We start from the raw sequence: 57,671 nt of genomic DNA on the forward strand, positions 1-57,671 counted from the left end.
CCAAGGTCCTTTTGCGTGCCAGGTAGAAGAATAAAATTGCACCCAGACGATTATTATGTTTTGGGCGGTGAACGTGGCGGTATTGATGAACGTTGGTTCTCATCTACAACACCTGCTGAAAATGGTCCTTTGACAGGAAAAAATGAAGGTCTTAGCCCTGTGGTTTTAGAAGATGACGGCAAAGAAGTTCAGATTCTTTTAAAAGATGTTATCGATGAGCTAAAAGGAGAAATTATTGGTGACCGATTATGGAACGAATATGAAAGCTGGCCCATGTACTCCAAGTTTTTTGATAATATGGGACCGCTACCACATCATATACATCATAATGACGAGCATGCTGCAAAAATAGGTCAGAAGGGAAAACCAGAGGCATATTACTTTCCACCTCAGGTAAATAACCACGGTGGTGATTTTCCGTATACTTTTTTCGGAATTACCCCGGGTACAACCAAAGAACAAATAAAAGAGTGTTTGAAGAATTTTACCAAAGGAGATAATAAGATCACCAATTTTTCATCTGCATTCAGGTTAGAACCAGGAACTGGTTGGGATGTGCCACCAGGTATGCTTCATGCACCAGGTAGTATGTGTACCTACGAGCCACAAAAAGCTTCAGACGTTTTCGCCATGTACCAATCTTTAGTAAATGAGGCCATAATTCCCGAAGAGTTGTTATGGAATGGTACGCCAAAAGATAGAATGGGAGATTTTGATCAGTTAATGGAGGTCATTGATTGGGATTTAAATACAGATCCTAATATGTTAGAAACTAGATTTATGAATCCAATTCCTGTAGAGCCCATAGAAGATATGGAGGCTAAAGGATATATTGATAAATGGATTTGCTATCGTTCAGATGCTTTTAGCGCAAAAGAATTAACGGTACTTCCAGGTCAAACGGTTACAATAAAAGATAATGCTTGTTATGGAATGATCATGATGCAAGGCCATGGTAAAATGGGCGTTTGGGACATAGAGACCCCATCACTCATAAGATATGGTCAATTAACGCACGATGAGTATTTCGTTACAGAAAAGGCAGCCAAAGAGGGTGTTACTATAGTTAACCATAGTAGTACTGACCCTATTGTAATGTTGAAACATTTTGGTCCACAAAATCCGGATTTAAAAATTTAAAATCAAATCTATAATTTCAAAAAAAGACACCATGCAAAATAATGATTTTCCAAAATTACATAATGCAACTTGGCCTGGAATTGTTGGTAAAGGGCTAGATTCTGAGCCGCCTATTCCCTTTGATAAGTTGTTAGAAATGACTGCCGCTGCTGAGGTTAATGGCGTTAAATTCGATGGTATTGATTTAGGTCTTTTAGATCCACACATTAATATAGATAGTACAGATGATGAAATAAAAAAAATAGCAGATAAAATTGCCGGTTACGGGCTTAATGTAGGTAGTTTGGTAGCCCCAATTTGGGGTGGACCTATATTGGGTACTGAAAATGATCGTAAGACTTTTGTTGAAATGGTTCGAAAATCTTGCCATTTCGGAAAAATTCTAAGGGAGCATGGTGTAAGATCTTATGGGGTAATACGAATTGACTCTGCTTCTAGCCCAGAAGAATGGGCTAAGAATCCGATCAAAAATACTGAACTAATTGCAAAAACTTTTAGAGAAGCTTGCGATGTTGCAGCAGATTTTGATGAAAAACTTGCAGCCGAAGGTGAAATATGTTGGGGTGGTATGCATAGTTGGAAGGCAATGGTAGAAACACTAGAAGCCGTAAATAGACCAAATATTGGTTTTCAGGCAGATATGTCTCATACCTTACTTTATTTATTGGGCTATAATGCCCCGCAAGATAGAATACTTCCACAGAATTTTGATTGGAATGATCGAGAGACATTAAAAGCAGGTTTAAAAACTGTAACAGATGCATTACGACCATGGACGATAGATTTTCATGTTGCACAAAATGATGGTACCGTTCATGGTACCGGATCGCATGATAAAACTGGTCGTCATTGTTTAGCTACAGACCCTAATGGTAAACTTGATGTAGCAAATGATGCCGGATATTGGCTAAGAGATGAAAATGGCATACTTACAAAAGCATTCAAACATATTTGTTGGGACGGTTGTATGTTCGATAATTCTGTATTGACCGAACAAAAGACCTGGAATGATATTTTAGCAACTTTAATAAAAGTACGCGAATTACATGGTTGGAGTTAAACGAGGTCAATATTCGTAATTCGTATAACATTAAAAATTATAAATTTTCTTGAGATTATGGCAGATAAAAAAGAACTTAGAATTGGCTTAATAGGATGTGGATTTATGGGAAGAACACATTCAAATGGGTATAATCGGGTTTCTAATTTTTTTCCCAATTTAGCATATCGTCCAGTATTGAAAGCGGTCTGTTCCCGTACAGAAAGTAAGGTAAAAGCTTTTGCTTCTCAATGGGGTTACGAATCTTGGGAAACAGATTGGAAAATACTCATTGCCCGAGATGACATTGATGCTATAGATATATGTACCCCAAATGATATGCATGCTCAAATTGCAATTGCAGCAGCTAAGGCAGGTAAAATGATATTGTGCGAAAAGCCCCTTTCACGTACCCTAGAAGAAGGTGAAGAAATGGTAAGAGTTATTGAGGAAGCAAAGGTCAAGAACACAGTATGGTATAATTATCGCCGTATTCCAGCAGTTACATTGGCAAAACAACTTATAGATTCAGGTAAATTGGGTAGAATATTTCATTACCGCGCAAATTTTTTACAAGATTGGACTATTAGTCCAGAATTACCTCAGGGCGGTGAAGGTTTATGGCGTTTAGATGCAGACGCAGCTGGTTCTGGAGTTACAGGAGATCTTTTGGCACATTGTATAGATACTGCTCTTTGGCTAAATGGAGGTATTAAAGATGTTTCTGCATTAACGGAAACATTTATTAAAGAACGTGTACATCAAACAAGCGGAAAAGTTCAGAAGGTCGATATTGATGATGCATGTATCTTTCATTGTCACTTTAACAACGGTTCATTGGGGCTTTTTGAATCTACAAGATATGCAAGAGGTCATAAGGCACTTTATACGTTTGAGATTAATGGCGAGAATGCTTCTATAAGATGGGATTTACATGATTTAAATCGTCTTGAATATTATGATTATGGAGACGATTCAATAGTAAGAGGATGGCGTTCAATTCATGTTACAGATGGTGATCAGCCTTATATGGATAAATGGTGGGTGCCAGGTTTAAGTATAGGTTATGAACATTCTTTTGTTCATCAAGTAGCTGACTTTCTGGAAAGTCTAGAAACAGGCGAGCCTTGTTCACCTACCTTTTTAGATGCTCTTGAAACACAGAAAGTTTGTGAAGCAGTTATTGAATCTGCAAAAAGTAGAAGTTGGAAAGATATTAATTAGATAAATGGAAGAAAAAAGTAAAGGGATGAAATTTAATCTTCATCCCTTTTTTCATTTAAACTAACTCAACTGAAGTTAACAACTCTTCATAAATAAAATTACATAAGTGTTATTGTAAAAGTATCCTGTACTGCCCTGCTTTAATTAATAGTCTAAATATTTTGAAGTTCATTAATTGTAATCGAAAGGTATTAAATAGAAGTAAGGGAAAGTTAATATTTTTAAATGAGAATAATATAAATAGAGAATACAGCTAATGTAAGCGCGGGAAAATAGAATATATTTTTTGTCATTATTAATTTTATTAAATATAAAATCTCAAATGTAATTGAATTGTTTAGATGAAGAATATTAATTCATGTGTGTTTTCAGGATAGAACAGGATGGGTGATTTCCTTACATAGTATAAGTTTGAATTAGAACTTGTGAGCTGCTGAACTCAGAATTGAAAAGTCAGTTTAACTAGGCTTAATAAATAACAAATTTATGAGGATAAAAATTTTAGTGGGAATATTTTTCTGCGTGTGTATACTTTCATCAAAAGCACAAAAGAGAGTTGAAAACCAAGAAGTTAAGAAGCCTAACATTGTTTTTATTCTAACGGATGACCAACGTTTTGATGCCTTGGGTTATGCAGGTAACAAACTCATTTCTACCACTGAAATGGATAAATTGGCAAGAGAGGGTACCTATTTTAAAAACGCCATGGTTACCACTCCAATCTGTGCTGCCAGTAGAGCAAGCATTCTAACAGGTCTATATGAACGCACCCATAATTTTAATTTTCAAACAGGGAATATAAGGGAGTCTTACATGGCGCAGTCATATCCTTCAATTTTAAAAGAGAATGGATATTTTACAGGTTTTTATGGTAAATATGGAGTCCGTTATGAAAAACTAGAAAATCAATTTGACGAATATGAGTCGTATGATCGCAATTATGAGTATAAAGACAGACGTGGTTATTACTATAAAATTTTAGCTAAGGACACGGTTCATTTAACCCGGTATACAGGACAGAAAGCGATAGACTTTATTGCAGATGCAAAAACAGATAAACCTTTTTGTCTTTCCTTAAGTTTTAGTGCTCCTCATGCTCATGATGGGGCGGAGGACCAATATTTTTGGCAAACGGAGTCAGATGCTTTGCTGCAGAACATTAATGTGCCCGATGCGGATTTGGGAGAAGATAAATATTTTGAGGCTCAACCTAAATTTGTACGAGATGGTTTTAATCGGTTGCGTTGGACTTGGAGATACGATACACCTGAAAAATATCAACATAGTGTAAAAGGCTATTATCGAATGATTTCTGGTATAGATAGGGAGATTGCCAAAATTAGAGCCGAGCTAGAAAAGAGGGGTCTTGCGGAGAACACAGTTATTATTTTAATGGGAGATAACGGTTATTTCTTAGGTGAGCGCCAGCTTGCTGGTAAATGGTTGTTATATGATAATTCCGTTCGGGTGCCTTTAATTGTCTATGATCCACGGGTGAAAAAGCAAAAGGATAGTGATGTTATGGCCTTGAATATAGATATTCCGTCTACCATTTTAGACCTAGCCGGTATTGATCAGCCCAAAGCATGGCATGGTAAAAGCCTTTTGCCTACAGTAAAGAAATCCAAGAGCAATTTTGAACGGGATACCGTATTAATCGAGCATATTTGGGAGTTTGAGAATATACCACCAAGTGAAGGAATCCGTACTAAAAATTGGAAATACTTCCGTTACATCAACGACCAGTCTTTTGAAGAACTCTACAATTTAGAAGTAGACCCCAAAGAGATTCGCAATCTGGCAAAAGATTCAAAATATGCAGAAAAATTATCGGCATTTCGCAACAAAACTAATAGTCTTATACTTGAGCTTTCCGATGACTATTCTAAAGGGCCAAGTGATTTGGTAGTGGAGTGGATACGGAACACGAAAGGGGTTACAGTAATTGATCCTAAACCAGAATTTGGATGGGTGGTGCCTGATGGTGCGGTTTCACAATCGGCTTATCAAATGTTGGTTGCTTCATCTAAAGAAAATATAAACAATAATATTGGCGATGTCTGGGATAGTAAGCAAATACGAACGAATGCATCTTCAGAAATAGAACATGGTGGTAAAGCGTTAAAAAACGGAGAAACCTACTTCTGGAAAGTACGCATTTGGGATCAAGACAATCGGCTTTCACGATATTCTAAAAGTCGGTCTTTTACAATGGGAAACCCTAAGGCGACGATAACCACACCGAACAGTTTTCAAATAGATAAAATTAAACCTGTCATATTTGAAAAAAGAGGCAACACCTATTTTATAGATTTTGGAAAATCGGCTTTCGCAACGCTCAATTTTACATATAAGGCTACAACTTCAGGAACACTTACCTTTAAAATAGGAGAACAATTAGAAGGTGAGAGCATCAACAGAAAACCTTTTGAAAAAAGTCATATTAGGTATCAGGAAATTAAGATTAAAGTAAATCCGGATCAAACGGAATACCAACTTCAAATAAAACCAGACAAGAGAAATACTTTGCCTGGCAAGGCACTACCTCTTCCCAAAGATTTTTCTGTTTTAATGCCGTTTAGATATGTGGAGGTTGATGGTGCTAAAGAACCTATTACAGCAGAAGACTTTACATTACTGGCTCATCATAGTTATTGGGAAGATGACGCTAGTAGTTTCAAAAGTTCTGATGATATTTTAAATCAGGTATGGGAAATTTGTAAATACACGATAAAGGCTACAACATTTAACGGTCTTTATGTAGATGGGGACCGAGAGCGTATACCGTATGAAGCAGATGCGTATTTAAATCAACTAAGTCATTATACTACCGATCGGGAATATGCCATTGCAAGGCAAACCATAGAATATTTTATGGAACACCCAACATGGCCAACCGAATGGCAACAGCATGTAGCGCTTATGTTTTATGCAGATTATATGTATACGGGCAACACAGAACTTATTGAGAGGTACTATGACCGGTTGAAGTATAAAACCCTATATGAGCTCGCTAACGAAGACGGTCTTATTACCTCGACTAAAATGACGACGGAATTAATGAAAAACCTAGGGTTCCCTCCAAAAATGAAGGAGACGTTTAGAGATATTGTAGATTGGCCATCTGCGGGTTGGGGAGGCGACCCATCCAATAAAGGGGAACGTGATGGCTATGAATTTAAAGACTATAACACTGTAGTTAATGCGTTTTATTACCAGAATATGAAGATTATGTCCCAATTTGCAAAAGTTTTAGGCAAAACGGGCGAAGCATTGGATTTTGAACTTCGTGCCTTAAAAGCGAAAAAAGCTGTCAACGAAAAAATGTTCGATTCAGAACGTGGTGTTTATGTAGATGGAATTGGAACGGACCATGCTGCTTTACATGCTAATATGCTGCCTTTAGCTTTTAATATGGTGCCGGAGGAACATATTCCCTCTGTGGTAGAACATGTAAAATCTAGAGGAATGGCTTGTAGTGTTTATGGTTCACAATACTTAATGGACGGTCTCTATAACGCCGGAGCAGCAGATTACGCTTTGGAACTGCTAACGGACAAAAGTGATAGAAGCTGGTATAATATGATTCGTGTTGGATCTACTATGACCCTAGAAGCATGGGATTTAAAGTATAAGAACAATCTTGACTGGAACCATGCGTGGGGCGCAGTACCTGCAAATGTAATTCCACGAGGACTTTGGGGTATTCAGCCAAAAACACCTGGCTTTGGGGTCGCTATTATAAAACCACAGATGAGCAACTTAAAAAACTCGAGTATAGAAGTACCTACCATAAATGGAACTATAAAAGGAGCATACACCTATGAGACCTCTAGGCTCCAGATTTTTAAAATTGAAATTCCTGCCAATATGGTAGCAGAGTTTGAAATTGCTCCATCATTTGGAAAAGAGCTAATGCACAATGGAAAGAAAGTAAATGTCGCTTTTGGTTCTGTCCGTTTAGAATCTGGGAAACATGAGATAAAACTTGTGGTTAATTCTTTTTAAATATAGCCTTTGGTCTTTAATGATAATCAATGTTACAATAGTAAATTCTAAATTAAAACTTATATAAAAACAAAGGAAAAGCTTATTTATTACCTTATTGTATCTAAGCCTCATTATCATATTATTCATTACCTCCAAAAGTGATTTTGTCCCATTATTCAACGGCAAAAATCTTGATGGTTGGGAATTAGAGAATGGTAAGGCACTATTTAATTTAGAAGATGGTGTAATTATAGGAACATATACTTCTGGCACCCTAAATACATTCCAGTGTACAAGAGAATCTTATTCCGATTTTATTTTCGCTTTTGAGGCTCATTTGGGTGAAGAAACAAATTAAGGTGTGATGTTTAGGGCCCAAAGCAATCCTGAATATAGAGATGGCAGGGTACACGGTTATCAAATCGTAATCGAACCTTAGCTTCATTATATGATTTAATCACGGCAAATGCCCATAATTTTAAACTGAACGAGTCTACTAAAAAAATAGTTAACGAATATGAATGGAATCTTGCCCGTATTGTAGTTAAAGGAGTTGAAGTGGAACATTATCTTGATGGTATTTTTTTTAGTGAAATATAGCAGAAGTTGTCAAGAATGACGAGACTTGGTAGCAATCCAATTTTGGATGGATGGCTACACCATGGCCCATCGAAACACAAAAGGCATTCGATACTTATTTGAAAAATGGAGGCGGATTTGTAAGTGTGCATGCAGCCAACAATTCCTTTCCTGAATGGGAAGCTTATATTAAAATGATTGGTTTGTGGGGGAGCAATAGAACCGAAAAGGACGGTCTCTATATTTATTATGATAATTTGGGCATAAGGGTTATAAATACAAGTAAGGGAGCTGCAGGTATATATGGAGAAAAACATCGTTTTCCAATTACTATTCAAAATATGGGTTATCCAATAACCAAGGATATGCTAAAAGTGGGAATGACCGGTATTGATGAATACTATGCTAAATTACGTGGTCTGGTCGAGAATATTACGGTATTGGCTCCAGGAAAGTATTTAAGTGAAAATGCTCTAACGGGCGGACAGGAAACGGTACTAATGATTATCGAATACGGTAAGGGACGTGTTTTCCATAACGCCTTAGGTTATGATATCGATTCTTTTGAAAATGTTGGGTTTATCGTTTTTTTTTAGGGAGGGGATTCGAATGAGCGGCTTCTTGTAGGGTAAGGCAAAAGGTGCCAAAAAATTTTCCAACAGCTATTTTATCAAATAGCAGAGAGTTTAGATTGAATTCTAAGATTTTTAAGTCAATCAAATTTTTGGACTTATTTTATAATAAAAAATATGATATGGTGAAGAATTATTTTTCAGCAATAAACGTAATAAGTTTGCTATTCCCTTTATTTATACTAATGTCTTGTGAGGTAAATAATAAAGAGTCTAAAAAAGAAGTCGCAAAAACTGAAATTCAACTACCTAAACGGCCTAATATTTTATGGTTGGTAACCGAAGATATGGGACCCTATATTCCGTCTTTTGGCGATTCCACTATTGTGACACCTAATTTAAGTCGGTTGTCCGCAGAAGGTGTGGTATACCCAAATTTGTATTCTACTTCAGGAGTTTGCGCTCCTAGTAGGTCTGCCATTATAATGGGGATGTATCCTTCCAGTATTGGGGCCAACCATATGCGAACTACGTCCTATACTGAGGTGACTGGATTGTCATCGTACGGGGCGGTGCCGCCGCCGCAAGCCCGCATGATTAGTGAACTACTTCGTTTGAACGGTTATTACACCACTAATAATTATAAGGAAGATTATCAATTTGATGCTCCTAAAACGGCCTGGGATGAAAGTAGTCCGTATGCCCATTGGCGGAATCGTGATGAAAATCAACCGTTCTTTTCAGTATTCAATTATACAGAAACACACGAATCAGGGCTGTTTGAGCCTTACGGATTTAGGGAGATAGAAACAAGGCATTATCACGAGGGGGATAGAACATTTAAATGGGGCGAAGATCGTATGACAGAAGAGGAAACGACAATACATTTGCCAAAAGATACAGATTTTAATATTCCTCCATATCTTCCAAATACTCCCAAAGTACAAAGGGATATGTGGAAGCTATACAACAATGTGTCGGAAATGGACAAGCAGGTGGGAACCGTATTAAAGCAATTAGAGGAGGATGGACTACTAGAAAACACCATCATCTTTTTCTACGGAGACCATGGAGGACCCTTACCTAGGGAAAAGCGTTTGATTTACGATTCTGGTTTAAACACGCCAATGATTATAAGGTTTCCAAAAAAGCAGCTTGCAGGAACTAAAGCTACTGAGTTACTTAGTTTTGTAGATTTTGGACCTACACTTTTATCCCTAATAGGGGTTAAGCCTCCCTCCTATATGCAAGGACAGGCATTTTTAGGAAAATACAAGGCCGAAAACGAACGCAAATATATTCATGGCGCGGCTGACCGTTTTGATGGATTTACTGATGTTATTCGTGCCGTTCGCGATGAACAATTTAAGTATATTAGAAATTATAGACCGGAACAAGGTTATTATTTACCGGTAGAATATAGGGAAAGAATACCAGCCATGCAGGAATTATTGCGTTTACGCAATGAAGGAAATTTGGATAGTTCACAAGAACTTTGGTTCAGGGAATCTAAGGATGTTGAAGAATTGTATGATGTACAGATAGACCCTTATGAAGTAAATAATTTAGCTAAAGATCCTATCTACAGTGATAAATTGGTAGAATTAAGTGCAGAAATGGATCGGTGGTTAAAGGGAATAGGGGATGATCCCAATCTACCGGAAAAAGAATTGATTACTAAATTATGGAATGGTGCAGAAACTCAACCAATAACTTTGAATCCGGAAATAAAATTAATCAATCATAAAATTACACTGAATAGTTTCACAGAGGGAGCTTCGTTAGGATATAAGATAATTGATAAGGAAGGCAAACTTCCAAATTCATGGACGATTTATCAAAAACCTTTTGAAATCCCAAGGGCAAGTATTGTAATCGCTCAAGCATATAGAATAGGATATGTGCCTAGTGAAACAGTTACATTAAGCACTAAATAAATTATTAGTTGAAATTTGTTTTGTGTAATTCTGGATTTGTTTCGAAGGCAATAAAGTAATATCAATTATTTTAAAATGTTGTTATACTTTTTATATTAAATATGCCTTATCAGTATAGCACAGGATACAATATTATATTCTAAACACTATTTTTAAATGCCTTTTGAATACTTGATTTTACGCAAGTATTAAAATAATTGAAGAATAATTGGATGACCTCGGTCATAGTGCCTTCGAAACTGTGACCGGGCTTACTCTTAAAACTTAATAAAAGAATATGTCAATAGAAGCAACAAATACTTTTGATGCCATTGTGGTAGGAACGGGAATTAGTGGTGGTTGGGCTGCAAAAGAGCTTTGTGAGAATGGACTCAAAACTCTTGTTTTAGAACGCGGAAGAATGGTAAAGCATGTTCTGGATTATCCGACAATGAACCTTGACCCATGGGACTTGCCAAACGCAGGAGTGACTCCTGAAAAAGTTAAAGCAATGTACCCTAAACAATCCCGTTGGGGATTTGATGAAACAACACGGCATTTTTTTAATGACGATTCAAAATTCGACTATGATGAAGTAAAACGTTTTGACTGGATTAGGGGTACACAAGTAGGGGGGAGATCTTTGATTTGGGGAAAACAAACCTATCGTTGGTCCAATCTTGATTTTGAAGCCAATGCTAAAGACGGCATTGGTGTAGATTGGCCTATACGGTATAAAGATATAGAGCCATGGTATGCATATGTAGAAAAGCATATTGGTGTTAGTGGAGAAGCATTGGGCTTGACTCAATTGCCCGACAGTGTGTTTCTGAAACCAATGGAATTAAATTGTGTAGAAGAACATTTAAAGAAAGGTATATCAGAAAATTATGAGGATCGAGTTTTGACTATAGGTAGAGTGGCTCATATTACCGAAGGTACAAAACCAGGTGCAGGAAGGAGCACTTGTCAGAATAGAAATAGATGTAAACGTGGTTGCCCTTATGGAGCCTATTTCAGTTCAAACTCGTCCACATTACCAATGGCGGAAGCTACTGGTAATATGACTATTAGACCGGATTCTATTGTATGTGAGGTTTTGTATGATAAAGAAAAAAAAAGAGCTATAGGTGTTAAAATTATAGATGCGAATACTAAGGAAGTGATGGAGTTTAAATCAAAAATTATCTTTCTGTGTGCTTCATCAATGGCTTCTACGGCTATTTTAATGCAGTCGACATCTGATGTTTTTCCTAACGGAATGGGTAATGCCAGTGGTGAATTGGGACATAATATTATGGATCACCAACTTGGTGGCGGTGCCAGTGGCAAAATAGACGGATATGATGATAAATATTATAAAGGAAGAAGACCAAATGGATTCTATATTCCTAGATTTAGGAATATAAATGGGTCTTCTAAAAATGTTGATTTCATAAGAGGATATGGTTATCAGGGTGGTGCAGGTCGTACTGATTATAGTACCGTTATACCCGAATATGCATATGGGGGAAAATTTAAAGAAGAAATGTTGAAACCGGGAGGATGGCGTATTAATCTTGGTGGTTTTGGAGAAGTTTTACCTTATCACGAGAATCATATGTATCTTAATTATGATAAGCTAGATTCCTTTGGCTTACCAACAATAGTTTTTGATGCCGAGTTTAAGGAGAATGAGAAACTAATGAAAAAAGATTGGATAGAACAATCCCAAGAAATGCTCGAAAATGCTGGGTTTAAAGAGGTAAGGGCAAACCAAAGAGCTTCATTTATGGGAGGTGGAATTCATGAAATGGGAACCGCTAGAATGGGGAAAGATAATAAAACGTCTGTACTGAATAAATACAATCAGTTACATGAAGTACCTAATGTGTACGTAACAGATGGTGCTTGTATGACTTCTACAGGGTGCCAGAACCCATCATTGACCTATATGGCTTTAACGGCTAGAGCTGCGAACCATGCAGTTGAAGAATTAAAAAAAATGAATTTTTAATTATATAGTAGCGCATACTCATGGAAAAGCCCTAATCGTTGATTAGGGCTTTTTTTATCAAATTAATTTGTTGCTACTATTTCAACTTTTTTGAGGATACGAAAATTTATAGGTGCCTGATCCTAATTTTAATTGTACACCGTCATCTGTTTGCTTCATTATTTTATGAAATTCATTTTTCAATTTAGCATCATTAAGTAAAACTTCATCAGCTTTGGCATTTGGTAATGTTACCGTCGCTGTGGTATTTGGGGGAACCGTTACTTCATATTGAAATGTTCTGTCTATGATTTTCCAGTTAGATTTTATCTTTCCATAAAGGGATAAAAATTCTGTATTTGCTGAAGTTAGTCCACCTCCTGGGTGCGGGTCAAATATAATATGCTTATATCCCGGGTTTTCGGGGTCAATCCTTAACCCACCTACATGTGTATAAAGCCATTCACCAATAGCTCCGTACGAATAATGGTTAAAACTATTCATCCCTTCAATGATTGTTCCGTCTGGTTTTTGCGTGTCCCAACGTTCCCAAATAGTTGTAGCACCCATTGTTATAGGGTATAACCAAGACGGGAACTCTTTTCTAAATAATAGCATAAAAGCCAAATCATCCCTACCTATTTTTGAGAGTGTAGTACACAGTAAAGGAGTTCCTAAAAACCCAGTTGTTAAATGTCCAAATTTCTCTATATCAGCTGCATAATATGCGGCCGATTTTTCGATTAGATTTTTAGGAATTAGATCAAAACTAAGAGCCATTGCATAGGCTGTTTGTGTATGTGATACTAAACGGCCATTAGGGGTGGTATATTCTTTTATAAAAGCTGTCTTTATGTTCTTAGCCAAACTCTCATATTTTTCAACATCTTCAGTTTTTCCAATGATGTCAGCTATTTTATGTAAAAGTGTAGTGGAATAATAGGCGTAAGCCGTTGCAATTAAATCTTTCTCGGTCACCGACCCGTTGTAGTCCGGTTTATCGGCATTGTATGCTAACCAATCTCCCCAATGCCAGTGCTTAGGATCGTTCCAAAGATAATCATTACCTGACCGTTTGGACATGTAATCTACCCACCCTTTCATACTGTCATATTGCTCTTCTAAAATACGTTTGTCCCCATAAGATTGATAAACCGTCCATGGTATGATTACTGCAGCATCTGCCCATCCTGTAGCACCTCCTTTGGCGCTTACTCCTTCACCACCAGTAAGAATGTCCGGAACAACATTGGTTACAGATCCGTTCTCGTGTTGGTCTAAAGCCAAATCTTTAAGCCATTTGGTATAAAAAGATGCAACATCAAAATTATAAGCAGCGGTCATACTAAATACTTGTGCGTCACCTGTCCAACCTGCTCGTTCATCACGTTGTGGACAATCTGTTGGGATGTCTAAAAAGTTATCTTTTTGCCCCCATTGAATGTTGCTTTGTAGTTGATTTATCATAGGGTCTGATGTTACGAAACTACCAGTAGGGCTAATTGCTGAATGAATCACTATTCCTGTAATATCGTTCAGACTTAAGGTGCCGGGATAACCTATGACCTGTATGAATCGAAAACCATGAGAGGTAAAATGTGGTTCAAACATTTCTTCGCCATCCCCCTTTAACGTGTAAATATCCGTTGCTTTGGCAGCACGTAGATTAGTGGTGTAAAAGTTTCCATCTTTATCTAAAACTTCAGCAAATTTTAAACTAACCTGGTCACCTTTTTTACCTTTTACTTTCATTCGGGCCCATCCTACAATATTTTGTCCCAGGTCTAATACAATTTCACCTTTGGGTGTCGTAATTAGTTTTTTAGGCTTGATTTCTTCGATGGCTTTTACGGGAGGTCCTTGTGGAGCTACGAGAATGTCCTTGGAATGTTTCAAGATTTCAACTTTTTTCCATGAGTTGTCATCAAATCCGGTTTTGGCCCAACCGTCCATTTCTAAGCGTGCATCGTATTTTTCGCCATTGTACATATCCGATTCTAAAATAGGGCCGTATGAAGCTTTCCAGTCTTCGTTGGTCAAAATGGTTTCTGTTGTACCGTCAGTATAATTAATGTGTAATTGAACCAGTAGCGCAAGTTGTTTTCCGTAAAAGGCGTAGTCGCCCTTCCATCCAATATTTCCACGGTACCAGCCGTCTCCAACTAAAGCACCAATTGCATTGTTCGCTTTCAGCATATGTGTAACATCATATGTTTGGTATTGCAGTCTTTTGTTATAGCTGGTGTAGCCTGGTGTAAAGAGATCATTACCCACTTTTTCTCCATTTAGGTATAGTTCATAGAGGCCCAAGGAGGTTATCTGAACTTTAGCGGAGTTGATTGTTTTTTCAGTTTTAAATTCCGTTCTAAAATATTGAGAAGGGTGCGATTTTTTTTCTGTGGTGATATCGTTCATAGCAATGTATGATGCAGTCCATAAAGCTTTATCTAAAATGCCCATTTCCCAATACGCAGGTATACTCCATTTGGATACTCTGTCCTTATCGTCCCAAATACGTACTTGCCAATATACGCGCTGCATTGAGTTAAGGGCGGGACCTTTATAAACCACGTTTACGGATTGGTCGCTTTCTACTTTGAGAGTAGACCAGATTAGATTTTTATCACTTTCTAAATTTTCCTTAGAATCTGCTACTCGAATTTCATAAGCAGTTTGTTTTACATTCTTTTCATCTGAATTCAATTGCCAGCTCAATCTAGGTTTTTGTACATCAATACCAATAGGGTTGGTTTTATATTCTGTTACTAAGTTTAGTATTTCTGTTTTTATTATCGAAAAAGAAGTGATTAGACTAATTAAAAGTATAAACGAAAAATGTTGGATAGTTGTTCTCAAATTATTTATTGTTTAAAGTTCATTTAAAATTTAAAGTGTTGATTTTGTACTGTAAATTAATTTTACCTAATCCTGTTAGTTTTCGTTGTTATCAACGAATTGGTTTCACTAGAGATATTATTTCATTTCATTGATATTTAAATCTTAAACATGAAAAAAAATATACTAATTGTACTATATTTTATAAGAATTAGATATAGAATTTTCTATTGAGATGCTCCAATAACCTTTATTGGACTACCATCCGAACCGCTGGTCCTGACTTTATTTTCTTCAAAATAAGGCTGAAATGTATAAAATAAATTCAGGTGCCAAGTTGATTTTATTTTTAAAATATATTTTTTCATCTCTTCTATTACTTCAGTCTACATCGAGTTTTTAGCTTCATAGGTAAACTCGTTGAGGTCATTTTTATGATTATAGAATTCTTTCGTCCCATCTTCGTATAGGATGTATCTAAAGTGCTTTGATTTGACAGTGTAATTATTTATTTGCAATTTAGTAACCGCTCAAGAGGCTTCATTCTTTTTATCTAGCATTAAGTCCGCCTAACGGTCTTCCTGTTTCGCAACCAACATAGTTAACGCATTTCAAATACCCCTGAATGGTCTTTGGCAATTCTCCACTTTTAATGGCACAACCTGTAGAGGGCATCATAGATTAATTGTTTGTTTGTAGTGCCACCGAAGTAACATCATTTAAATTATTTGCCCTATAGTGTCTTGTTTTTATATTGTCTAACGGATGGAAGTCAAACCATTTGTGAGGCAGATAAAGTTGTTAATGTACCCGTAAGAAACCTACTCCCATGGAAAGTGACGGTCGTAGGTTATTTTTAAACGTTCATTGGTCCAATTTACCTATACCCATGGTCCCATTTATAGCGTAAGACCAGCGGTTCTTAAACTAGAGGGTTGTAAAAAATATTTTCGTTTCATATATGCCGATTTATTTAGGTTGCCTATTTCAATTATCGTTCACCATTTTGTAGATTTCGGAACCAGCGCTTAAGAAGGCACCAGTACCGTATACTTCAGTTTTGTCTGCACTTGCATTTCCAGGAGCTGCGCCAATTGGCTGAACATAACCCAGCATACCATTTTCATCAACATAACTGGCCATGGCGTTCCATCCGTTCACTACGGCTTTTTTATAGTTGCGACCTTTTAATATTTCGTTATTGATGCCCCAGGTTAGACCGTATATAAAAAAGGAAGATCCACTGGTTTCTGGGGTAGGATAAAATTCTTGACCTAATAAACTCATAGCCCAATGTCCTTTTGGAGTTTGTATTTCAATAAGTTTCTCGGACATTTTTTTATAAATATCCAAGAAGTATTCATATTCTTTGGTTTGTGGCTTTAAGTTCGATAGAATATCGGCCAAACCGGCGTAGACCCAACCATTTCCACGTCCCCAAAATATTTTGGTTCCTTTATCAAATTTGTCTTTAAACCTTTCATCCCTATAGTATAAATTTTCCTTTTTATCAAATAAGTATTCTGTAGTGGCTTTGTATTCTTCAAACATGAAATCTAAATATTTCTGTTCTCCGGTTATGCTATAAAGGTCTGCCCAAACGGGGGGTGACATAAAAAGAGCATCACACCAATTCCAGCGATCTTGGTGATATGGTGTAGCCCAATCGAGTTTGGTCTTAGCGGGATGGTGCATTAGAAAGCTAAATTGTTCCTTGGTAGGTTCCAACATCTCTTCTTGCTCATATTTTCTATATAATGCTGCATACATACGGCCAACAGCGTGATCATCCGCATGATATTTTCGTTCGTGAAGTTGCCAGTTATTTTGATTTCCGATTCCTTTCAACCAGTTGTAGTAAGTATCATCATCAGCCATTTCTGCCCATTTGCTCATACCTACATAAAGAGCTGCATTTGTCCAATGCAATGGATGATGAGGCTTTTTGTTGTTATAACTGTCATTGATATGGTCCATTTGCCAATCTGCCACTTTTTTCATGACATCTTTGACTTCTTTAGGATTTATATTTTGGGCATTACCGAAGTGAATAGATAAAAATATAACTAGTAGTGATTTGAATGTTTTCATAGGGTTTGTTTTCTGATTTTTTTCAAAATGCTTAATGCCATTCTTCAGTTTTCGATAAAAAATTGAAGTACATATGAAATCACAATTTTAGTTGGGTTTTTAAGAATTTGCATCCTGTGCTATCCTGTCATCTAATGCTGTTTAGATTTTCTTAATTGTTAAAAAAAACAAAGGGCAACTCTTTCAAGCTGCCCTTTGTTTTAATCCTATTAAATTAGAATCATTTAATTTGTGTATGGTACCGTTCCTGTTTTATCGATAGGGTAGCCCCATTTCTTTATATAATCTAAACCAGGTAAAAATTCATCTCCGGTTGCTTTTAACCGTTCCGACAGAATTTTTTCTAAATCATCTTGAATAGCCGCCGCTCCTTCATTACCGACTAAGTTATTTAGTTGATAAGGATCGTTTATATTATCAAAAAGCAACCACGGTCCATTTAAACTTCTTGCGTATGTATATTGTTGGGTTTTAACGGCCCTATATTCTCTAGCATTATGTTGTACTTTGTTCCATTGTCCAAATGGTTGAACGCAGGTTAAAAGTGTTACATCTCCTATTTTTTCTTTTCCTTCCATATATGATCTATAATCTAAGCCCTCTACTGTATTAGGTATCTCAATGTCGCATAAACTTAATAGAGTAGGCATTATATCTTCAGAGTTCATCAATGCATCTTGCTCTCCAGATGCTATTTTAAACCTTTTAGGTATATGGTACAACATGGGTACCCGAGCAGATTCCTCATATGGCTGCTGCTTTTTATAAGCGCCATGGGAACCTAAGAGGTCACCATGATCAGCGGTAAATACAATAATGGTATTTTCAAATTGTCCGGTATTTTTAAGATTTGTAATTAATTTACCTATCATGTCGTCTAAAGCAGCAATGTGAGCATAATAACCTGCTAAATCTTTTTTCACTTGAGTCTTAAGGCTATCTGGTACATTTCTACGAAGTTGAATATTAGCAGGATCAAACATATTTCTGTATTCTTCGGGTGCTGTATGGTAAGGAGCATGAGGAGTACCATATGAAAGAATCATCATATAAGGATTATCTGCCTTATTTCTATTGTTCACAAAGTCGATGGTAGCATCTGTCTGTTCAAAAGTATCATAACCGTCCCATACCATACGGTCTGGGTTATCGTTGTCGTAATACACAGATTTATTGTAATCATGTGTGCATTCATTGCCTTTCCAGAATTTAAAGCCTTGTCTTCTTTTACCGGGAGCAACATTTTGTAACCTTCCATGACCATCTAAATGCCATTTGCCAATGTAACCGGTATCATACCCTTCTTTGTTGAATACTTTTGCAATGGTCACTGCATTGGTATCCAACTGTACATCATTCATAAACACTCCATGTGTCAACGGGCGTTGTCCGGTAATTAATGATGCCCTAAATGGAGAACAAACTGGCATACCAGAAACCGCATTTTTAAAGTTAACACTTGAGGCCTCCAATTCATCTAGATTGGGTGTGTTAATATTTGGGTCGCCTGCATAGCCAGTAGCTTGAGCCCGCCACTGATCAGTTAAGATTACCAGAACGTTAGGGCGACCAGTATTTTGAGGTTCAGTTGCCGTATTTTTTTTCTGGCCATTACAAGAAGCCATTAAAAGTATGCAGAGTAATAGAGCATATGTATTAAAAGCTTTTTCAAATTTATTTTTCATAAGATTTTTTTAATTTATGCATGAATTAGACTAGGAGAATTAAACTCTATTTACAGCAGAATTGTACAGTGTAAATATTTGATTACATTTTTATACTAAAAGTATATACTCCAGAACCAATCTCAAGAATAGTTTCATTTTCATTAGAATCTAAAACCTTAATAGATGAATGTTTATTTAAACTTTTATTCCCTTCTTTAATATTAGCTTCTTTTGATGTTGGAATAGTAACCTTGGCTTTCGTATTCACAGGTATTTTAATATTCATCAGCAAATTATTTCCTTTCCAGTTCCAAGAAGATGCTATGGTGCCATTAATACTTTTGTAGCTACCTTCTATGAAATCCATTTCTTTGGTTATTGCGGGCTTTATAATAATGTTTCTATATCCAGAATCTTCGGTATCGATTCCTACCGCATGCTGAAACATCCATTCAGCAACGGAACCAAAGGCATAATGGCTAAAGGAGTTCATTTTGGCATTAAGGTCTGAGTTTTCAGAATCGTCTTTGGTGTAACTGTTCCATCGTTCCCAAATAGAAGTGCTTCCGTTTTCTACAGAATATCCCCAACTTGGGTATTCCGTCTGTTGGAAAATTTTGTAGGAGATATCGTTGTAACCATATTTTGACAAGGCCAACATAACATGTTTAGTACCTAGAAACCCTGTGGTAAATTTATATCCGTTTTTCTCTATTTTTTCGGCCAGCCTAGCAGCTCCTTTTTTTGCTAAACCATCTGGGTATAAATCAAAATATAAAGCAAGAGCATACGTGGTTTGTGTATCTTCTGTTGTTTGTCCGTTTTCCAAAATATACTTTTTAGCAAAGGCTTTTTTAATATTTTCAAATAGATTCCTGTATTTAGCAGCGTCTTCGGTCTTGCCTAAAGCCTCGGCCATTTCAGCCATTAATTTAGCATCATACCCATAAAATGCAGCACCTATGAAATCATGACTCGTTTCTTCGTTAACTGCAAGCCAGTCTCCCCAATTGTTGCCTCCGCCTGGGCGTAAATAATCTGTACTGGCATCTTCTTGGAACCGCATAAACTTTTGCATGCCTTCATACATAAAATCTAGGGCACGAGTATCATTATAGACTTTATACATATTATAAGGAATAATAATGCCTACATCCATCCATGCCGGTGCATATTGATTGGGTCTTGAATATGGGAAAGGAGCAAAGTTAGGGTAGGCCCCATACCAGCGCTGAGCATCGTCCAAATCTACCAGAAATTTGGTCATAAATGCTGCCACATCTGAATTGTAGGTGGCTGAGCGCATATATATTTGAGCATCTCCTGTCCACCCTAAACGCTCATCTCTTTGTGGGCAATCTGTAGGTATTTCAAAGAAATTGGCACTTTGAGTTGTCTTTATATTTTTGAACAAAGTATTGTTCATTGCGTTTGATGAATTGAACGTACTAGCATTAGTCTCTATGGAACTTAGGACAAGTCCGGTAATGGCATCTAAATTGGGTATCCCTGGGTACCCCGTTACTTCTACATACTGAAAGCCATGATAGGTAAACTTTGGTTGCCAAGTCTCTTCGCTATTTCCATTAAGAATATAGGTGTCGGTGGCTCTTGCCTTTCTGAGGTTTTCAGTCTGAATATGACCATCGCTCTTTAAAATTTCACCGAAACGCAGTTGTACTTTGGTTCCTTTATTACCTTTAACTTTAAGTTCTGCAATACCGGCAATATTTTTTCCGAGATTAAAAACATAGGTTCCAGGGCTGGGTTCCGTGATTTCAATGGGCTTCAATTGCTCTACATTTTTAACTTTCGTACCTGGATGGGCTTCCAATTTTCCATTAGGGTAGGTGTATATTTTTGGGCTTTTCCATTCGCTGTCATCGAAATTGGGCGCGTCCCAACCTGAATTTTCTAATCTAGCATCATACGTTTCACCCATGATGATATCTGCTTCACGAATAGCACCTTCATTTGATTTCCATGATTTATCAGAAGCAATAATTTCTGTGGAGCCATCTTCATATTCTAGATGTATTTGCCCCATAAAAGAAGGATTCACTCCATAGAATTCTCTTACTTTATCCAAACGAACAAGAAGGGCATAACCAATATAACCTGCGTACCATCCATCGGCAACAATTGCACCAATTACGTTCTCGCCTTCATGAAGTTTATCTGTAATATCAAAAGTTTGGTAATAAAGTCTTTTGTTGTAATCCGTCCATCCCGGTAAGAAATAATCCTCACCAACTTTATTACCATTCAATCTCAGTTCATAAAGACCCAAGGCGGTGGTGTAGGCAGTTGCCTTTTTTATTTTCTTGTTCAACTTAAAAGATTTACGGAGGTATCTAGCAGGAGGTAAATACAAACTATCATATTTATCTGCTTTGTTGTAACCTACGTCATGGCCAATGAAAAGCCCTTTCCAATTAGAGAAATTTAGGAGCCCCATAGACCAATGTGCAGGTGCGCTCCATTCTGAAATACCCCCGGATTCGTCCCAAATTTTAACCTTCCAGTAATACTTAGAATCTGATTTTAAAGGAATTCCATCATACTCTATTTGATTGGTGTCGTTAGAATTTACTTTTCCGCTATCCCAAATATCCACTTCATTTTTTATAAATTTTTCTAAGGAAGAGGTAACAATAATTTGATATGCAGATTGAAATCTATTTCGTCCTTCTCCCTTTAAAATCCAACTAAATCTAGGATGTGGTATATCAATTCCTTCTGGATTTTCAAGATACTCAACTCTTGTTTCATGAATAGAAATAGTGGCAGACCCTGCTTTCTGTGAATAGGAGTTACCAAAAGTTAGTATGGAAATCAATAGGATGGTAAATTGAATTTTCATTGGTGTTCTATGATTTAATGTTGAAGAAGAGTGTTACATTTTTAGGCAAGATAATTGGCATTATTTCTAAAAGTATCCTGTACTATGTGGTCTAGAGTTAGTTTATATTTTCTGACCAAAAATTCTATTTTAACAGTACTGTGCAGGATAGATAACCCTTTTTCAAGTTTTATTTTTGACAATATTCAGTTTTTACAATCCTGATTTATTTATTTCAACTCACTCTTTATAAATGAAAAAACTACGCTTAATTTTATGTCTCCTACTATTTGTGAATGTTACGTATGCACAGTTACCACCTGTATTTGGTCCTGAGTATGTAAAGGCTGCAAGCGCTTCGGAAATGGTCAAGACATACCTTACGCCGCAGCGTATTGTTTGGCAATCCGATGATTTAGGAGTATCAATTCTAAATTCAGAAAGACTGCTTGAAAAAGGTAACGGACAGGTTGCTGTTAATGACGAAAATCTATTTCGTTTTGTAAGTACTACGGATGAAAAACCAGGTATTTTATTGGATTATGGAAAGGAGATTCATGGAGGTGTGAAAATTTCAATGGGTATACGTGAAAGTAAAACACCGCTCAAATTGCGACTACGTTTCGGCGAGTCTGTAGGTGAGGCCATGTCTGAAATCGGAGGGAAACAAAATGCTACAAACGAGCATTCTTTACGCGATTTTATTATTGAAGTTCCTTGGTTGGGGAGTGTGGAAGTAGGGGAGACCGGTTTTCGATTTTTAAGGGTAGATGTTGTAGAGGCAAATGAGGATGCTCCTATAAAATCTATAGATGCCGCATTTGTTTATAGAGATATACCATATTTAGGAAGTTTTGAAAGTAATGATGAACGTTTAAATCAAATATGGCTTACAGGTGCCTATACGGTGCACTTAAATATGCAGAATTATTTGTGGGATGGAATTAAACGTGATCGTTTGGTTTGGGTCGGTGACATGCACCCAGAAGTAATGACGATTAATACTGTTTTTGGTAATCATGAAATTGTAGGTAAGAGTTTAGATTTGGCAAGGGACCAGCATCCATTGCCGCAATGGATGAACGGTATAAGTTCATATTCTATGTGGTGGTTGCTTATTCATAAGAACATGTATGATTACCACGGAAACCTCGCTTATTTAAAGGAGCAGGAAATTTATATGATAGGTTTACTGGATCAATTAAGTACTTTCATTGATAAAGACAATAAAGAAATTTTAAATGGAAATCGATTTTTAGATTGGCCCACCAGTGAAAAACCAGAAGCCATACATGCAGGGCTTCAAGCTATGATGGTCTTGACTTTTGAGGCAGGGGCTGAAATGATGCAGGTTTTAGGTAATGGTGCTTTTCAAAAGAAATATCAGAAAGTAGCTGATAAGCTAAAAAAACATAAACCTAAAGATAATACCACAAAACAGGCAGCTGCGTTAATGGCACTTGCCGATTTACAAGATGCCAAAAAAGCGAATGAAGTATTAACCAAAGATGGGGTGCAGCGTATGTCCACTTTTTATGGTTACTATATTTTGGAAGCTATGGCCAAGGCCAATGATTACGAAGGTGCCCTTAGAGTTATACGTGATTATTGGGGTGGAATGTTAGATTTAGGAGCGACTACCTTTTGGGAAGATTTTGATGTGCTAGATAAAACAAATAGTGGACGTATAGACGAATTAGTTGCGCCGACCAATTACGATATTCATGGTGATTTTGGTGAGTATTGCTATGTGGGTTACCGTCATAGCTTATGTCATGGTTGGGCTAGCGGTCCTACTTCATGGTTGAGCCAGCATGTTTTAGGCATCAATGTGATGGATGGTGGGAATAAAGTGAAAATAGAACCAAACTTGGGTGATCTTAAATGGGTGAAAGGAAGCTTTCCTACCAAGTATGGGATATTAAAAGTAAGCCATAATAAAGTTGCTAATGGCGACGTAGAAACAGTAATAGATGCTCCTGAAGGGCTAATAATAGTTAAATAAATATGATTCGAAAAGGGTTCAAAATGAAGATTTATCCCGATAAGATTGCGGAATATACTAAAAGACATAACCAAATATGGCCTGAGCTTGAAATTCTTTTGAAAGAACAAGGGGTTAAAAATTATAGTATCTTTTTTGATGAAGAAACACATATACTTTTTGGTTATGTGGAGGTAGGTTCAAACGGTAATTGGCATGCAATAGCAGACACGGATATTTGTAAAAAATGGTGGGCGTATATGAAAGATTTAATGGAAACAAATTTAGATAATAGTCCGGTTACTGTTGATTTGAAAAATGTTTTTCATATGTCTTCGTGATTGTTTACGGATTTTTTTAAAGGTTGAACAACTTAGATAATCTCTTTAATAGTTTTGTTGGCAATCTCTAATTCTAAAATAGGGTTTAAATTATTACTATTTAAAATTTATCTTGTAAATATCCAAGCAAAACATTTGCGAGTATGTTTTCTATTGCTTCATAATTTGATGTTTTTTATTATAGTTGGACGAAAGAAATTTGTAAATCAAAATTAGTATGGAATCTTTCCCCAGTTAGAATATCTTTTTGCAAATAACAAACCATTACCAGATCTGTACTGCTGGTGTATATAAGTAGTATTTATTAATCTTATCAAAAGATATAAATTCACTCAGCACATTCCCCTTCATTCCGCGAAAAGCTTCATTTCGGTAAAAGAGCTTCACTACCAGAGGTCTTGAACAAGATGCTAAAACTTTAGATTTCCACTTCACTTCTCCTGCCGAAAATGGCAGGAACACTTCGTTCCCAATATAAAATTTTAACATCACGTTCGCTTGAAAGGAAAATTGAATTTCAATTTGTTCCACCTCCAATAATTTTATATTTCACAAGAATTTAGATCTATTCCCAAACCTCCACTATTATCTTTTTTTGACTGCAAAATAACAACATTCCTTCTTGGACAGCGGCATAAAGCCGCTACGCTTTTTATACACCTTACCAAGGAGAAATATTGAAAAGTCTAGGCAACAAAAAAAGGTAACAGCGAAGGCACTATGGGAAGTAAATCTAAAATGAATCTTATGAAATCTTACAAAATCATTAAAAAGGACGTGGAACAAAAGTTAAAAAAACAACAAAAGGAAAACGCTCTGGATATAATAAGTAAATCAATTTTAAAATAAATATTAATCTTTAAATCTGTTATTATGAGTACGTTAAAAAACAAAGTACAGTTAATCGGGAATGTTGGAAATGCTCCTGAAATCAAGAATCTTGAAAGTGGTAAAAAGGTAGCCAATTTCTCAATCGCCACCAATGAGTTTTATAAAAACTCGAACGGAGAAAAAGTGCAGAATACAGAATGGCACAATATTGTGGCATGGGGTAAAATTGCCGAAATCGTAGAGAAGTTTGTAGCAAAGGGAAAGGAAATTTCCATAGAGGGTAAATTGACTTCTAGAAGCTATGAAACCGAAGCCGGTGAAAAAAAATATGTTACAGAAGTTGTAGCAAACGAAATTCTACTATTAGGAATTAAAGGCGAATAGCCAAAAAATAAAGAGGGCGTTCCTGTCGAAAAGATGCGCCCTCTTTTTCATTAATAACTTCTAAATAAAATTATAATGAAAGATAAAGTTAAAGAAATTAAAGAAAGGCTACAACAATTTAACGGTACTGAAATGTTTTATCAAATCCCATTGACACGTACTCGTTTTACCGAAGGCTTAAAATATTTATCAAATGTTGCAGAATGTTTTTGGTTAATAACGGATGCTTCAATCATTGCCAAAAGTCTGAAGGATAAAAGTTACTTTATAACCATCGATTCCTAAAGAAATACTATCCTGTGTTAAATTCATAACATCAATATAGCTGATTCCTGTATAGCAACTGAAAATGAATAAATCTCTTACGCGTTCTAGTCGTTTTAACTCAAACTCTTTAAATTCCATATTCTGTAATTCATATTCCGATAAAAATTCTCTCTCTCTCTTTTCAAAAACAGGTTTCCATCTAACGAAAGGGTCTTTATCTATCCATTCCATATGATATGCCAAGGTTACAATTTTCCTCAACCTTTGTATATGCTTCATAATCGTATTTTGGCCCATACCTTTTGGATGACCTTTTGGCCAGTAATTAGCTAGGTAACATTCGAAATCGCAAAGGAATTTATAATCTAGTTTTTTAAGAAAAATGTTGTTTGTCTTTTTTTCTTTAGCTATAAACTTGATTATATAGTTTTCAGTAATGCTAAAATTTCGAATAGAACCTACTGCAAGGGTGTTTGAAATTTTATTGTTATGGTATTTTATAAGTTCTAAAAGAGTTTTAGAGTCACCATCAAAACCTAAATATGTTGCTTTTATTAATTGGGCTGTAATCAATTGGTTTTTAAATCTCAATTCTTGGTAACACTGTACAAGTTGAGCATAAACCTGATCTAGATAGAGGTTTAGCCTTCTGGATTCCTCCTTATTACCTTTTGCTCGTTGCTTTTCATTATCCCAAGAACGAATGTCTGCTTTTAATTTAAGACTAATGGTTGCTCTTTTGCCATCTACAGTAATCCTGGCTTGAACTGTCGTTAAATAATTTTTTGCGCGTGAAGAATTTATCCAAAATAGGATTGAAAATGTGTTTGAAGTACTCATAGTTGTCGTCTTTTAATTCATAATTAGAGACGAAAGTCAAATCAACTATACTTTTAAAATTACAACGGTTTTGCCAAATCGACAACATTTGTTGTCGATTAACTTTTTTGTTGTCGATTTGTTGCCAATACATATGAAATCAATTGATTTCATATGATGCCCTTAAAACCAACAAACCCTGCAAATCATAAAATTTGCAGGGTTTTGACTCTTTTAGTGAGTTAAACTTGTGACCTCGACAGGATTCAAACCTGTAACCTCTTGAGCCGTAATCAAGTGCGCTATTCAGTTGCGCCACGAGGCCATTAATTGTTTCCCTTAACGGGGTGCAAATATATTTCTTTTTACATTTACCACAAAATTAAGGACATAATATTAAATGGATTTTAAAAGTTTTATTAGAGATGTGCCCAATTTCCCTAAAGAGGGAGTCCTTTTTAAGGACATAACGTTGTTACTGCAAAACCCAAATGCATTAAAAGAAACTACTAGCGCTTTATTTGAGTTGTTAGAAGGGCAAAAAATTGATAAAGTTGTGGGTATGGAAAGCAGGGGATTCATTTTTGGTCCTTTACTAGCACAAAAGCTAAATGCTGGTTTTGTACCAATTCGTAAGCCAGGCAAACTACCATCAGAAACTTTAAGTGAAACCTATGACCTGGAATATGGCACAGATACACTAGAAATACATTTTGATGCAATAAAGAAGGGGGATAAGGTTCTAGTGCACGATGATGTTTTAGCAACTGGTGGCACAGCGAATGCCGCTTGTAAATTGATTGAAAGATTAGGTGGTGTAATAGTGCAATGCAACTTTTTGATAGAACTAATTTTTCTTAACGGAGTTTCTAAGGTTGAAGATTACCCGGTAAAATCTTTAATGAAGTATTAATCTAATGCTTTAGTGGTAATAAAATAGCGCCAACCTATAAGTGCCATTTGTAATTTACTTGCCTTGGCTAAATCTAATCGTTGTTTGCTGAAAGAAGGCAAAATTGCCTTATTAAGTTTTGCTAGTAGTTTGTAGAATGATTTTTTCAAGATAAATTTTTGGTAAAAATACATAAATAATAAAGCGATTGATCAAGTCGCAGTATTTGTATGTATTGTATCTGTTGAAAAAAATAATTTAATTATATAAGGGTAATGACAATACTTATGAGCATGTAAATTAAAAGTTCTAATAAAGCTATCATATGTTCGATTTAGTTGGTTAAAAGTTTTTTTTCTTGCTTGTTGATGAAAGGTATAATGCTAGTTGTATTTCTGCAAATGTAATTTGTTAAAACAATGTATTTGAATATGGTTGTATAAGTAAAAACATGAATTATATTATAATTTGTAACAATAACTCTACAGAAGTGTTTTAATCTATAAGTGAAGTATTAGTTTGAGTTACATTTGAAAAGAAGTGTAGCGGGTTTTTAGATGCTTTTCAGAAATCGTAGGCTCGGAATCCATTAAAATAGTAGAAAAAGAACTGTTTCATCCTTTAACTAAAAAATTATCTGATGTTTTAGATGTATCTGGGTAACATAAAAATTGAATTGTTTTAAGTTTTTATAACACATCAATTGTCATATGCTAAGAGATTTCTTCTATTTATATTTGTACAAATTCATTTAATGCTAAACTTTTTATTTATTCTGGGGGGGCTAGTTTTATTGATAGCCGGTGGTAATTGGCTGTTAAAAGCTGCGGTCGATTTATCTTTAAAATTGAAAATCCCAAAAATTGTTATAGGAATGACGGTAGTATCTTTTGCTACATCTGCACCAGAGCTTATTGTAAGCATTAATGCTGCTTTAGATGGTTTTCCAGATTTGGCACTAGGAAATGTAGTGGGGTCAAATATTGCCAATTTAGGCTTGGTACTTGCTATAACTATTTTGTTGAGTCCTATAGATGTCAGTAAAAGCTTTTATACGACAGACTGGCCTGTAATGATGATTGCTTCTTTACTATTCTTCTTCTTTATTTACTTTGATGGTGTCTTGGAGCAATATGAAGGTATTGTAATGGTAGTGTTCCTGTTTCTGTTTTTAGTGTACTTACTCCGTTTTCAAAAACCAGCGGTTATAGATGAAGAAGATGAACCAGATGTGATGTTGCCAACATATAAAACAGCATTATTTTTAGGATTAGGTGGTGGTGCTCTTTGGGGTGGGTCTGAATTATTGATTAGTGGCGCTGTGGGTATGGCAACCGTATTTGGGGTAAGCGAACGTATAATAGCAATTACTATTGTTTCTGTAGGCACTAGTATACCTGAATTGGCGGCATCTATTATTGCAGTAATCAAAAAGGAAAAAGCGATATCTTTAGGAAACTTAATAGGTTCCAACATTTTTAATTTATTAGCGGTTTTAGGTATCACTTCTATAATAACACCGATTACCGTTATGGATCAAGGTCTATTAACTAATGATATCTTTTGGATGCTAGGTATCTCTTTCCTTATTCTGCCTCTAGTATTTATACCAAAAGGATTGCGATTGGGGTGGAGAGATGGTTTGGTACTAATTAGTATATACTTAGCATTTATATACGTTACAATCGGATAATTAAAAGAATATAAAAATTAAACCAATAAAAAACGCCTTGGAAAATATCCAAGGCGTTTTTAGTATAATCGACAATTAATTTGGTATTAAAATTTAGCTGTTTTCACAGTTTTAATAATTCTCGCTGCAATCTTGTATGGATCACCATTAGAAGCTGGTCTTCTATCTTCTAACCAACCTTTGTAACCTTTTTCAACAGCAATAATTGGAATACGTATTGATGCACCTCTATCAGAAACACCCCAAGAGAAATCATTTATTGAAGCAGTTTCGTGTAAACCAGTTAAACGTTGGTCGTTAAACTCACCGTAAACGGCAATATGTTCTTTTACTAATGGTCTAAAAGACTCACAGATTGCTGCGTAAACTTCTTTGCTACCACTAGTTCTTAATGCAGTATTTGAGAAGTTAGCATGCATACCTGATCCATTCCAATCCATATCTTTTCCTAATGGTTTTGGGTGGTACTCTATATAGTATCCGTATTTTTCGGTTAATCTGTCAAGAAGGTATCTTGCAATCCAGATTTCATCACCTGCTTTTTTAGCGCCTTTTGCAAACAATTGAAATTCCCATTGTCCAGAAGCAACTTCTTGGTTAATTCCCTCAAAGTTCAAACCTGCTTCGATACATAAATCAGCATGTTCTTCAACTAGATCTCTACCATGAGTATGCAGACCACCAACTGAACAGTAGTACATACCTTGTGGTGCAGGATATCCTCCAATAGGGAAACCTAATGGCAATTGAGTTTTGGTATCCATAATGAAATACTCTTGTTCAAAACCAAACCAGAAATCATCATCCTCATCATCAATTGTTGCTCTTCCATTAGAAACATGAGGTGTTCCATCGGCATTCATTACTTCGGTCATTACTAAATAACCGTTGATTCTGTCTGGGTCAGGGTAAATTGCTACAGGCACTAATAAACAATCAGAAGCTCCACCTGAAGCTTGTCTAGTAGAAGATCCGTCAAAAGACCAATTACCTAACTCTTCAATAGTTCCTTTAAAATCTTCATGCTCTTCAACTTTCGTTTTGCTTCGCATGTTTTGTGTTGGAAAGTATCCATCTAACCAGATGTATTCTAATTTAATTTTGGCCATAATATGTTCGTTATTTTTTAATAAAAGACAAACAAAAATATGTTTTTTATCAATCTGTACGAATTTTTGAGGGGGTTAATCTTTAAAAATTAAATTTTTTGTTATCTACCCCTATTTTTTATTGGGTATTTTATCATATTTCTATTTATAGAACGTAATTTTGTCAAATTAACAATGTATTTATATTATGATGTCATCAAGATTTGCTGCAATTGCCGAAAGTCAGAAGAGAGCCAGTATCGCCATAGAAGAAAAAGGTAGGCGGTCTGAGTTGTTCGGTATCAATGTGTTTAATGAAAGTAAGATGTTGCAATATCTTACTAAAGATGCATTGGAAAGTTTGAAAGGTGCAATGGTTTCGGGTTCTAAAATTGACAGGAAAATTGCTGATCAAGTAGCTGAGGCTATTAAAGGTTGGGCCATTACTATGGGTGCTACACATTACACACATTGGTTTCAGCCATTAACAGGTGCTACGGCAGAAAAACACGATGCCTTTTTTGATCTATTACCTGATGGTAGGGCTTTAGAGAAGTTTGGTGGCGGACAATTAGTTCAGCAAGAACCAGACGCTTCTAGTTTTCCAAGTGGTGGTATCAGAAACACCTTTGAAGCAAGAGGTTATACCGCATGGGATCCTTCTTCACCGGCATTTATATATGGTACTACCTTATGCATACCTACTATTTTTGTTTCCTATACGGGAGAGGCTTTAGATAATAAGGCTCCGTTATTAAGGGCCTTAAGTGCTGTTGATGATGCAGCTACCGCTGTTGCAAAGTATTTTGATAAAACCGTATCCAAGGTCAATGCAACTTTAGGATGGGAGCAAGAATATTTTTTGATAGATAAGGCTCTTGCACATTCTAGACCAGATATTATGATGACTGGGCGTACCTTAGTTGGTGAGACACCTGCAAAAGGACAACAGTTAGATGATCATTATTTTGGAGTAATTCCGAGTCGCGTTCTTAGTTTTATGAGCGATTTGGAAAAGGAGTGTACCAAGTTGGGAATTCCTGTTAAAACCAGACATAATGAGGTTGCTCCTAATCAATTTGAGCTTGCACCGGTTTTTGAGGAAGCAAACTTAGCAATAGACCATAACCTACTTTTAATGGATGTGATGGATAAAATTGCTGACAAACATCATTTTAAGGTTTTGTTTCATGAAAAACCATTTGCAGGTATAAATGGTTCTGGTAAACATAACAACTGGTCATTGGCAACGGATACGGGTGTTAATCTTCTTAGTCCTGGTTCTACGCCAATGAAGAATTTACAATTTCTAACCTTTTTTATAAACACAATTAAAGCTGTTGATACTTATGAGGAGCTATTACGTTCTTCAATTGCATCGGCAGGTAACGATTATCGTTTAGGGGCAAATGAAGCTCCGCCAGCAATATTTTCAATATTCGTAGGTACACAATTAAGTAATGTTTTAGATGAATTGGAGGGTGTTTCAAAAGGAAAATTATCTCCAGAGGAAAAAACGGAATTGAAATTAAATGTGGTTGGTAAGATTCCAGAAATTTTAATGGATAACACCGATCGTAATAGAACATCACCTTTTGCATTTACCGGAAATAAATTTGAAATGCGCGGCGTTGGGGCAAAAACAAATTGTGCCAAGCCAATGACCATTTTAAATACTATAGTTGCCAAGCAATTACGAGATTTTAAAAAGGAGGTAGATTTATTGGTCGATAAGAAAAGCTTGAAAAAGGATGAAGCTGTTTTTAATGTACTTCGTGAATATATAAAAACATCTAAACGTATTCGATTTGATGGTGATGGGTATAGTGCAGAATGGGAAAATGAAGCTAAAAGAAGAAAACTTAGCAATAACCGCAATACCCCAGAAGCTCTTGAAGTATTGACATCAAAAAATAGTATTGAACTTTTTGAGTCAATGAACGTAATGAGCAAGATTGAGGTAAGCGCTCGCCAAGAAGTAGATTTAGAGAATTATATATTACGTGTACAAATTGAGGGTAGGGTGTATAATGAATTGGTATATGGGTATATAATGCCTTCAGCATTAGAATATCAGAATATGTTGATCAAGAACGTATCTGGACTAAAGGAAATTTACGGAGCTGCCCATAAGAAATTTTCAGAAGGTCAATTGACCATGATCGAGGAAATTGCAGAGCACATAGTAGGTATCAAAAAAATGGTGGATGCTATGGCAGATGCACGTAAAAAAGCAAATGCGTTAAAAGATACTAAGAAGAAGGCCGAAGCTTACTGCTATAATGTAAAGCCATATTTTTCTGATATTAGATTGCATAGCGATAAGTTAGAAAAGCTCATGGACAACAATCTATGGCCGTTAACAAAATATCGAGAATTGCTATTTATTGAGTAAGTTTTAATAAGTAATTGAAAAAATGAGGGAATATTAAGCTGTTCTAAGGTTACAGTTTTAATGATTCCCTTATTTTTGCCACAAATTTTTAATTATGTCCACATCAAGCAGTGAAAGATATCAGCAACGCGGAGTGTCTGCCTCAAAGGAAGATGTACACAATGCTATAAAGAATATTGATAAAGGTCTTTTTCCAAAGGCATTTTGTAAAATAGTTCCTGATTATTTGACGGGAGATGAAGAGTATTGCTTGGTAATGCATGCAGATGGAGCTGGAACCAAATCTTCTTTGGCATACATGTATTGGAAAGAAACCGGAGATATATCTGTTTGGAAAGGTATTGCTCAAGATGCTTTGATCATGAATATAGATGATTTAATCTGTGTTGGGGCTACTGATAATATTATGCTTTCTTCTACCATAGGTAGGAATAAGAATAAAATTCCGGGTGAAGTTCTTTCGGCAATAATTAATGGTACAGAAGAACTGATTAACGATTTAGGTGAGTTTGGTATTACTATACACTCAACGGGTGGTGAAACTGCAGATGTTGGAGATTTAGTAAGAACTATAATTGTAGATTCTACTGTTACGGCTCGTTTAAAAAGGAGTGATGTTATTGACAATGCCAATATAAAAGCTGGTGATGTAATTGTTGGTTTAGAGTCTTTTGGTCAAGCTAACTATGAAAAGGAATATAATGGTGGTATGGGAAGTAACGGACTTACTTCTGCTAGACATGATGTGTTTTCGAATTATTTAGCTGAAAAATTTCCTGAAAGTTTTGATGCAGAAGTGCCTCAAGATTTAGTGTATTCTGGTAATGTGAAATTAACCGATAAGGTTGAAAATTCGCCAATCGATGCAGGTAAATTGGTGCTTTCACCAACAAGAACATATGCACCAATCGTTAAAAAAATACTTTCAAAATATAGCTCAAACGAAATTCACGGAATGATACACTGTAGTGGAGGGGCGCAAACTAAAATTCTTCATTTTATTGATGAATTACATGTAGTTAAAGATAATTTATTTAATGTGCCGCCATTGTTTAAACTCATTCAAGAACAGTCTGGTACAGATTGGAAGGAGATGTATAAGGTGTTTAATTGTGGTCATAGATTAGAATTTTATCTACCTGAGGAAATAGCAAACGACATTATTGAAATTTCTAAAAGTTTTGGTGTAAATGCTCAAATTATAGGCAGGGTAGAGGCATCAGATTCAAAAAAACTAACAATTTCAAGTAAGTATGGAACCTTTGTATATTAAGATATACGATTAGAGTAAATAAATCGTTCTTTTTGTATAAACCTATCTTGCTATGGAAAGAAAAGAATTTTTACGAACGTTGGGTGCAGGTGCTGCCTTTGCAATTACTTTTCCTTGTTTAGGAAGCTGTTCAAAAGATAGTACTGTTGAAGGTGATATTGTTACGCCGCCAACAGATGTAGATTTTACTATCGATTTAGAGTCTGCGGAAGCTGCAAAACTTGCTAACAATGGCGGATTCATTCTTAAAAATCTCGTAGTTGTCGTTAAGAATTTAGAGGGCGAGTTTGTTGCTGCAACCCAAATTTGTAGTCACGAACAATACGATCAGGTTAGATTTATTAATCAAGATGGAGGCTTTTTCTATTGTGATGTTCATGGTTCAAAATTTTCACAGACCGGTACTCCTTTAAATGAAATCCCTAACAGCACTTCAAAAGCATTAAAAATATATAATACAGCATTAGAAGGGTCTATATTAAGGGTCTACGAGTAGCTATTGTATTTTAATTAAATCAAATCACCACCAACCTAACTTATTATTCTTTATGTCAATGTCTATCTTTAATTAGAGAAAGTAAGTGAGAAAAATTTGTGCCTTAATCTTCTGTATGTTGACCTGCTATATGTATGGTCAAGATGAGAAGTACGTGACTGTAAAAAAATCCTACGAAGTAATGGGTGGCGATTTTGATATCACTGTAATTTCTGAAGATGAAGAGTTAGGGTTTATTTATATACAAGAAGCTCTAGCAGAGGTTCAGAGAATTGAGAAATTAATATCATCTTGGGATGAAAATTCTGAAACTAGTTTAATTAATAGAAATGCAGGAATTAAACCTGTACCCGTAAGTTGGGAGCTATTTAAATTAATTGAACGTTCTATTCAAATATCAGAAATAACAAATGGTGCTTTTGATATCACTTTTACCGCGCTTAATGATATCTGGAAATTAGACGGTTCTATGGAGGCTATGCCTGCAAAAAACGATGTTGAGGTTCATAAGTCTAAGATAGGATACAAAAACATTATACTAAATAGTAAAGATCAAACTGTTTATCTAAGCAAAAAAGGTATGCGTATTTCTTTTGGAGGAATAGGTAAAGGTTTTGCAGCCGATAAGGCAAAAGCTTTGTTGGTTTCTAATGAAGTAAAAGCAGGGATTATTAATATAGATGGCGACATCACTACTTGGGGTACAAAAGTTACGGGAGATAAGTGGTTAATTGGTGTAGTTAATCCTGATTTAAAAGGAGGTATATCTTCTTGGATACCCATTTTAGAATCTTCGGTGGCCACAACAGGTGGCGATGGTAATTTTATTATTTCAGAGAATAAAAAATACACCCATATTTTAAATCCTAAAACAGGCTACCCGGCAACGGGAATTAATAGTGTGTCCGTTTTTGCCAAAAGTGCAGAATTATCGGATGCTTTGGCAACCGCTATTTTTGTAATGGGGTTGGATCACGGTTTGGCGCTAATTAATCAACTTGGAGATACTGAGGTGATTATTGTTGATAGCACTAATAAAATGTATAAAAGTAATGGAGTCTTGCTTAAATAGATTCAAAATTTCAGGTTTTACCTCTCAAATATAATTTTAATTCTTACCCTAATAATCGCTTTAGTGTGTCTGTAAATTTATTGTAAATTTGCCATACAAGTGAAGTAAGCATATGATAGACAAGTTAAACATCGTAAAACAACGTTTTGATGAGGTTTCAGACCTTATTATTCAACCGGATATTATTACCGATCAGGAAAGATATGTGAAACTCACAAAAGAGTATAAGGATCTTAAGGATTTAATGGAAAAACGAGAGGAATACCTTGAGTTGACCAATAATATCGCGGAGGCTGAAGAAATTATTGCTGATGGTAGTGATGCAGAAATGCTAGAGATGGCAAAAATGCAAATGGAGGAAGCTAAAGGTTCGATTCCAAAACTTGAAGAGGATATAAAGCTCATGTTAATTCCTAAAGATCCGGAAGATGCAAAAGATGTAGTTGTTGAGATAAGAGCAGGAACTGGTGGAGATGAAGCTAGTATTTTTGCTGGTGATCTTTTTAGAATGTATACCAAATACTGTGAGTCTAGAGGATGGAAAACTAATGTAATTGACCTTAGTGAAGGTACTAATGGTGGTTATAAAGAAATTCAGTTCGAAGTGACGGGTACAGATGTATACGGTACTTTAAAATTTGAAGCAGGCGTTCACCGTGTGCAACGTGTGCCACAAACAGAAACTCAGGGTAGAGTGCATACCAGTGCGGCTACTGTTATGGTTTTGCCTGAGGCAGAAGATTTTGACGTTCAAATAGACCCTAAAGATGTACGTATAGATTTTTTCTGTTCTTCTGGTCCTGGTGGTCAGTCGGTGAATACAACGTATTCGGCTGTGCGTTTAACGCATATCCCTACCGGATTGGTAGCGCAATGTCAAGATCAAAAATCTCAGCATAAAAATAAAGACAAGGCATTTAGAGTATTGCGTTCCAGATTATATGATATGGAATTGGCAAAGAAACAAGAAGAAGATGCTGCTAAGAGAAATTCACAAGTAAGTAGTGGTGACCGTTCTGCGAAAATTAGAACTTATAATTACCCACAAGGTAGGGTTACGGATCACCGTGTTGGTTTAACTTTATATGATTTATCTAATATTATTGATGGTGATATTCAGAGAATTATAGATGAATTAAGTTTTGTAGAAAATACAGAGAAATTGAGGGAAGCCTCAGAGATTTTTTAGCATATGACTACCCAAGAGTTAGTTGCCCAAATTCATAAAAAACAGTCCTTTTTATGTATTGGTTTGGATACCGATTTAGAGAAGATTCCTGCATTTTTGTTGGAAGAGGAAGATCCAATTTTTGCATTTAACAAAGCTATTATTGATGCAACGCATGATTTGTGCGTTTCCTATAAACCAAACATAGCTTTTTATGAAGCATATGGTGTGCAGGGTTGGTCAGCTTTGCGTAAAACGATTAAGTATTTAAATAAGGAATATCCTGAGATTTTTACGATTGCAGATGCTAAACGTGGAGATATAGGTAATACCTCTACAAGATATGCAAAGGCATTTTTTGAAGATTTAAATTTTGACTCCATAACAATTGCACCCTATATGGGTCGTGATTCTGTGGAGCCATTTTTACAATTTAAGGATAAACACACTATTTTGCTTGCCTTAACATCTAACCAAGGTGCATTTGATTTTCAAATAAAAAAAGTTGATGGAAATGAGCTTTATAAAGAAGTACTATCTGTATCTACTACTTATGAAGGGGCAGAGAATTTGATGTACGTGGTTGGTGCAACCAAGGCTGAATATCTTAAAGAAATTAGAGAAATTGTTCCTGAAAGCTTCTTGTTAGTTCCTGGTGTAGGTGCGCAAGGTGGAAGTTTAGAAGACGTTTGTAAGTATGGAATGACCAAAGGTGTTGGTCTACTTATAAATTCTTCACGTGGAATAATATATGCGTCAAATCAGGAGGATTTTGCAAGTGCCGCCAGAATCAATGCAAAAAAATTGCAAGTTTCAATGGAGAAAGAATTAGAAAGGTTAAACTAAACCTTCTAAAGTTCTTTTAATTTTCTGTGCTTTTTGTTCAAAGAAATCTCCAAATTGAGCATTGGATTGCATGCTTGAAGCTTTCTCTAAAAATGTTTGATATTGATATTCCAATAAGCTAATAATGTCTGTGTTAGCATCCATTGGTGTTACTGATCCTACTTTGCAATATTGTTTGTTCATCATTCTGATATTATGTTCTTACAAATATACGTTCAGATTTAAGTTTTGGATGTCGACATGTGGAGCCATACATCTAATTATTAGGTAATATGTCTTTTTTTTAACATTTATGTAGGTGATTATCTAAAAGACCGCTCTTTTTTGGTGAATTCCATTTATCGTAAAGGGTATATCAAAAAGAATTGATACATTGTAAATTAACTGAATTTTAAAAGAAGAATATAAATTGCTTCATTATATAACGTATCGTCATAAATCTTCTACTAAATGGGTGACATTTGTGCATGGCGCAGGTGGCAGCTCGTCAATTTGGTATAAGCAAATACGCGAGTTCAAAAAACATTTTAATGTATTGCTTTTAGATTTAAGGGGGCATGGTAATTCTAAACCTAGTCTAAAAAATGTTTTTGACGATAAATATACCTTTGATGTAATAACTAACGATATCGTTGAGGTAATTGATTTTGAGCACATCAAAAAATCTCACTTTGTAGGTATTTCATTAGGTACTATTCTTATTAGAAATTTAGCGGAGAATTATCCAGAAAGGGTAGAGAGTATGGTTATGGGAGGTGCAATTATGAAATTGAATCTGCGTTCTCAAATATTAATGAAGCTTGGTATTATATTTAAAACTGTTATTCCATATCTATGGTTATATAAGTTTTTTGCATTTATTATTATGCCAAATAAAAATCATAAAGAGTCTAGATTGCTTTTTGTTCGTGAAGCTAAAAAGTTATATCAAAAAGAATTTATTAGATGGTTTAAGCTTACTTCAGAGATAAATCCTTTGCTTCGTTTTTTTAGATCGGCAGATATAAAAATACCAACCTTATATATAATGGGTGAAGAAGATTATTTGTTTTTACCCAGTATTCGTAAAATTGTAAAATTTCATCAAAATTCAGAACTCTTGGTAGTTGAAGATTGTGGTCATGTAGTTAATGTGGAACAACCTAGGTATTTTAATGAAAAAGTAATTGATTATTTAGCACAACAGAATTGATGCTTAATAAAATTATATTCCTATAATTCAAGTTTCTGCTTGTATGTAGTTTCGTGTTAAAACAAAAAAAACCGATGCTCCCACCGGTTTTAACTAACTAACTAACTCAAAAAATAACTAACTCAAAAAATTGAAAATGAATGCTTTAATACTGTTCTGTTTAGTTTTTAACGCATAACTTTTTAAGATATTGTTGTTGTTTGTAAAAATCTACTTTTTATCTTGAAGTGCGAATACCTTTTTAAGGACATCTGTTGTTCTTGAAGATAATTTTGTTCTAATATCTTCCTCTTCTACAGCTATCATTTTATAGACACCAGACAAAGCTTCTTCAGTAACATAATCAGTTAAATCTGGATTAATATTATTGGTAAGTGGTATTGCGTTGTATTTAGTAATGATGGAACTCCAAATTTTATCAGCACCAACTTTTTTGAAAGAGTTGCTAATTACCGGATTAAATTTTGCGTATAATTCAGTATTGGTTTTTGTTTCTAAATACGTTGTAGCCGCATTATTACTTCCTAAAAGAATATCCTTGGCATCTGTAAAAGACATTTCTTTTACTGCATTAACAAAAATAGGTGTCGCCTCAGATACTGCATCTTCAGCTGCACGATTTAAAACTTTTAAGCCTTCATCTGCTAAATTACCCAATCCTATATCGCGTAATGTTTTGTCTACCTTCTGTAAATCTTCAGGTAATAAAATTTTCACTAAATCATTTTTATAAAAGCCGTCGGTTTGTGTTAATTTACTAACCTGCTTTTCAATACCTTGATCAAGAGCTTCTTTAAGTCCGTTTGCAATGGCTTCGTTACTTAAAACTGAATTTGTAGATCCAGGTAATTGATTTACTACTTGTTGTAATTCATTACATGAAATAGCTAAGAACATGCAAAGGGCTAAACTTATTTTTTTTATCATTATAATTTAATTTATAAGGGGTTTATTTATGTTACGAGAATATTACCGTTTTATTGTTGTAGACCATAGTTTTACGAGCAATATGAAGTTTTACACCTCTAGATAATACGATTTTCTCCAAATCTCTGCCCTTGGTAATAAAATCCTCAATAGAATGAGAATGTGTTACTGTGGTAACATCCTGCTCTATTATAGGACCTGCATCTAGCTCTTCGGTTACGTAATGACTTGTTGCTCCAATGATTTTTACACCTCTCTTAAATGCCGCGTGATAAGGTTTTGCGCCAGCAAATGCGGGTAAAAAAGAATGATGGATATTAATTATCTTATTTGGAAATTTATTGATTAGCGTTCCGCTAACAATTTGCATGTACCTTGCCAATACTATAAAGTCAACGTTGTATTTTTTAAGTAAAGTCAATTGTTCCTTTTCAGCTTCAGTTCTATTCTCTTTAGTGAAAGGAACGTGAAAAAATGGAATATTAAATTGATCAGCAATGTATTTTAAGTCATTGTGATTACTTAGAATAAAAGGTATTTCAACCGCTAACTCGCCAGAACGATATCTGCTGAGCAAGTCATAAAGACAATGATTGTATTTAGATACGAAAATTGCCATTTTTGGTAATTTATCATCAGTATGTAGGCTCCATTTCATGCTATAGGTAGTAGCTAGTTCTTCTTGAAATAAATGTTTAAAGTGATTTAAATCAGAAAAATCATCAGCAAATTCAACAACGGTTCGCATAAAAAAAACGTTTGCCGGTTTGTCTACGTGTTGATCTAGATAAACAATGTTACCTATATTTTTATGAATAAATCCGGTTACGGTGCTTATAATACCAGCTTGATCCGGACAGTGAATTAGAATAGTTGTTTTCAATTTTTTGGTATTTTGAATGCCAAAAATAGTTCTTAATTCTTAAAATGATAGTTATTCTATTTAATTAAGGAAGATAAAAGTGTAATTAAGAATGTTCAGATTTCCAGGCTTTATAAGATTTTCTAAAGCTTTTAATCTCTTTTCTAAGTAAATTAATATATTCAGTTTCTTTAACACCGTGTTTTTCTAATCCCATGCAATAAGAGTTGATGTTTCTTATAATAATATTAATATAAGAGATTGTTTCTAAGCGCTCATTATTACAATTCGAATATTCTACTTGCGCAATTTTTTGAGGTATTAAAATTGAATCTGTTAATATGGAATTCGCCATTATATCTCGAAGACTTTTTGACTCGCAAAGGCGCATTAAATCTTTATTAAATGAAACGTACGAAGCAATCTCTCTACTCATTGTACAGAGTTCCAATGCTTTTCTATAAATAGGCAAGTGTTTAAGACTTCGATATGCCATTGTGTGGGGTATTGTTAGTGTTATATAAAATTACGTTAGTTATTTGATAATTTTCTATTGAATACAAACGTTATTTGTATTTTTACCTTCGATAACAAATAATTAAACACAATAACTTTTGAATCCAAAGATAGACGAGCTTAATTGGAAAATACTAAAACAATTGCAAGATAATGCTAGGGAATCTTTTGCAAATATTGGGCGTACCGTTGGGCTAACGGCGCCAGCTGTAGCGGAGAGAGTAAAGAAAATGGAAGACCTTGGTATTATTCTTGGATATAAGGCTACAGTGTCTCATGCTTTAACCGGTCATCAGCTAAAAGCAATTATCACTTTAAGGGCTTTTATGGGTAAATTAAAACCATTTTTAGCGGTTGTGCCTTCGTTGCAAGAGGTAATAAATTGTTATCGAATTACTGGTAATGAGAATATAGTTATGGAGGTAGTTTTAAAAGATCAATTTCATTTAGAAAAATTTATAGACCAACTTATTCAATACGGTGAAACTAGAACGCATATTGTTCTTTCTCAGGTTATTTCTAATGCGCCAATGCATAAGATTAAATAGCACTATATTAAAATTCTTTTAATTAGCTTTATAATAGGATTTTTGATTTTCATCAATATCCTTTAATACTATTTTTTAAAACACTAATTCTGAAATGTAATTTTGGCTAGATTTTTGATGAAAAATACTTGATGAAAAAAATACTACTCTTTCTTTTTATTTTAATCTCGGCCAGTGCACTTTCGCAAGAACTTAGACTTTTAAGAGGTGCAATTACAGAGAATTTAATTGTTAATGATTCTGTAAGCGAGACTTATTCTCTTTATTTGCCCACTAATTTTAATGTTAATGAGACTTGGCCCGTAGTCTTTGTCATGGATTTAGATGGTAAGGGAAAAGCAGCTGTCTCTATGCTTATGAATGCTTCGGAGCAAGAAGGGTATGTATTGGCTAGTTCTAATAATATTAGTGATTCATTATCTATATCTAATAATGTTCTTGTAGCAAATAGAATGTTTAACGCTGTTTTTCAAATAATACCTACAGCTAAAAACCGAACATATACTGCCGGTTTTGGTAGTGGAGGAATGTTCGCTTCTATTTTGCCAACTTTTGTCAAGGAAATAAAAGGTGTTGTTTCAATAGGTGCATCTGTTGGAAACGTTGAAATTTTAAACGCTAAACAACCTTTTCAATTTATAGGTATTGTAAATAGAAACGATTTTAATTTTAGGTCTATGTACGTTAATAAACAAATCCTAAATAAATTGAAATTCCCTAATGAATTATTGGTTTATGATGATGAGCGTAATCTTCCTGAAAAAGATATTATATCAAGTGCTTTTAGAATACTCACATTAACTGGTATGGCAAAAGGTTATTTAAATCGTAATGATAGTTTGGTACGAGTTTCGTATAATGAGTTTTTGACAAAATCTAATTCCCTGATGTCCAATCAAAAACCATTATTGGCAGCCTACTTAATGACAGATATGGAAAAAGTATTTTATCCATTGATGAAATTAGATTCATTGAAAGAATCTCAAAAAATATTAAAACGTAGTCCTAGTTTTAGAAAAGCAAATAGAAGTCAGAACAGTTATTTTCTTAAGGAATCTTTTACCAAAGAAGATTATAGTTACTATTTAGAGGAAGATATTATTACATATAATTATGCGAATTTAGGCTGGTGGAACTTTCAGATGGAAGAGTTAAATAAGCTGGATAAAAGTGCTGTACTATTTGAGCGACAAATGTCAACAAGACTTAGGGGTTATATTAATGCATTGATTTCTGATAATATAGATTATATTTCTGCTGATGAGGAATTGGATTTGGAAGCTTTAAACTTATTGTATATGATAAAGACAATTACTTCGCCTGCGGAGTATGATGCTTATTTAAAAGTGATTTCTACTAGTTCTAAGATGGAAGATTACGGTACGGCCCTGTTTTATCTCGAAGAGCTTTTAAAGAATGGTTATACGAATACACAAGAGCTGTATTCATTAGAGCACACAGCACTATTTAGGATTATGCCAGAATTTAACGAAGTCGTTGAAAAGTATTTAAAAGGGGCCCGATACGATATTATTGAGCAGTAAGATGGGGTACTTTACTTAAATCCCAATCAATTACCAATCCTTTGGCAAGAGATTTAGCTATTTCTTTACCATATAAAACTTCGCATAAATATAATGCGGCTTCAAAGCTTTTAGCGCCACCGGCAGAGGTTATGTATTTACCGTCATGAACAAATAATATGTTATCCTTTATATTGAGATTTGGAAACATCTTTCTATAATTTTCGACGTCACTTGGAAAGGTGGTAGATGCTACTGAATCTAAAATTCCAGATTTCGCTAAGAGAAAAGCACCATCGCAATGACTGGTCATGTATAATGCGTTTTTATCTGTCTCTTTTATAAAGTTAAGCATTATTGAATCTTTTAAATCTTTATCCATAGAATGCTCTGCGCTTGGTACGACCAGAATATCTATTTGAGGTAAATCATCTTTAGTGTAGTCAAAATCTGGTAGTATACGAACTCCTTCAAAAGTAGTGATAGGCTCTAAAGTATTGGCAACGGTAAAAGTGTTCATTGTCTTTATACCTTCTCTAAATTTTGTATGCTGAAAAATGTCAAAAGGTGCAGTGAATTCTGTATTGAAAGTGCCATCCATAATTAGAAAAGCAACGTTGTAACTATCTGGGTTTAGCTCTGGCAATATTCTAACATTTTCCTTAGCTATTTCTGTTGCTGCAGTAGTTTTTTTCTGTTCGCAGTTTAGTAGAAAAAATGGTATAACAAGTAAAAGATTTCTAAAATTCATAGTAGCATGTATTTGACTCGAAAGTACGATTATAAGTAAATAAACTTACAATGAATAAATTGTATTTTTGAAGTGTAAACGAAGAGCAATGAGAGTATGTATTTTAATTATGGTTTTGAGTGTATTTGTTTCATGTGGACAAGAAAAGAAATATCATGATGCTAAACCCGATGTAAAATCAATAACCACATCAGATAAGTTAGCAGATATTTTACTGTTTCAACAAGAATTGAATGCTGAATTTAAAGACCCGGAAACCTCGCCATTGGCAGATCGATTCCGAATAAATTTTGAGACTTTAGATTTTTATGCACCAGATACGAGTTATGTAATAGAGGCAGAGTTTGTTAGAACTCCTGAAGCATTACCATTTTCAATGCCAACAACTACAGATAGAGAATCAACTGAAGTGCTTTATGGCATTGCAAAATTTACATTAAACGGAAAACAACATCAATTAGAAATATACCAAACACCTGAATTAATAACGCAAGAGAAGTATAAAGATTATCTTTTCTTGCCATTTACAGATGCAACAAATGGGGAGGAAACATATGGTGGTGGACGTTATTTAGATTTAAGAATACCTAAAGGGAACACTATTGTGCTTGATTTTAATAAAGCATATAATCCATATTGTGCTTATAATAAAAAGTTTAGTTGTCCATTAGTGCCTGCTGTAAATAATGTAGATGCTGAAATTAGGGTAGGGGTAAAAGCTTTTGAGCATTAGATAATGCGAATAAAAAAACTCGGCAGTAAATGCCGAGTTTTTTAAACTTAAACTATAAAATCAACAATTAATTATATCAACAACTTAGAAAGAGTAGATAGCTGCTATCAAGAAAGATGATAAACTTTTAGAAGCTGCACCATCTGCATCAAAATAAGGCTCAACATCGTTACCCCATGAGTCTAATCTTATCTCTGGCTTAATAATCAAATTGTCTACAGAGTAGCTACCAGTTAAAGTCAAAGCTAAAACACTTGGATCGTCTTCTATTAAGTCTGATCTAGTTGAGAAATATTCACCTCTTAAACCAATTGAAAAATCATCTGATGTTGCGTATTGTGGGTATAATGCCGCACCCGAAAAACCTTCGCCTTCATTATCTGCATATGCAGCGTTAATACCTAAGAAAAACTCATCTGATAAATCAAAACCACCAGTATAATCTATTTCAAATCCTAATGCTTCACCACCATCGTAGTAGAAGTTAAGAAATTGCCCTGAGTATCCTAATTGAGCACCAGCGGAGTAAGCACCGGTTAAATTATTGTTGGTATCAGTTACATTCATAACTGCTAACATTAAACTTAAATCATCAGAAAGTGCAAAGTCAGCTTTTAAACCAACATGAGAAAACGGTCCGCTTGAGAATAAATAAGAAGTACTGTAGTTAAAGTTACCTACAGGAGAGATAACTTCATAACCTAAGTATGTATTAAATCTACCCATTGTTAAAGTAGTTCCTTCAGATACGTTCCAGTAAGCATAAAGTTGGTTTAGGTTGTACCCGCCAACTGCTTCTTCGCCTCTAGGTCCAAAAACTACATCTGCAACTACACCAGTTTTTTCACCTTCATAAGTTGCTATTATATTTGCCATACCTAAAGCAAAACCTAGTTCATTGGCAAATGAGCTACCAAATGATTGTGGAGTGGTGTCAGAAGCACTTAAGTTAGTTTGGTAATAGGCATCTACAGAACCGCTAATACTAACTTTTTTAGATTCTTCCTCTTCTTGAGCAACTACACCAGCTGCTGCAAAAAGCATAAGACCTGTTGCAAAAATATTTTTTACGTATTTTGTGTAAATAATCGTTTTCATAAGTTTTGATTTAATCCCTTATGGGATGAATTAATTTTGAGAAATTTATATATCGAAAAGGTTATGTAACGGAGCGTTCTGTAAAACGCTCCGTATTTTTTTAGTGTTGATTCATTCTAAAATCAGCATAAGCATCCATACCGTGCTCATGAAGATCTAAGCCTTCAACTTCTTCTTCTTTAGAAACCCTAAGACCCATTGTTGCTTTAAGAACTCCTAAGATTAAACCAGATGTAACGATACAGAACCCGCCTACGATCAATACACCGTATAATTGAGTCATGAATTGTGCTCCACTTGCTAGGTTACCGAAGATACCTACAACTAATGTTCCCCAGATACCACAGATCAAGTGAACTGCTACAGCACCTACAGGGTCATCTAATTTTAATTTGTCAACCAAGGCAACACCACCTACAATGATAATACCGGCAATGAATCCTATGATTACGGCTTCGTTTGGTGACATTAAATCCGCTCCGGCGGTAATACCTACCAATCCACCAAGAATACCGTTTAAGAACATAGTTAAATCTAAGTTCTTATAAAGAATAGTAGAGGTGATCATTGCTCCAAAACCACCAGCGGCTGCAGCCAAACTTGTAGTAACCAATACCAAAGATGTCAATTCTGGATCTGCGGATAATACTGAACCACCGTTAAAACCGAACCAACCTAACCATAATATCAATACACCTGCAGTAGCCATTGGTATACTGTGACCTGGTATAGCGTTTGGTTTACCATCTTTACCGAATTTTCCAATTCTAGAGCCTAATAAAAAGATTGCTACTAAAGCAGCCCACCCACCTACAGAGTGTACTAATGTTGAACCTGCAAAATCATAGAATCCCCATGAATCCAAGAATCCGCCACCCCATTTCCAAGCACCTACTATAGGGTATACTAAACCTACATAGATTACTGTAAATATCATGAACGCACCAATTTTCATACGTTCAGCAACTGCTCCAGATACAATGGTAGCTGCTGTTGCCGCGAACATTCCTTGAAAAAGAAAATCTGTCCACCAAGTGTAACCACCATCTGCGTATTCAGCTGTCATTCCGCCTTCTGGGGCAGCAATACCAAAGCCTGCAAATTTTAAGATCCCTATGTCTCCATCTTCAAAGCCTGGATACATTAAATTAAAGCCCCATGCGTAATAAAGTAATAAGCCACCTGTAATGATAAAGATGTTCTTAAATAATATGTTTATTGTATTTTTTTGTCTGGTCAAGCCAATCTCTAAAAAAGCAAACCCTGTATGCATGAAGAATACCAGTGCGGTAGCCAACATCATCCATATGTTATTTGCTGTAAATAATCCTGCGTCCATTTCGTTTAGTTTTTAGTTAGTTATTTTATTTAGTTGATACCGGCCAAACCGTCTTCCTTAGTTCTTATTCTATAAGCCTCAATTACTTCTGAAACAAATATTTTACCATCACCTACATTACCTGAGTATGCAGATTCAAGAATAGCATTCACTGTTTTTTCAAGAAAATCGTCAGATACTACTATGGTTAAGTATCTACGTTGAATATCTGTAGTGCTATAAGAGATACCACGATATACGTGACCTTCTTTTTCATTACCAACTCCTGTTACATCCCAGTAACTGAAGAAGTTTACTTCGATGTTATGCAACGCCTCTTTGACATCGTCAAACTTTGATTTTCTGATAATTGCCTCGATTTTTTTCATTTGAATAAGTTTTTGATATTGCCAAATATATGTTAATATGAGTATCCCCCTAAAAATAATAGGGGTTGAATGGATATTTTTATGAGTATCATAATATATACCCTATAAATTTTAGGGTATTGTTATTTTTAGAAGATAATATTGAGGATTAAGAGAATACCAAATAACCATTTGCCTATAATCATAGAATAATCGTCAGGAAATTGTGTAATAATCTGACGATTGTTTAATAAATCGGCAAATACCTGAAAAAATGTATAAAAATAAAAATGTAGATGGGTAATGTTATTTCTATAACATTTTGCAAATCCAGAGTCCCAATGAAATAGCTAGAATTCCAATTGCAACACTTAGTCCCATATATAGGGATGTTTGAAATAGTGTAGATTCCTTTAATAGAATGTTACTTTCTAATGCGAATGTTGAGAAAGTAGTAAAGCCTCCGCAGAAACCGGTGGCTAATAATAAAGTTTGATTTTCGGAAATGTAATTGTTCTTTAGGGAGAGACCTATTAGTATACCTATTAAAAGGCAGCCAATAATGTTTACTAGAAAAGTACCTAGATAAAAATTTGAGTAATATGCATTGAGGTTTTTGGAAATGTAGTATCTTAATATACTACCAAAACCTCCTCCCAAGAAAACTAGTAGAAATTGTTTCATACCTTATAAAGGTATAAACTAAACTGCTTTCTTGTAGCTCGTAGTAAGTAAATCTAATGGATAAATTGCTGTAGGTCGTTGGTCTGATAATTTTTGCGAAGATGTCTTCGGTTTTTGTGAAACACTTAACAAACTAACTACCACTAAAGCAATGTTAATACCTACTAATACTAAAAAAATTGTAAGAAATGTCGTCATAATATTTTACATCTTATAGATGAATAACGCAAAATTACGTTATTTGGTATATTAAACGACGATATTCAGTGTTTTGTTGTGAAAACGTTAATTTTTGTAGTGTAGGTAAAAAATTAACTATTCTTTTAGAAAAAACTTTATACAAAGGAGTAGGATTAGGAATAATGTAAAGAATATGCCAATCCATCTAACGCCTTTGAAATTTTTTTGGTGTAATTTAAAGTCTTTTCTGTAAGTAATGACGATTACTATTGCAAAAACCACCGCAAATGCGATTGCAAAAATGATTTGTCCGGTGCTAAACATATTTCATATTTTTACGCAAAGCTAACGGAAAACGGTATAATAAAGATGAAAAACAAAATCAAAGCAGTAGCAGAATTTCATAATTCTTTTGGACTAGGTGTTTCTGAGGAAATGATAGCTGATTTAGGAGAGGCAAAAAACACTTTGCGTTTTAATTTAATGGATGAGGAGAATAAGGAATATTTAGAGGCTGCTCAAAACAATGATCTTGTAGAAGTTGCAGATGCTCTTGGTGATATGTTGTATATTTTATGTGGTACAATCCTAGAGCATGGTATGCAATATAAAATTGAAGAGGTATTCAATGAAATACAACGTAGCAATATGAGTAAGCTTGGTGAAGATGGAAAACCTATTTACCGTGAAGACGGTAAAGTTTTAAAAGGGCCTAATTATTCTAAACCTAATATTGAGGTGATTTTAGATAAATAAAAAAGGGGGCAATTTGCCCCCTTTTTTATGCCTTTAATTTATATCTCCAACCAAATTTGTCTTCAGACTTATTGTACTGTATATCTGTAATTGTTTTCTTAAGTAGTTGACCGTAACTATTTTCTAACTCCGGTAAGTCATAATCTGTGTCTCTATAACCAAATCCTGCAATTGGTGAAATTACTGCAGCTGTACCAGCACCAAACATTTCTTTTAAAGAACCATCTTTTGCCGCCTCAACAACTTCTTTTACAGTTATTTTTCTAACCTCTGTTTTAATACCTAGGTCTTTGGCAATTTCCAAAATACTTTTTCTAGTAATACCATCAAGGATACGATCACTAGTTGGTCCAGTTAAAAGAGTGTCATTGATTCTAACAAATATGTTCATTGCACCTGCCTCTTCAATAAATTCGTGGTTGGTGTCATCTGTCCATATTACCTGATTGTATCCTTTTGCAACAGCTAATTGTGTTGGGTAAAACTGACCTGCGTAATTACCACCGGCTTTAGCGTAACCAACACCACCATTAGCTGATCTAGAATACTTCTCTTCAATAAGTACTTTTACTTTTCCTGAAAAATAAGCTCCAGACGGCGCGCAAGCGATAATGAATTTATATTCGTTGGCTGGTGATGCATGAAAGCCATTACCTGAAGCGAACATAAATGGTCTTATATATAATGAACTACCATCTTTTGTTGGTATAAAATCTTTATCAAGATTTATTAATGCATTTAAACCTTCCATGAAATAATCTTCAGGAATTTGCGGTATACACATTCTTTCCGCAGAAATGTTAAATCGCTTATGGTTGTCTAATGGTCTAAATAAAAAGACATCATTATTTTTATCCTTATAAGCTTTCATTCCTTCAAAAATGGATTGTCCATAATGGAAAATTTTTGATGAAGGGTCGAGTGTAATTGGTTGATAAGGTGTAATCTTGGGAGTTTCCCATGCACCATCTTTATACGTACAGACTAACATATGGTCTGTAAATACCGATCCAAAAGCTAGATTATCAAAATCTACTTGATCAATTTTAGAAGTTTTTACCTTTTCTACTATGATATCTTTTGTTGCAATACTCATGAAATATGTAACTTTAGTTGATTAAAATTAAACAAATATCCCTACTACCCCTTCTTTTTTAGTTTTAAATTGATCAGTTTTGTAGGTTAATCAACATTTTTAGGATTTATGAAAGGATTTAACATATTACTTGTCTTTTTGTTTGGAATTTTCACATGTCTTGCGCAGCAGAATTCTGAAATAAGTTCATCTCAATTTTATGGGAAGGAGTTTGAAGCTACTTCATTAAGTAATAAGGATGAAGTTTGGCAGACATTTTCATCAATGCCGGTTTCAGATTCTTTATATCTTCAATTTAAATCAAAAGTAAAAGAAGTTTGTAAGGTAAAAGGTTGTTGGATGATTGTTGAATTACCTAAAGGTGAGCAAGCAATGGTTCGCTTTAAGGATTACGGATTTTTTATGCCTGCAGATATTTTAGAAAAAGAAGTTGTTTTAAATGGATTGGCTTTTGTGGAAGAAATGAGTGTTGAAGATCAGCAACACTATGCAAAAGATACAGGAAAAACAGACATTGAAATAGCAAAAATAACTGCTCCTAAAAGAACATTTAGTTTTGAAGCAACTGGAGTCTTAGTCCCAAATTAATTTGAAAAGAGAAATAATTACAACTGGCGATGGTTCAAAGACTATCCAAATTATGGATTGGCAAGAGCAGTACCATTCTAAGCATGGTGCTATTCAAGAAGCTTATCATGTTTTTATAAAATCTGGATTAGATTTATTCGAAAATCAAGAAATCAATATTCTTGAAATTGGTTTTGGTACAGGTCTCAATGCCTTTATAACACTTATTGAGTTTGATAAGCGAAATTTAAAAGTTAATTATACTGGTGTAGAAGCTTATCCTGTCTCAATAGAGGAGCTGAATCAACTAAATTATTTAGAAGAATTAAAGTCACTTTCTAGAAAAGATGACTTTGATTTAATGCATATATCTCCTTGGGGCGATAAAGTTGAAATAGTTGAAAATTTCAATTTAAAAAAAGAACAGATACTTTTTAAAGAAATCAGTGCAATAGCTGAATATGATTTAATTTATTTTGACGCTTTTGGTGCCAGGGTGCAACCAGAATTATGGACTGTTGAAATTTTTCAAATTATGTTCAATGCAATGAAGAGTAATGGTTATTTAGTTACCTATGCTGCAAAAGGTAGTGTAAGAAGAGCTATGCAAGAAGTTGGTTTTTTAGTGGAGCGCTTACCTGGACCTCCTGGTAAACGCGAAATGTTAAGAGCAAAAAAGCAATAATATTTCGGGTATTAATATAACTTTAACGCCTTGTACGTCAATAGGTTTGGCAACTATGTTAAATCGAAATTAAATAGTGTATCGGGGAGCATCAAAAATAATATCTTTAGTCCATGAAAGTATTGATAACAGGTGCAACGGGTTTAGTAGGTAGCGAGTTGGTATCTCAATGCCATGAAAAAGGATACGCCGTTAACTACCTAACTACTCGGAAAAATAAAATTGTTTCAGAAGATAAATACCAAGGGTTTTTCTGGAACCCTACTGCTGGTGAAATTGATGCTAAATGTCTTGATGGTGTTTCGGTCATTATTAACTTGGCAGGTGCAAGTATTTCTAAGAGATGGACACCTAGTTATAGGAAAGAGATTATTGATAGTAGAGTAAATACATTAGAATTATTGAGGAATACTCTTTTGAATAATGAAAACCATTCTGTTAAGTCTCTTATTTCAGCCTCCGCAATTGGTATATACCCTAATTCTTTAAGTAATTTATATACTGAAAATGAAGATTCGGTAGATGATAGTTTTTTAGGTGAAGTTGTAAGTGTATGGGAGAAAAAAATCAATGAATTTAAATCTTTAGGGCTAACAGTTGCCAAAGTACGTATTGGTCTTGTAATGTCTAAAGATGGTGGTGCTTTGCCAGAAATGGCCAAACCTGTCAGAAATTACGTTGGCGCAGCATTCGGTTCAGGTGAGCAATGGCAATCATGGGTTCATGTTACCGACCTTGCAGCTATATTTCTTCATATTGCAATGTATAAATTAAAAGGTACTTATAATGGAGTAGGGCCAAATCCTGTCACTAATTCTAAATTGGTGAAAGAAATCGCAAAAGCATTAGATCAGCCTTTGTTTTTGCCAAATATCCCTAAGTTTATAATGTATACTGTGTTAGGTAAAATGGCATATATATTGTTTGCTAGCCAGCGAGTAAGTAGTAAAAAGATAGAGGAAGAGGGCTTTATATTCCAATACGCTAATATTTGTCAGGCTTTAGGTGCTATATATGACAATAATGCTGAATGTTTAGAATCTAAAACTAATGTGACAAAGCAATTTGTCAATTAAAATATATCTGTTGATCAGATGAAATTAAATCCGCCATTCGGCGGATTTTTTTTTAAACTTTTGTGACATTTTGACATTTTTAAAGAATTGGCAGTACTTTTGCCTGCTTTTAATCAGCGATTTAAATTACAATAAATTATGAGTAATAAAGAAAACACTTTGGATGATGAATTCTTGGAAGATGCGCTATTAGACAGCGAGGATCAAGAACAAAAGCTAGAGAATGAAAATGAAGAGGAAGAAATGTCGGTTGAAGAGACACTTAACGATGAACTAGCAAAAGAAAAAGATAAGTTTTTAAGACTATTTGCAGAATTTGAGAATTATAAAAGACGTACTTCTAAAGAGCGTATGGAGTTGTTTAAAACTGCAGGGCAAGAGGTAATCGTTTCTTTATTACCAGTCTTAGATGATTTTGATAGAGCTATTAAAGAATTGGCAAAATCAGATGATAAAGAGGCTTTTAAAGGTGTTGAATTAATCAATGTTAAGCTTAGGGAGACTCTTAAAAATAAAGGGTTAGAGATGTTAGATGTCAATGCTGGCGATGTGTTCGATGCAGATATTCATGAGGCAATAACTCAATTACCGGCTCCAGATAAGAAGATGAAAGGTAAGGTTATTGACGTCATTGAGAAAGGATTTAAGTTGGGTGACCGTATAATTAGGCATCCTAAAGTTGTAGTAGGAAATTAAAAGATTGGAATGAAGGAAGATTATTATGAAGTATTGGGCATCAGTAAAAGTGCAACTGCTGCAGAAATAAAGAAAGCATACCGTAAAAAGGCATTGCAATATCATCCAGACAAAAATCCGGGAGATACTTCTGCAGAAGAGCAGTTTAAAAAATCTGCTGAGGCGTATGAAATCTTAAGTGACCCAGATAAGAAAGCTCGTTATGATCAATTTGGTCATGGTGCTTTTGAAGGCGGTTCCGGTGGTTTTGGCGGCGGCGGTATGAATATGGATGATATCTTCAGCCAATTTGGTGATATTTTCGGCGGCGGTGGCGGCTTTGGAGGCTTTAGTGGTTTCGGCGGTGGCGGTGGTCAAAGAAGGGTTAAAGGAAGTAATCTACGTATTAGAGTTTCATTGACACTTGAGGAGATTGCAAATGGTGTTGAGAAAAAAGTTAAGGTAAAAAGAAAGGTTCAGGCAGAAGGTGTTACCTATAAAACGTGTACTACTTGTAATGGTAGAGGACAGGTGACAAAAATTCAGAACACTATTCTTGGTAGAATGCAAACAGCTGCTGTTTGTAGTACTTGTGGCGGTAGTGGTCAAATCTTAGACGGTAAGCCTAGTGATGCAGATGCTCAAGGTCTTAAAGTTGCAGAAGAAACCGTTTCTATTAATATTCCTGCCGGTGTTGAAGAAGGTATGCAGTTGAAAGTACCTAATAAAGGTAACGATGCTCCTGGAAACGGAGTGCCTGGAGATTTATTGGTAGCTATTGAAACACAAGAACACAGCACGTTAAAGAGAGAGGGTGATAATTTGCATTATGATCTTTATGTTAGTATTTCAGAAGCTGTATTAGGAACCTCAAAAGAGATCGATGCGGTAAGTGGTAAGGTTCGTATAAAACTAGAGCCAGGTATTCAGTCAGGTAAAATATTAAGACTAAGAGGAAAAGGAATTACAAGTTTAAACGGATATGGTGCTGGTGATATATTAGTGCATGTAAATGTTTGGACGCCTAAAGAATTGAATAAAGAGCAGAGAGAGTTCTTTGAGAAAATGCAAGGCAATGATAATTTTGAACCTAAACCAGAGAAATCTGATAAGTCATTTTTTGAAAAAGTAAAAGATATGTTCTCCTAAAGGCGAAACATTTTGTTTTTAAATAAAAAACGTATATTTGAGATAATATTGGGCGACCAATATTAATTTTCTTTTTCATAGCAATTTTTTTCCCATCCTTGATTTATTAAGGGTGGGTTTTGCTTTTTAGGGCAAAAGCATTTTAAGTTTTCATATATTGATAATCGGTATTTTGTAAAGGATAAATAAAGAGTGTAGCTAGTCAAAACAATTCAATATCTTTGTAGAAATTGAGTCCATGAGTCATATTTTGGTAGCTAATGAGGTCACCAAACAGTTTGGGAGCCATACGGCATTGAAAAACGTTTCCCTAGAAATTCCTAAGAATAGCATTTACGGTTTGTTGGGTCCTAATGGAGCTGGTAAAACCACGCTAATACGTATTATAAATCAAATTACTTTTCCTGATAAAGGTTCCGTCTATTTTGACGGTGAACTTTTAAAACCAGAACATATTTCGCAAATAGGTTATTTGCCTGAAGAACGCGGACTTTACAAGAGTATGAAAGTTGGCGAGCAGGCACTTTATTTGGCGCAGTTAAAAGGACTGTCTAAAGCGGAGGCTAAAAAGCGATTGAAATATTGGTTTGAGAGGTTAGAAATAGGAGACTGGTGGAATAAAAAAATACAAGAACTTTCTAAAGGTATGGCGCAAAAGATACAGTTTGTGGTTACTGTACTTCATGAGCCCAAGTTGTTGATTTTTGATGAGCCTTTTAGTGGGTTTGATCCTATAAACGCTAATATTATAAAAGAACAAATTTTAAGTTTAAAGGAAAATGGTACTTCAATCATTTTTTCTACACATAGAATGGAATCGGTTGAAGAATTGTGCGAGTATATAGCCTTGATTCATAAATCTGAAAAAATACTGGACGGTAAACTATCTGATATTAAAAAAGCCTATAAAAACAATATTTTTAAAATAGGTTTAGAGACAGATAATCAGCAGTCTTTACTAAATGAAATGGAAGGAAAATTTCAAATTCTATCTCAAGAATATGATCGTATAGAAAATCAGTTGAACCTTAGCGTTCAATTACCTTCAAATGAATCTCGCGAAATTTTATCTTTCTTAAGTTCAAGGGGTAACGTAAATGGTTTTATAGAAACTATACCATCTGCAAATGATATTTTTATTAAGACCATTCAAAATAAAAATATCGACAATGAGTAAATTACTACTGATAATAAAAAGAGAATATATTGCAAAGGTGCGTAATAAGTCATTCGTTGTTATGACTTTTTTAAGCCCTTTTTTGATGGTGGGTATGATATTGTTGATAGCATATCTAACTCAATTAAATGACAATGAAAAAAAAGTAATTGGTGTTTTAAATGAAAGTGGTTATTTCGCAAATGAATTTGTGACCTCAGACGCTACTTCTTACATCAATTTCAAAGATATATCATTAGCGGAAGCAAAAGATTCTACGGTAAGTTTAGGCTTTTATGGGCTTATTTATTTACCTAACGAATCTAACTTAGAACAAGTAGCGCAACGAGCATTTTTTTATAGTAAAGATGCGCCAAGCGCAACCGTATTAGATAAGTTAGAGAATTCTATTACTAGTAGATTACGTCAAGAAAGATTACGAGAGCTTGGCTTATCGCCAAAAGAGTATGCCGAAATGGATCGTAGTTACAATATAAATATTGAAACTTTTGATGGACTTCAGAATATTAAAGGAATCAATGAGATTAAGGCTATAATCGGGGGTGCATTCGGGTATCTTATAATGATGTTTATTATTATTTACGGAGGTTTTGTAATGCGTAGTGTCATTGAGGAAAAAACAAGTAGAATTATTGAAGTTATTATATCATCGGTAAAGCCTTTTCATTTAATGATGGGTAAAATTATTGGTACTTCACTTGCGGGTATTACACAATTTGCAATTTGGATTGTATCAGGTGCTATCTTACTTTTTATAGGTCTAGCTATTTTTGATATTGATCCAGCTAGTTTAACCAAAGGTGGCGGTATGGCATCAGGTATGGCTAGTGGTGCCAACGTGGATGTAGACGCATTGACTCAGAACATACAATTGTATGCGCAAGAAATATTTGAAATACCCATTATTGCTATGCTGGTATTTTTTATTATTTATTTTGTCTTGGGCTATTTAATTTACAGTTCTATTTATGCGGCCATAGGTGCTGCGGTAGATAATGAAACCGACACTCAGCAATTTATTTTTCCAGTAATTTTGCCGTTAATGTTAGCTATTTATGTCGGTTTCTTTTCCGTATTCAGTAACCCTAACGGACCCATAGCTGTTGCTTTTTCTCTTTTTCCTTTAACATCACCAATTGTAATGTTAATGCGATTACCTTGGGGTATAGGTGAAGGTGGTGTACCGTTGTGGCAATTGATTACATCAATTTTAATATTAATAGGTACTTTTATAGGTATTGTATGGGTAGCAGCAAAAATTTATCGTGTTGGTATACTTATGTACGGTAAAAAACCTAGCTATAAAGAATTGTATAAGTGGCTTAAATATTCATGATGATTCAGGAGGGCACAGAAAAAATCAAAGAAATAATTGAAGACGATGTTTGGGGGACTATTAAGAAATTTTTAGACCTTGGATATCAATTCGGTGATGGTGAAAAATCTATTCACATTACGGTAGGTCTTCTTTTGTTGCTAACATTAGCTTTTCTATTGACCAGTACTGTTCTGCAAGCTATTCGTAGGTTTTTCACCAGAAAAATGGAGGCTGAAGATAAACTTAAGTTTATCAGCATATTTAAGTTTATTAAGTATTTAGTTTATGTAGTGGTCATACTTTTTACAATGAGCGCGGCCGGTATAAACATTACTATACTAATTACGGCATCTGCAGCATTATTTGTTGGTCTTGGTTTGGCTTTACAAGACATTTTTCAAGATATCATTGGTGGAGTTTTTATTATAGTAGATAAGTCTTTAAGAGTAGGTGATATCATAGAAATAGATAATAGGGTAGGTAAGGTCTTTGAAATTAAATTGCGCACTACTAGGGCAATTACTAGAGATGACAAAGTGATTATAATTCCTAACCATAAGTTTATTAGTGACATCGTTTATAATTATACGCAAAATCATAAAACAACTAGGGAGTTAGTACGTATTGGTGTTGCTTATGGAAGTGATATAGAATTAGTGACCAAGTTGCTTTTAGAAGTAGTTGGTACGCAAAGAAGTATATTAAAAAGTCCAAAACCGTTTGTAATCTTTGAAGATTTTGGAGATTCGGCATTAATATTTACAGTAAATTTTTATTTGACCGATAGTTTTACAGACCCAAAAATAAAAAGTGAAGTAAGATATAAGATTGATGCTGCTTTTAGAAAGAACAATATTTCCATTCCTTTTCCTCAAAGAGATATTCATTTATATCAACAAGGACCTTTTCAACATAGCAATGTTTCTAATGCAGAGAATAATAAAAAAACTTAGGGGTACTTTTCTTTTCGTTGGTTTGGTGCTTTCTGCTATTAATATAGTCGTTGGGCAAACTCCAGATGTTTTTAGGTTAGAATATATGTTGATGCCAGAG

The 57,671-nt window shown here is 34.9% G+C and carries 53 protein-coding genes and 1 tRNA gene (2 of these 54 running past the window's edge); 34 read left to right on the forward strand and 20 right to left on the reverse strand.

Annotation, left to right across the window (positions count from 1 at the left end):
• The 8 genes from BM296_RS09015 to BM296_RS09050 form a co-directional block, all read left to right on the forward strand.
• On the forward strand, window positions 1-1,140 hold the 3' portion of the coding sequence (locus tag BM296_RS09015; protein ID WP_091902729.1) for a class I mannose-6-phosphate isomerase. 69 nt of this gene lie to the left of the window's left edge; the window shows 1,140 of its 1,209 coding nt (coding positions 70-1,209); its start codon lies off the left edge, out of view; the stop codon is at window positions 1,138-1,140.
• Between the two features lie 31 nt (window positions 1,141-1,171).
• Window positions 1,172-2,200 (forward strand): sugar phosphate isomerase/epimerase family protein, encoded by a 1,029-nt coding sequence (locus BM296_RS09020; RefSeq protein WP_091902730.1) that lies wholly within the window; start codon window positions 1,172-1,174, stop codon window positions 2,198-2,200.
• Window positions 2,201-2,257: 57 nt separating this feature from the next.
• Window positions 2,258-3,403, forward strand: coding sequence for a Gfo/Idh/MocA family protein (locus BM296_RS09025; protein ID WP_091902731.1), 1,146 nt, complete (start codon window positions 2,258-2,260; stop codon window positions 3,401-3,403).
• Between the two features lie 486 nt (window positions 3,404-3,889).
• Window positions 3,890-7,411 carry a sulfatase-like hydrolase/transferase gene (locus tag BM296_RS09030; protein WP_091902732.1) on the forward strand — a complete coding sequence of 1,174 codons (3,522 nt, stop codon included), beginning with the start codon at window positions 3,890-3,892 and terminating at the stop codon, window positions 7,409-7,411.
• A gap of 97 nt (window positions 7,412-7,508) precedes the next feature.
• Window positions 7,509-7,751, forward strand: a complete 243-nt coding sequence (locus tag BM296_RS09035; protein WP_177214937.1) for a 3-keto-alpha-glucoside-1,2-lyase-like domain-containing protein — start codon at window positions 7,509-7,511, stop codon at window positions 7,749-7,751.
• Between the two features lie 292 nt (window positions 7,752-8,043).
• Window positions 8,044-8,568, forward strand: coding sequence for a ThuA domain-containing protein (locus tag BM296_RS09040; RefSeq protein WP_091902734.1), 525 nt, complete (start codon window positions 8,044-8,046; stop codon window positions 8,566-8,568).
• Window positions 8,569-8,726: 158 nt separating this feature from the next.
• Window positions 8,727-10,481 carry a sulfatase family protein gene (locus BM296_RS09045; RefSeq protein WP_091902989.1) on the forward strand — a complete coding sequence of 585 codons (1,755 nt, stop codon included), beginning with the start codon at window positions 8,727-8,729 and terminating at the stop codon, window positions 10,479-10,481.
• A gap of 277 nt (window positions 10,482-10,758) precedes the next feature.
• Complete coding sequence (locus BM296_RS09050; RefSeq protein WP_091902735.1) at window positions 10,759-12,456, forward strand: GMC oxidoreductase; 1,698 nt, start codon at window positions 10,759-10,761, stop codon at window positions 12,454-12,456.
• An 81-nt stretch (window positions 12,457-12,537) separates the two neighbouring features.
• Here BM296_RS09050 and BM296_RS09055 read toward each other — a convergent pair whose 3' ends face one another.
• The 5 genes from BM296_RS09055 to BM296_RS09070 all read right to left on the reverse strand — a co-directional run bounded on the left by BM296_RS09055 (window position 12,538) and on the right by BM296_RS09070 (window position 21,891).
• A complete protein-coding gene (locus tag BM296_RS09055; protein ID WP_218157871.1) occupies window positions 12,538-15,291 on the reverse strand; it encodes a glycoside hydrolase family 78 protein in 2,754 nt (917 codons plus the stop codon).
• A gap of 528 nt (window positions 15,292-15,819) precedes the next feature.
• Window positions 15,820-15,948: a hypothetical protein gene (locus BM296_RS19710; RefSeq protein ID WP_262493893.1), complete on the reverse strand. Its 129-nt coding sequence runs from the start codon at window positions 15,946-15,948 to the stop codon at window positions 15,820-15,822.
• 309 nt (window positions 15,949-16,257) lie between these two features.
• Window positions 16,258-17,361 (reverse strand): glycoside hydrolase family 88/105 protein, encoded by a 1,104-nt coding sequence (locus BM296_RS09060; protein WP_091902736.1) that lies wholly within the window; start codon window positions 17,359-17,361, stop codon window positions 16,258-16,260.
• A 224-nt stretch (window positions 17,362-17,585) separates the two neighbouring features.
• On the reverse strand, window positions 17,586-19,046 hold the full coding sequence (locus BM296_RS09065) for a sulfatase family protein (protein WP_218157872.1): 1,461 nt from the start codon (window positions 19,044-19,046) through the stop codon (window positions 17,586-17,588).
• 82 nt (window positions 19,047-19,128) lie between these two features.
• On the reverse strand, window positions 19,129-21,891 hold the full coding sequence (locus BM296_RS09070) for a family 78 glycoside hydrolase catalytic domain (protein ID WP_091902738.1): 2,763 nt from the start codon (window positions 21,889-21,891) through the stop codon (window positions 19,129-19,131).
• 232 nt (window positions 21,892-22,123) lie between these two features.
• Here BM296_RS09070 and BM296_RS09075 point away from each other — a divergent pair, with 232 nt between their 5' ends.
• The 4 genes from BM296_RS09075 (at window position 22,124) to BM296_RS19780 (ending at window position 25,695) form a co-directional block, all read left to right on the forward strand.
• Window positions 22,124-23,875 carry an alpha-L-rhamnosidase-related protein gene (locus BM296_RS09075; RefSeq protein ID WP_091902739.1) on the forward strand — a complete coding sequence of 584 codons (1,752 nt, stop codon included), beginning with the start codon at window positions 22,124-22,126 and terminating at the stop codon, window positions 23,873-23,875.
• 2 nt (window positions 23,876-23,877) lie between these two features.
• Window positions 23,878-24,195 (forward strand): L-rhamnose mutarotase, encoded by a 318-nt coding sequence (rhaM, locus tag BM296_RS09080; protein WP_091902740.1) that lies wholly within the window; start codon window positions 23,878-23,880, stop codon window positions 24,193-24,195.
• An 873-nt stretch (window positions 24,196-25,068) separates the two neighbouring features.
• The gene (locus BM296_RS09090) at window positions 25,069-25,410 is read left to right on the forward strand and encodes a single-stranded DNA-binding protein (RefSeq protein ID WP_091902742.1); all 342 of its coding nucleotides are present in this window, start codon (window positions 25,069-25,071) and stop codon (window positions 25,408-25,410) included.
• A gap of 132 nt (window positions 25,411-25,542) precedes the next feature.
• The gene (locus tag BM296_RS19780; RefSeq protein ID WP_394365304.1) at window positions 25,543-25,695 is read left to right on the forward strand and encodes a DUF6876 family protein; all 153 of its coding nucleotides are present in this window, start codon (window positions 25,543-25,545) and stop codon (window positions 25,693-25,695) included.
• Here the strand turns inward: BM296_RS19780 and BM296_RS09100 are convergent.
• Window positions 25,639-26,517, reverse strand: coding sequence for a site-specific integrase (locus BM296_RS09100; RefSeq protein ID WP_091902743.1), 879 nt, complete (start codon window positions 26,515-26,517; stop codon window positions 25,639-25,641). The genes BM296_RS19780 and BM296_RS09100 overlap by 57 nt on opposite strands.
• A 230-nt stretch (window positions 26,518-26,747) precedes the next feature.
• Window positions 26,748-26,821, reverse strand: a tRNA-Arg gene (locus tag BM296_RS09105).
• Between the two features lie 75 nt (window positions 26,822-26,896).
• On the opposite strand from BM296_RS09105, the gene BM296_RS09110 reads away from it, so the two are divergent.
• Window positions 26,897-27,409, forward strand: coding sequence for an adenine phosphoribosyltransferase (locus BM296_RS09110; protein ID WP_091902744.1), 513 nt, complete (start codon window positions 26,897-26,899; stop codon window positions 27,407-27,409).
• Here BM296_RS09110 and BM296_RS09115 read toward each other — a convergent pair.
• Window positions 27,406-27,558, reverse strand: coding sequence for a hypothetical protein (locus BM296_RS09115; RefSeq protein ID WP_027064307.1), 153 nt, complete (start codon window positions 27,556-27,558; stop codon window positions 27,406-27,408). The genes BM296_RS09110 and BM296_RS09115 overlap by 4 nt on opposite strands.
• Before the next feature lie 584 nt (window positions 27,559-28,142).
• Between BM296_RS09115 and BM296_RS09120 the strand changes: the two genes are divergently transcribed.
• A complete protein-coding gene (locus tag BM296_RS09120) occupies window positions 28,143-29,081 on the forward strand; it encodes a calcium/sodium antiporter (RefSeq protein WP_091902745.1) in 939 nt (312 codons plus the stop codon).
• Window positions 29,082-29,167: 86 nt separating this feature from the next.
• Here BM296_RS09120 and BM296_RS09125 read toward each other — a convergent pair whose 3' ends face one another.
• Window positions 29,168-30,190 (reverse strand): glutamine synthetase beta-grasp domain-containing protein, encoded by a 1,023-nt coding sequence (locus BM296_RS09125; RefSeq protein ID WP_091902746.1) that lies wholly within the window; start codon window positions 30,188-30,190, stop codon window positions 29,168-29,170.
• A gap of 187 nt (window positions 30,191-30,377) precedes the next feature.
• Here BM296_RS09125 and BM296_RS09130 point away from each other — a divergent pair, with 187 nt between their 5' ends.
• The 6 genes from BM296_RS09130 (at window position 30,378) to pyrF (ending at window position 37,419) form a co-directional block, all read left to right on the forward strand.
• Window positions 30,378-32,564, forward strand: a complete 2,187-nt coding sequence (locus tag BM296_RS09130) for a glutamine synthetase III family protein (protein WP_027064310.1) — start codon at window positions 30,378-30,380, stop codon at window positions 32,562-32,564.
• Window positions 32,565-32,658: 94 nt separating this feature from the next.
• Complete coding sequence (locus tag BM296_RS09135; protein ID WP_091902747.1) at window positions 32,659-33,837, forward strand: AIR synthase related protein; 1,179 nt, start codon at window positions 32,659-32,661, stop codon at window positions 33,835-33,837.
• A gap of 52 nt (window positions 33,838-33,889) precedes the next feature.
• Entirely contained in the window at window positions 33,890-34,333 is a 444-nt protein-coding gene (locus tag BM296_RS09140; RefSeq protein WP_027064312.1) for a QcrA and Rieske domain-containing protein, read from the forward strand.
• A 115-nt stretch (window positions 34,334-34,448) separates the two neighbouring features.
• Complete coding sequence (locus BM296_RS09145) at window positions 34,449-35,405, forward strand: FAD:protein FMN transferase (protein WP_091902748.1); 957 nt, start codon at window positions 34,449-34,451, stop codon at window positions 35,403-35,405.
• Between the two features lie 112 nt (window positions 35,406-35,517).
• Window positions 35,518-36,594, forward strand: a complete 1,077-nt coding sequence (gene prfA / locus BM296_RS09150; RefSeq protein ID WP_091902749.1) for a peptide chain release factor 1 — start codon at window positions 35,518-35,520, stop codon at window positions 36,592-36,594.
• 3 nt (window positions 36,595-36,597) lie between these two features.
• Window positions 36,598-37,419: an orotidine-5'-phosphate decarboxylase gene (pyrF, locus tag BM296_RS09155; RefSeq protein WP_027064315.1), complete on the forward strand. Its 822-nt coding sequence runs from the start codon at window positions 36,598-36,600 to the stop codon at window positions 37,417-37,419.
• Here the strand turns inward: pyrF and BM296_RS09160 are convergent.
• Window positions 37,411-37,605: a hypothetical protein gene (locus BM296_RS09160; RefSeq protein WP_231500491.1), complete on the reverse strand. Its 195-nt coding sequence runs from the start codon at window positions 37,603-37,605 to the stop codon at window positions 37,411-37,413. The two genes, pyrF and BM296_RS09160, sit on opposite strands and share 9 nt — an antisense overlap.
• 223 nt (window positions 37,606-37,828) lie before the next feature.
• On the opposite strand from BM296_RS09160, the gene BM296_RS09165 reads away from it, so the two are divergent.
• Window positions 37,829-38,611, forward strand: a complete 783-nt coding sequence (locus tag BM296_RS09165; protein ID WP_027064317.1) for an alpha/beta fold hydrolase — start codon at window positions 37,829-37,831, stop codon at window positions 38,609-38,611.
• A 210-nt stretch (window positions 38,612-38,821) separates the two neighbouring features.
• Here the strand turns inward: BM296_RS09165 and BM296_RS09170 are convergent, their stop codons facing one another.
• From BM296_RS09170 to BM296_RS09180, 3 genes are all read right to left on the reverse strand, one after another.
• Window positions 38,822-39,538, reverse strand: a complete 717-nt coding sequence (locus tag BM296_RS09170; protein ID WP_091902750.1) for a DUF4197 domain-containing protein — start codon at window positions 39,536-39,538, stop codon at window positions 38,822-38,824.
• Window positions 39,539-39,569: 31 nt separating this feature from the next.
• Window positions 39,570-40,421: a formyltetrahydrofolate deformylase gene (gene purU, locus BM296_RS09175; RefSeq protein WP_091902751.1), complete on the reverse strand. Its 852-nt coding sequence runs from the start codon at window positions 40,419-40,421 to the stop codon at window positions 39,570-39,572.
• 85 nt (window positions 40,422-40,506) lie between these two features.
• Window positions 40,507-40,896, reverse strand: a complete 390-nt coding sequence (locus BM296_RS09180; RefSeq protein WP_027064320.1) for a hypothetical protein — start codon at window positions 40,894-40,896, stop codon at window positions 40,507-40,509.
• A gap of 118 nt (window positions 40,897-41,014) precedes the next feature.
• Here BM296_RS09180 and BM296_RS09185 point away from each other — a divergent pair, with 118 nt between their 5' ends.
• Window positions 41,015-41,464, forward strand: a complete 450-nt coding sequence (locus BM296_RS09185) for an Lrp/AsnC family transcriptional regulator (protein ID WP_027064321.1) — start codon at window positions 41,015-41,017, stop codon at window positions 41,462-41,464.
• A gap of 131 nt (window positions 41,465-41,595) precedes the next feature.
• Window positions 41,596-43,008, forward strand: coding sequence for an alpha/beta hydrolase family protein (locus BM296_RS09190; RefSeq protein WP_091902752.1), 1,413 nt, complete (start codon window positions 41,596-41,598; stop codon window positions 43,006-43,008).
• Here BM296_RS09190 and BM296_RS09195 read toward each other — a convergent pair.
• Complete coding sequence (locus BM296_RS09195) at window positions 42,995-43,738, reverse strand: DJ-1/PfpI family protein (protein ID WP_091902753.1); 744 nt, start codon at window positions 43,736-43,738, stop codon at window positions 42,995-42,997. The genes BM296_RS09190 and BM296_RS09195 overlap by 14 nt on opposite strands.
• Window positions 43,739-43,826: 88 nt before the next feature.
• Here BM296_RS09195 and BM296_RS09200 point away from each other — a divergent pair, with 88 nt between their 5' ends.
• Window positions 43,827-44,471, forward strand: coding sequence for a DUF1684 domain-containing protein (locus BM296_RS09200; protein ID WP_091902754.1), 645 nt, complete (start codon window positions 43,827-43,829; stop codon window positions 44,469-44,471).
• Window positions 44,472-44,555: 84 nt separating this feature from the next.
• Here the strand turns inward: BM296_RS09200 and BM296_RS09205 are convergent, their stop codons facing one another.
• The 5 genes from BM296_RS09205 to BM296_RS09225 form a co-directional block, all read right to left on the reverse strand.
• A complete protein-coding gene (locus tag BM296_RS09205; RefSeq protein ID WP_091902755.1) occupies window positions 44,556-45,569 on the reverse strand; it encodes an outer membrane beta-barrel protein in 1,014 nt (337 codons plus the stop codon).
• Window positions 45,570-45,669: 100 nt separating this feature from the next.
• Window positions 45,670-46,908 (reverse strand): ammonium transporter, encoded by a 1,239-nt coding sequence (locus tag BM296_RS09210; RefSeq protein WP_091902756.1) that lies wholly within the window; start codon window positions 46,906-46,908, stop codon window positions 45,670-45,672.
• Between the two features lie 29 nt (window positions 46,909-46,937).
• Window positions 46,938-47,276 (reverse strand): P-II family nitrogen regulator, encoded by a 339-nt coding sequence (locus tag BM296_RS09215; protein WP_027064327.1) that lies wholly within the window; start codon window positions 47,274-47,276, stop codon window positions 46,938-46,940.
• A gap of 291 nt (window positions 47,277-47,567) precedes the next feature.
• Entirely contained in the window at window positions 47,568-47,939 is a 372-nt protein-coding gene (gene crcB, locus BM296_RS09220; protein ID WP_091902757.1) for a fluoride efflux transporter CrcB, read from the reverse strand.
• Window positions 47,940-47,957: 18 nt separating this feature from the next.
• Complete coding sequence (locus BM296_RS09225) at window positions 47,958-48,137, reverse strand: hypothetical protein (RefSeq protein ID WP_027064329.1); 180 nt, start codon at window positions 48,135-48,137, stop codon at window positions 47,958-47,960.
• Between the two features lie 351 nt (window positions 48,138-48,488).
• Here BM296_RS09225 and BM296_RS09235 point away from each other — a divergent pair, with 351 nt between their 5' ends.
• Window positions 48,489-48,875, forward strand: a complete 387-nt coding sequence (locus BM296_RS09235) for a pyrophosphohydrolase domain-containing protein (RefSeq protein ID WP_027064331.1) — start codon at window positions 48,489-48,491, stop codon at window positions 48,873-48,875.
• A gap of 25 nt (window positions 48,876-48,900) precedes the next feature.
• On the opposite strand, the gene BM296_RS09240 is transcribed toward BM296_RS09235, so the two are convergent.
• Window positions 48,901-49,971 (reverse strand): branched-chain amino acid aminotransferase, encoded by a 1,071-nt coding sequence (locus tag BM296_RS09240; RefSeq protein WP_027064332.1) that lies wholly within the window; start codon window positions 49,969-49,971, stop codon window positions 48,901-48,903.
• A gap of 108 nt (window positions 49,972-50,079) precedes the next feature.
• Here BM296_RS09240 and BM296_RS09245 point away from each other — a divergent pair, with 108 nt between their 5' ends.
• The 9 genes from BM296_RS09245 to BM296_RS09285 form a co-directional block, all read left to right on the forward strand.
• Entirely contained in the window at window positions 50,080-50,559 is a 480-nt protein-coding gene (locus BM296_RS09245) for a DUF4920 domain-containing protein (protein ID WP_091902758.1), read from the forward strand.
• A 1-nt stretch (window position 50,560) separates the two neighbouring features.
• Complete coding sequence (gene mnmD / locus BM296_RS09250) at window positions 50,561-51,223, forward strand: tRNA (5-methylaminomethyl-2-thiouridine)(34)-methyltransferase MnmC2 (protein WP_091902759.1); 663 nt, start codon at window positions 50,561-50,563, stop codon at window positions 51,221-51,223.
• 113 nt (window positions 51,224-51,336) lie between these two features.
• Window positions 51,337-52,299, forward strand: coding sequence for a TIGR01777 family oxidoreductase (locus BM296_RS09255; protein ID WP_091902760.1), 963 nt, complete (start codon window positions 51,337-51,339; stop codon window positions 52,297-52,299).
• Between the two features lie 138 nt (window positions 52,300-52,437).
• On the forward strand, window positions 52,438-52,995 hold the full coding sequence (locus BM296_RS09260; RefSeq protein WP_091902761.1) for a nucleotide exchange factor GrpE: 558 nt from the start codon (window positions 52,438-52,440) through the stop codon (window positions 52,993-52,995).
• A gap of 9 nt (window positions 52,996-53,004) precedes the next feature.
• Window positions 53,005-54,123 (forward strand): molecular chaperone DnaJ, encoded by a 1,119-nt coding sequence (dnaJ, locus tag BM296_RS09265; protein WP_027064337.1) that lies wholly within the window; start codon window positions 53,005-53,007, stop codon window positions 54,121-54,123.
• A gap of 238 nt (window positions 54,124-54,361) precedes the next feature.
• Complete coding sequence (locus tag BM296_RS09270; protein WP_027064338.1) at window positions 54,362-55,300, forward strand: ABC transporter ATP-binding protein; 939 nt, start codon at window positions 54,362-54,364, stop codon at window positions 55,298-55,300.
• Window positions 55,293-56,636, forward strand: a complete 1,344-nt coding sequence (locus BM296_RS09275; RefSeq protein ID WP_091902991.1) for an ABC transporter permease — start codon at window positions 55,293-55,295, stop codon at window positions 56,634-56,636. Before BM296_RS09270 ends, BM296_RS09275 begins: the two co-directional genes overlap by 8 nt.
• Window positions 56,636-57,571: a mechanosensitive ion channel family protein gene (locus tag BM296_RS09280; RefSeq protein WP_027064340.1), complete on the forward strand. Its 936-nt coding sequence runs from the start codon at window positions 56,636-56,638 to the stop codon at window positions 57,569-57,571. Before BM296_RS09275 ends, BM296_RS09280 begins: the two co-directional genes overlap by 1 nt.
• A protein-coding gene (locus tag BM296_RS09285; RefSeq protein WP_091902762.1) for a DUF6268 family outer membrane beta-barrel protein crosses the window boundary here: on the forward strand, window positions 57,546-57,671 show its 5' end (the start). It continues 768 nt past the right edge of the window; the window shows 126 of its 894 coding nt (coding positions 1-126); its start codon is at window positions 57,546-57,548; its stop codon lies beyond the right edge, outside the window. The genes BM296_RS09280 and BM296_RS09285 overlap by 26 nt, the downstream gene beginning before the upstream one ends.

It is taken from the genome of Maribacter stanieri (assembly GCF_900112245.1).
Lineage (GTDB): Bacteria > Bacteroidota > Bacteroidia > Flavobacteriales > Flavobacteriaceae > Maribacter > Maribacter stanieri.

Bases quoted from the DNA above. Each gene is read 5' to 3' on its own strand.
- BM296_RS09240 (WP_027064332.1), bottom strand. From the start codon at position 49,971: ATGAGTATTGCAACAAAAGATATCATAGTAGAAAAGGTAAAAACTTCT.
- BM296_RS09120 (WP_091902745.1), top strand. From the start codon at position 28,143: ATGCTAAACTTTTTATTTATTCTGGGGGGGCTAGTTTTATTGATAGCC.
- BM296_RS09160 (WP_231500491.1), bottom strand. From the start codon at position 37,605: ATGATGAACAAACAATATTGCAAAGTAGGATCAGTAACACCAATGGAT.
- BM296_RS09065 (WP_218157872.1), bottom strand. From the start codon at position 19,046: ATGAAAAATAAATTTGAAAAAGCTTTTAATACATATGCTCTATTACTC.
- BM296_RS09245 (WP_091902758.1), top strand. From the start codon at position 50,080: ATGAAAGGATTTAACATATTACTTGTCTTTTTGTTTGGAATTTTCACA.
- BM296_RS09190 (WP_091902752.1), top strand. From the start codon at position 41,596: ATGAAAAAAATACTACTCTTTCTTTTTATTTTAATCTCGGCCAGTGCA.
- BM296_RS09050 (WP_091902735.1), top strand. From the start codon at position 10,759: ATGTCAATAGAAGCAACAAATACTTTTGATGCCATTGTGGTAGGAACG.
- BM296_RS09100 (WP_091902743.1), bottom strand. From the start codon at position 26,517: ATGAGTACTTCAAACACATTTTCAATCCTATTTTGGATAAATTCTTCA.
- BM296_RS09235 (WP_027064331.1), top strand. From the start codon at position 48,489: ATGAAAAACAAAATCAAAGCAGTAGCAGAATTTCATAATTCTTTTGGA.
- BM296_RS09140 (WP_027064312.1), top strand. From the start codon at position 33,890: ATGGAAAGAAAAGAATTTTTACGAACGTTGGGTGCAGGTGCTGCCTTT.
- prfA (WP_091902749.1), top strand. From the start codon at position 35,518: ATGATAGACAAGTTAAACATCGTAAAACAACGTTTTGATGAGGTTTCA.
- BM296_RS09195 (WP_091902753.1), bottom strand. From the start codon at position 43,738: ATGAATTTTAGAAATCTTTTACTTGTTATACCATTTTTTCTACTAAAC.
- crcB (WP_091902757.1), bottom strand. From the start codon at position 47,939: ATGAAACAATTTCTACTAGTTTTCTTGGGAGGAGGTTTTGGTAGTATA.
- BM296_RS09125 (WP_091902746.1), bottom strand. From the start codon at position 30,190: ATGGCCAAAATTAAATTAGAATACATCTGGTTAGATGGATACTTTCCA.
- BM296_RS09070 (WP_091902738.1), bottom strand. From the start codon at position 21,891: ATGAAAATTCAATTTACCATCCTATTGATTTCCATACTAACTTTTGGT.
- BM296_RS09045 (WP_091902989.1), top strand. From the start codon at position 8,727: ATGGTGAAGAATTATTTTTCAGCAATAAACGTAATAAGTTTGCTATTC.
- BM296_RS09255 (WP_091902760.1), top strand. From the start codon at position 51,337: ATGAAAGTATTGATAACAGGTGCAACGGGTTTAGTAGGTAGCGAGTTG.
- BM296_RS09075 (WP_091902739.1), top strand. From the start codon at position 22,124: ATGAAAAAACTACGCTTAATTTTATGTCTCCTACTATTTGTGAATGTT.
- BM296_RS09280 (WP_027064340.1), top strand. From the start codon at position 56,636: ATGATTCAGGAGGGCACAGAAAAAATCAAAGAAATAATTGAAGACGAT.
- BM296_RS09260 (WP_091902761.1), top strand. From the start codon at position 52,438: ATGAGTAATAAAGAAAACACTTTGGATGATGAATTCTTGGAAGATGCG.
- BM296_RS09225 (WP_027064329.1), bottom strand. From the start codon at position 48,137: ATGACGACATTTCTTACAATTTTTTTAGTATTAGTAGGTATTAACATT.
- BM296_RS19710 (WP_262493893.1), bottom strand. From the start codon at position 15,948: ATGATGCCCTCTACAGGTTGTGCCATTAAAAGTGGAGAATTGCCAAAG.
- BM296_RS09215 (WP_027064327.1), bottom strand. From the start codon at position 47,276: ATGAAAAAAATCGAGGCAATTATCAGAAAATCAAAGTTTGACGATGTC.
- BM296_RS09270 (WP_027064338.1), top strand. From the start codon at position 54,362: ATGAGTCATATTTTGGTAGCTAATGAGGTCACCAAACAGTTTGGGAGC.
- rhaM (WP_091902740.1), top strand. From the start codon at position 23,878: ATGATTCGAAAAGGGTTCAAAATGAAGATTTATCCCGATAAGATTGCG.
- BM296_RS09170 (WP_091902750.1), bottom strand. From the start codon at position 39,538: ATGATAAAAAAAATAAGTTTAGCCCTTTGCATGTTCTTAGCTATTTCA.
- BM296_RS09030 (WP_091902732.1), top strand. From the start codon at position 3,890: ATGAGGATAAAAATTTTAGTGGGAATATTTTTCTGCGTGTGTATACTT.
- BM296_RS09135 (WP_091902747.1), top strand. From the start codon at position 32,659: ATGTCCACATCAAGCAGTGAAAGATATCAGCAACGCGGAGTGTCTGCC.
- BM296_RS09020 (WP_091902730.1), top strand. From the start codon at position 1,172: ATGCAAAATAATGATTTTCCAAAATTACATAATGCAACTTGGCCTGGA.
- BM296_RS09060 (WP_091902736.1), bottom strand. From the start codon at position 17,361: ATGAAAACATTCAAATCACTACTAGTTATATTTTTATCTATTCACTTC.
- BM296_RS09275 (WP_091902991.1), top strand. From the start codon at position 55,293: ATGAGTAAATTACTACTGATAATAAAAAGAGAATATATTGCAAAGGTG.
- BM296_RS09110 (WP_091902744.1), top strand. From the start codon at position 26,897: ATGGATTTTAAAAGTTTTATTAGAGATGTGCCCAATTTCCCTAAAGAG.
- BM296_RS09090 (WP_091902742.1), top strand. From the start codon at position 25,069: ATGAGTACGTTAAAAAACAAAGTACAGTTAATCGGGAATGTTGGAAAT.
- BM296_RS09025 (WP_091902731.1), top strand. From the start codon at position 2,258: ATGGCAGATAAAAAAGAACTTAGAATTGGCTTAATAGGATGTGGATTT.
- BM296_RS09205 (WP_091902755.1), bottom strand. From the start codon at position 45,569: ATGAAAACGATTATTTACACAAAATACGTAAAAAATATTTTTGCAACA.
- pyrF (WP_027064315.1), top strand. From the start codon at position 36,598: ATGACTACCCAAGAGTTAGTTGCCCAAATTCATAAAAAACAGTCCTTT.
- BM296_RS09210 (WP_091902756.1), bottom strand. From the start codon at position 46,908: ATGGACGCAGGATTATTTACAGCAAATAACATATGGATGATGTTGGCT.
- BM296_RS19780 (WP_394365304.1), top strand. From the start codon at position 25,543: ATGTTTTATCAAATCCCATTGACACGTACTCGTTTTACCGAAGGCTTA.
- BM296_RS09145 (WP_091902748.1), top strand. From the start codon at position 34,449: ATGTTGACCTGCTATATGTATGGTCAAGATGAGAAGTACGTGACTGTA.
- BM296_RS09040 (WP_091902734.1), top strand. From the start codon at position 8,044: ATGGCTACACCATGGCCCATCGAAACACAAAAGGCATTCGATACTTAT.
- BM296_RS09130 (WP_027064310.1), top strand. From the start codon at position 30,378: ATGATGTCATCAAGATTTGCTGCAATTGCCGAAAGTCAGAAGAGAGCC.
- dnaJ (WP_027064337.1), top strand. From the start codon at position 53,005: ATGAAGGAAGATTATTATGAAGTATTGGGCATCAGTAAAAGTGCAACT.
- BM296_RS09180 (WP_027064320.1), bottom strand. From the start codon at position 40,896: ATGGCATATCGAAGTCTTAAACACTTGCCTATTTATAGAAAAGCATTG.
- BM296_RS09200 (WP_091902754.1), top strand. From the start codon at position 43,827: ATGAGAGTATGTATTTTAATTATGGTTTTGAGTGTATTTGTTTCATGT.